55 protein-coding genes and 5 pseudogenes (2 of these 60 cut by a window edge) are annotated in these 56038 nt (G+C 68.7%); 27 read left to right on the top strand and 33 right to left on the bottom strand.

Annotated features, from left to right (window positions below; all coding sequences use genetic code 11):
• The 4 genes from OG252_RS50165 to OG252_RS50150 form a co-directional block, all read right to left on the bottom strand.
• A protein-coding gene (locus OG252_RS50165) for a metal-dependent hydrolase (protein ID WP_266447241.1) crosses the window boundary here: on the bottom strand, positions 1–818 show its 5' portion. It extends 94 nt beyond the left edge of the window; only the first 818 of its 912 coding nucleotides appear in the window; it begins with the start codon at positions 816–818; its stop codon lies beyond the left edge, outside the window.
• Positions 819–942: 124 nt separating this feature from the next.
• Positions 943–1866 carry an alpha/beta fold hydrolase gene (locus tag OG252_RS50160; protein WP_329344865.1) on the bottom strand — a complete coding sequence of 308 codons (924 nt, stop codon included), beginning with the start codon at positions 1864–1866 and terminating at the stop codon, positions 943–945.
• Complete coding sequence (locus OG252_RS50155) at positions 1863–3002, bottom strand: hypothetical protein (protein ID WP_329344864.1); 1140 nt, start codon at positions 3000–3002, stop codon at positions 1863–1865. The genes OG252_RS50160 and OG252_RS50155 overlap by 4 nt, the downstream gene beginning before the upstream one ends.
• A gap of 4 nt (positions 3003–3006) precedes the next feature.
• The gene (locus OG252_RS50150) at positions 3007–3918 is read right to left on the bottom strand and encodes an SDR family oxidoreductase (RefSeq protein WP_329344863.1); all 912 of its coding nucleotides are present in this window, start codon (positions 3916–3918) and stop codon (positions 3007–3009) included.
• Between the two features lie 151 nt (positions 3919–4069).
• On the opposite strand from OG252_RS50150, the gene OG252_RS50145 reads away from it, so the two are divergent.
• Positions 4070–4711 carry a TetR/AcrR family transcriptional regulator gene (locus OG252_RS50145; RefSeq protein ID WP_329344862.1) on the top strand — a complete coding sequence of 214 codons (642 nt, stop codon included), beginning with the start codon at positions 4070–4072 and terminating at the stop codon, positions 4709–4711.
• Here the strand turns inward: OG252_RS50145 and OG252_RS50140 are convergent.
• The 5 genes from OG252_RS50140 to OG252_RS50115 all read right to left on the bottom strand — a co-directional run bounded on the left by OG252_RS50140 (position 4702) and on the right by OG252_RS50115 (position 11424).
• Positions 4702–4938, bottom strand: coding sequence for a hypothetical protein (locus tag OG252_RS50140; protein ID WP_329344861.1), 237 nt, complete (start codon positions 4936–4938; stop codon positions 4702–4704). The two genes, OG252_RS50145 and OG252_RS50140, sit on opposite strands and share 10 nt — an antisense overlap.
• Positions 4939–5466: 528 nt before the next feature.
• Positions 5467–6333, bottom strand: coding sequence for an NmrA family NAD(P)-binding protein (locus tag OG252_RS50135; protein ID WP_329344860.1), 867 nt, complete (start codon positions 6331–6333; stop codon positions 5467–5469).
• A gap of 882 nt (positions 6334–7215) precedes the next feature.
• Entirely contained in the window at positions 7216–8850 is a 1635-nt protein-coding gene (locus tag OG252_RS50125; protein WP_329344859.1) for a transposase, read from the bottom strand.
• The gene (locus OG252_RS50120) at positions 8843–9418 is read right to left on the bottom strand and encodes an IS607 family transposase (protein ID WP_329344858.1); all 576 of its coding nucleotides are present in this window, start codon (positions 9416–9418) and stop codon (positions 8843–8845) included. Before OG252_RS50120 ends, OG252_RS50125 begins: the two co-directional genes overlap by 8 nt.
• Positions 9419–9468: 50 nt before the next feature.
• Positions 9469–11424, bottom strand: a complete 1956-nt coding sequence (locus OG252_RS50115; RefSeq protein WP_329344857.1) for an AfsR/SARP family transcriptional regulator — start codon at positions 11422–11424, stop codon at positions 9469–9471.
• A 113-nt stretch (positions 11425–11537) separates the two neighbouring features.
• Between OG252_RS50115 and OG252_RS50110 the strand changes: the two genes are divergently transcribed.
• A complete protein-coding gene (locus tag OG252_RS50110; RefSeq protein ID WP_329344856.1) occupies positions 11538–12416 on the top strand; it encodes an alpha/beta fold hydrolase in 879 nt (292 codons plus the stop codon).
• Here the strand turns inward: OG252_RS50110 and OG252_RS50105 are convergent.
• The gene (locus OG252_RS50105) at positions 12402–13892 is read right to left on the bottom strand and encodes an alpha/beta fold hydrolase (protein ID WP_329344855.1); all 1491 of its coding nucleotides are present in this window, start codon (positions 13890–13892) and stop codon (positions 12402–12404) included. The two genes, OG252_RS50110 and OG252_RS50105, sit on opposite strands and share 15 nt — an antisense overlap.
• Positions 13893–14116: 224 nt before the next feature.
• On the opposite strand from OG252_RS50105, the gene OG252_RS50100 reads away from it, so the two are divergent.
• Positions 14117–15565 carry a DHA2 family efflux MFS transporter permease subunit gene (locus OG252_RS50100; protein ID WP_329344854.1) on the top strand — a complete coding sequence of 483 codons (1449 nt, stop codon included), beginning with the start codon at positions 14117–14119 and terminating at the stop codon, positions 15563–15565.
• Between the two features lie 22 nt (positions 15566–15587).
• On the opposite strand, the gene OG252_RS50095 is transcribed toward OG252_RS50100, so the two are convergent.
• Positions 15588–16325: a phosphopantetheine-binding protein gene (locus tag OG252_RS50095; RefSeq protein WP_329344853.1), complete on the bottom strand. Its 738-nt coding sequence runs from the start codon at positions 16323–16325 to the stop codon at positions 15588–15590.
• Positions 16313–16546 carry a hypothetical protein gene (locus OG252_RS50090; protein ID WP_329344852.1) on the bottom strand — a complete coding sequence of 78 codons (234 nt, stop codon included), beginning with the start codon at positions 16544–16546 and terminating at the stop codon, positions 16313–16315. Before OG252_RS50090 ends, OG252_RS50095 begins: the two co-directional genes overlap by 13 nt.
• A gap of 207 nt (positions 16547–16753) precedes the next feature.
• Between OG252_RS50090 and OG252_RS50085 the strand changes: the two genes are divergently transcribed.
• The 3 genes from OG252_RS50085 to OG252_RS50070 all read left to right on the top strand — a co-directional run bounded on the left by OG252_RS50085 (position 16754) and on the right by OG252_RS50070 (position 18067).
• Positions 16754–17374, top strand: coding sequence for a TetR/AcrR family transcriptional regulator (locus OG252_RS50085; RefSeq protein ID WP_329344850.1), 621 nt, complete (start codon positions 16754–16756; stop codon positions 17372–17374).
• 155 nt (positions 17375–17529) lie between these two features.
• Positions 17530–17757, top strand: coding sequence for a carboxylesterase family protein (locus tag OG252_RS50075; protein WP_329345430.1), 228 nt, complete (start codon positions 17530–17532; stop codon positions 17755–17757).
• On the top strand, positions 17657–18067 hold the full coding sequence (locus OG252_RS50070; protein ID WP_329345429.1) for a carboxylesterase family protein: 411 nt from the start codon (positions 17657–17659) through the stop codon (positions 18065–18067). The genes OG252_RS50075 and OG252_RS50070 overlap by 101 nt, the downstream gene beginning before the upstream one ends.
• A 490-nt stretch (positions 18068–18557) precedes the next feature.
• Here the strand turns inward: OG252_RS50070 and OG252_RS50065 are convergent, their stop codons facing one another.
• Positions 18558–19094, bottom strand: a complete 537-nt coding sequence (locus tag OG252_RS50065; protein WP_329344848.1) for a DinB family protein — start codon at positions 19092–19094, stop codon at positions 18558–18560.
• Positions 19095–19833: 739 nt separating this feature from the next.
• On the opposite strand from OG252_RS50065, the gene OG252_RS50060 reads away from it, so the two are divergent.
• The 4 genes and pseudogenes from OG252_RS50060 (at position 19834) to OG252_RS50045 (ending at position 22929) form a co-directional block, all read left to right on the top strand.
• On the top strand, positions 19834–20751 hold the full coding sequence (locus OG252_RS50060; protein ID WP_329345428.1) for an NADPH-dependent F420 reductase: 918 nt from the start codon (positions 19834–19836) through the stop codon (positions 20749–20751).
• 62 nt (positions 20752–20813) lie between these two features.
• Positions 20814–21032, top strand: a pseudogene (locus OG252_RS50055) (transposase); the annotation flags it as partial.
• 202 nt (positions 21033–21234) lie between these two features.
• A pseudogene (locus OG252_RS50050) lies at positions 21235–22421 on the top strand (IS110 family transposase).
• A 55-nt stretch (positions 22422–22476) separates the two neighbouring features.
• Positions 22477–22929, top strand: coding sequence for a hypothetical protein (locus tag OG252_RS50045; RefSeq protein WP_266447194.1), 453 nt, complete (start codon positions 22477–22479; stop codon positions 22927–22929).
• Positions 22930–23015: 86 nt separating this feature from the next.
• Here OG252_RS50045 and OG252_RS50040 read toward each other — a convergent pair.
• Positions 23016–23309 (bottom strand): annotated as a pseudogene (locus tag OG252_RS50040) (winged helix-turn-helix transcriptional regulator); the annotation flags it as partial.
• 145 nt (positions 23310–23454) lie between these two features.
• Here OG252_RS50040 and OG252_RS50035 point away from each other — a divergent pair.
• On the top strand, positions 23455–23862 hold the full coding sequence (locus OG252_RS50035; RefSeq protein WP_266447192.1) for a RidA family protein: 408 nt from the start codon (positions 23455–23457) through the stop codon (positions 23860–23862).
• A gap of 131 nt (positions 23863–23993) precedes the next feature.
• Positions 23994–24341 carry a transposase gene (locus tag OG252_RS50030; protein ID WP_266447189.1) on the top strand — a complete coding sequence of 116 codons (348 nt, stop codon included), beginning with the start codon at positions 23994–23996 and terminating at the stop codon, positions 24339–24341.
• A gap of 181 nt (positions 24342–24522) precedes the next feature.
• Here OG252_RS50030 and OG252_RS50025 read toward each other — a convergent pair.
• Both OG252_RS50025 and OG252_RS50020 read right to left on the bottom strand, forming a co-directional pair.
• Positions 24523–25313 (bottom strand): IS5 family transposase gene (locus OG252_RS50025; protein ID WP_443068476.1). Its coding sequence is split into 2 segments (ribosomal slippage): positions 24523–24983 and positions 24983–25313, totalling 792 coding nucleotides; the frame shifts between segments, so codons are not numbered across the junction.
• 206 nt (positions 25314–25519) lie between these two features.
• Positions 25520–26530, bottom strand: a complete 1011-nt coding sequence (locus OG252_RS50020) for a sigma-70 family RNA polymerase sigma factor (protein ID WP_329344845.1) — start codon at positions 26528–26530, stop codon at positions 25520–25522.
• A gap of 152 nt (positions 26531–26682) precedes the next feature.
• Between OG252_RS50020 and OG252_RS50015 the strand changes: the two genes are divergently transcribed.
• Positions 26683–27270: a dihydrofolate reductase family protein gene (locus OG252_RS50015; protein WP_329344843.1), complete on the top strand. Its 588-nt coding sequence runs from the start codon at positions 26683–26685 to the stop codon at positions 27268–27270.
• 84 nt (positions 27271–27354) lie between these two features.
• Here the strand turns inward: OG252_RS50015 and OG252_RS50010 are convergent, their stop codons facing one another.
• A complete protein-coding gene (locus tag OG252_RS50010; RefSeq protein WP_443068472.1) occupies positions 27355–27867 on the bottom strand; it encodes a transposase family protein in 513 nt (170 codons plus the stop codon).
• A 63-nt stretch (positions 27868–27930) separates the two neighbouring features.
• Entirely contained in the window at positions 27931–28557 is a 627-nt protein-coding gene (locus OG252_RS50005) for a class I SAM-dependent methyltransferase (RefSeq protein ID WP_329345427.1), read from the bottom strand.
• Positions 28558–28833: 276 nt separating this feature from the next.
• Between OG252_RS50005 and OG252_RS50000 the strand changes: the two genes are divergently transcribed.
• The gene (locus OG252_RS50000; protein ID WP_329345426.1) at positions 28834–29067 is read left to right on the top strand and encodes a VOC family protein; all 234 of its coding nucleotides are present in this window, start codon (positions 28834–28836) and stop codon (positions 29065–29067) included.
• Here OG252_RS50000 and OG252_RS49995 read toward each other — a convergent pair.
• Entirely contained in the window at positions 29019–29966 is a 948-nt protein-coding gene (locus OG252_RS49995; RefSeq protein ID WP_329344841.1) for an SDR family NAD(P)-dependent oxidoreductase, read from the bottom strand. The genes OG252_RS50000 and OG252_RS49995 overlap by 49 nt on opposite strands.
• A gap of 109 nt (positions 29967–30075) precedes the next feature.
• Here OG252_RS49995 and OG252_RS49990 point away from each other — a divergent pair, with 109 nt between their 5' ends.
• Entirely contained in the window at positions 30076–30741 is a 666-nt protein-coding gene (locus OG252_RS49990; RefSeq protein WP_266447171.1) for a TetR/AcrR family transcriptional regulator, read from the top strand.
• A gap of 157 nt (positions 30742–30898) precedes the next feature.
• On the opposite strand, the pseudogene OG252_RS49985 reads toward OG252_RS49990, so the two are convergent.
• Together OG252_RS49985 and OG252_RS49980 are read right to left on the bottom strand one after the other, a co-directional pair.
• Positions 30899–31514: pseudogene (locus OG252_RS49985) on the bottom strand (helix-turn-helix domain-containing protein); the annotation flags it as partial.
• Between the two features lie 70 nt (positions 31515–31584).
• Positions 31585–31953: a VOC family protein gene (locus OG252_RS49980; RefSeq protein WP_266447170.1), complete on the bottom strand. Its 369-nt coding sequence runs from the start codon at positions 31951–31953 to the stop codon at positions 31585–31587.
• Positions 31954–32045: 92 nt separating this feature from the next.
• Between OG252_RS49980 and OG252_RS49975 the strand changes: the two genes are divergently transcribed.
• The gene (locus OG252_RS49975; protein WP_329344838.1) at positions 32046–33011 is read left to right on the top strand and encodes a helix-turn-helix transcriptional regulator; all 966 of its coding nucleotides are present in this window, start codon (positions 32046–32048) and stop codon (positions 33009–33011) included.
• A 301-nt stretch (positions 33012–33312) separates the two neighbouring features.
• Here OG252_RS49975 and OG252_RS49970 read toward each other — a convergent pair whose 3' ends face one another.
• Positions 33313–34584, bottom strand: a complete 1272-nt coding sequence (locus OG252_RS49970; RefSeq protein ID WP_329344836.1) for an MFS transporter — start codon at positions 34582–34584, stop codon at positions 33313–33315.
• A gap of 366 nt (positions 34585–34950) precedes the next feature.
• Here OG252_RS49970 and OG252_RS49965 point away from each other — a divergent pair, with 366 nt between their 5' ends.
• Both OG252_RS49965 and OG252_RS49960 read left to right on the top strand, forming a co-directional pair.
• A complete protein-coding gene (locus OG252_RS49965; protein ID WP_329344834.1) occupies positions 34951–35367 on the top strand; it encodes a hypothetical protein in 417 nt (138 codons plus the stop codon).
• Positions 35313–35762, top strand: a pseudogene (locus OG252_RS49960) (ISAs1 family transposase); the annotation flags it as partial. The gene OG252_RS49965 and the pseudogene OG252_RS49960, both read left to right, overlap by 55 nt.
• 216 nt (positions 35763–35978) lie before the next feature.
• Here OG252_RS49960 and OG252_RS49955 read toward each other — a convergent pair.
• Both OG252_RS49955 and OG252_RS49950 read right to left on the bottom strand, forming a co-directional pair.
• The gene (locus tag OG252_RS49955) at positions 35979–36368 is read right to left on the bottom strand and encodes a flavin reductase family protein (RefSeq protein WP_329345425.1); all 390 of its coding nucleotides are present in this window, start codon (positions 36366–36368) and stop codon (positions 35979–35981) included.
• Positions 36369–36658: 290 nt separating this feature from the next.
• The gene (locus OG252_RS49950) at positions 36659–37831 is read right to left on the bottom strand and encodes an acyl-CoA dehydrogenase family protein (RefSeq protein ID WP_329344832.1); all 1173 of its coding nucleotides are present in this window, start codon (positions 37829–37831) and stop codon (positions 36659–36661) included.
• A 179-nt stretch (positions 37832–38010) separates the two neighbouring features.
• Here OG252_RS49950 and OG252_RS49945 point away from each other — a divergent pair, with 179 nt between their 5' ends.
• Positions 38011–38910: a LysR family transcriptional regulator gene (locus tag OG252_RS49945; protein ID WP_329344830.1), complete on the top strand. Its 900-nt coding sequence runs from the start codon at positions 38011–38013 to the stop codon at positions 38908–38910.
• Positions 38911–39009: 99 nt separating this feature from the next.
• Here OG252_RS49945 and OG252_RS49940 read toward each other — a convergent pair whose 3' ends face one another.
• The 3 genes from OG252_RS49940 to OG252_RS49930 form a co-directional block, all read right to left on the bottom strand.
• Positions 39010–39540: a cupin domain-containing protein gene (locus tag OG252_RS49940; protein WP_266447154.1), complete on the bottom strand. Its 531-nt coding sequence runs from the start codon at positions 39538–39540 to the stop codon at positions 39010–39012.
• A 78-nt stretch (positions 39541–39618) separates the two neighbouring features.
• Positions 39619–40683 (bottom strand): phosphotransferase family protein, encoded by a 1065-nt coding sequence (locus OG252_RS49935; RefSeq protein WP_329344827.1) that lies wholly within the window; start codon positions 40681–40683, stop codon positions 39619–39621.
• Positions 40683–41684, bottom strand: a complete 1002-nt coding sequence (locus OG252_RS49930; protein WP_329344825.1) for a C-terminal binding protein — start codon at positions 41682–41684, stop codon at positions 40683–40685. Before OG252_RS49930 ends, OG252_RS49935 begins: the two co-directional genes overlap by 1 nt.
• Before the next feature lie 740 nt (positions 41685–42424).
• On the opposite strand from OG252_RS49930, the gene OG252_RS49925 reads away from it, so the two are divergent.
• Positions 42425–43693, top strand: a complete 1269-nt coding sequence (locus OG252_RS49925; protein ID WP_266447144.1) for an MFS transporter — start codon at positions 42425–42427, stop codon at positions 43691–43693.
• A 171-nt stretch (positions 43694–43864) separates the two neighbouring features.
• On the opposite strand, the gene OG252_RS49920 is transcribed toward OG252_RS49925, so the two are convergent.
• Positions 43865–44644: a fumarylacetoacetate hydrolase family protein gene (locus OG252_RS49920; protein WP_329344823.1), complete on the bottom strand. Its 780-nt coding sequence runs from the start codon at positions 44642–44644 to the stop codon at positions 43865–43867.
• Positions 44645–44829: 185 nt separating this feature from the next.
• Here OG252_RS49920 and OG252_RS49915 point away from each other — a divergent pair, with 185 nt between their 5' ends.
• A complete protein-coding gene (locus OG252_RS49915) occupies positions 44830–45861 on the top strand; it encodes a LacI family DNA-binding transcriptional regulator (RefSeq protein ID WP_329344821.1) in 1032 nt (343 codons plus the stop codon).
• Between the two features lie 82 nt (positions 45862–45943).
• Here OG252_RS49915 and OG252_RS49910 read toward each other — a convergent pair whose 3' ends face one another.
• Positions 45944–46537, bottom strand: a complete 594-nt coding sequence (locus OG252_RS49910) for an NADPH-dependent FMN reductase (RefSeq protein ID WP_266447137.1) — start codon at positions 46535–46537, stop codon at positions 45944–45946.
• 490 nt (positions 46538–47027) lie between these two features.
• Here OG252_RS49910 and eno point away from each other — a divergent pair, with 490 nt between their 5' ends.
• From eno to OG252_RS49880, 6 genes are all read left to right on the top strand, one after another.
• Positions 47028–48338: a phosphopyruvate hydratase gene (eno, locus tag OG252_RS49905; RefSeq protein ID WP_329344819.1), complete on the top strand. Its 1311-nt coding sequence runs from the start codon at positions 47028–47030 to the stop codon at positions 48336–48338.
• Between the two features lie 67 nt (positions 48339–48405).
• Positions 48406–49410, top strand: coding sequence for a VOC family protein (locus OG252_RS49900; protein ID WP_329344817.1), 1005 nt, complete (start codon positions 48406–48408; stop codon positions 49408–49410).
• Positions 49411–49445: 35 nt separating this feature from the next.
• Positions 49446–49997 carry a carboxymuconolactone decarboxylase family protein gene (locus OG252_RS49895; RefSeq protein WP_329344815.1) on the top strand — a complete coding sequence of 184 codons (552 nt, stop codon included), beginning with the start codon at positions 49446–49448 and terminating at the stop codon, positions 49995–49997.
• Between the two features lie 74 nt (positions 49998–50071).
• Entirely contained in the window at positions 50072–51169 is a 1098-nt protein-coding gene (locus tag OG252_RS49890; protein ID WP_329344813.1) for an alcohol dehydrogenase catalytic domain-containing protein, read from the top strand.
• Between the two features lie 160 nt (positions 51170–51329).
• Positions 51330–52247, top strand: a complete 918-nt coding sequence (locus OG252_RS49885) for a LysR substrate-binding domain-containing protein (protein ID WP_266447125.1) — start codon at positions 51330–51332, stop codon at positions 52245–52247.
• A 353-nt stretch (positions 52248–52600) separates the two neighbouring features.
• Positions 52601–53467: a 3-hydroxybutyryl-CoA dehydrogenase gene (locus tag OG252_RS49880; protein WP_266447123.1), complete on the top strand. Its 867-nt coding sequence runs from the start codon at positions 52601–52603 to the stop codon at positions 53465–53467.
• Between the two features lie 210 nt (positions 53468–53677).
• On the opposite strand, the gene OG252_RS49875 is transcribed toward OG252_RS49880, so the two are convergent.
• From OG252_RS49875 to OG252_RS49860, 4 genes are all read right to left on the bottom strand, one after another.
• Positions 53678–53860: a hypothetical protein gene (locus OG252_RS49875; protein WP_266447122.1), complete on the bottom strand. Its 183-nt coding sequence runs from the start codon at positions 53858–53860 to the stop codon at positions 53678–53680.
• Positions 53861–54133: 273 nt separating this feature from the next.
• Positions 54134–55099 carry an electron transfer flavoprotein subunit alpha/FixB family protein gene (locus tag OG252_RS49870; protein ID WP_329344810.1) on the bottom strand — a complete coding sequence of 322 codons (966 nt, stop codon included), beginning with the start codon at positions 55097–55099 and terminating at the stop codon, positions 54134–54136.
• Positions 55100–55125: 26 nt separating this feature from the next.
• The gene (locus OG252_RS49865; RefSeq protein ID WP_266447118.1) at positions 55126–55902 is read right to left on the bottom strand and encodes an electron transfer flavoprotein subunit beta/FixA family protein; all 777 of its coding nucleotides are present in this window, start codon (positions 55900–55902) and stop codon (positions 55126–55128) included.
• A 49-nt stretch (positions 55903–55951) separates the two neighbouring features.
• Positions 55952–56038, bottom strand: the end of a protein-coding gene (locus tag OG252_RS49860) for an acyl-CoA dehydrogenase family protein (RefSeq protein WP_329344807.1). Its footprint extends 1092 nt past the window's final position; only the last 87 of its 1179 coding nucleotides appear in the window; the start codon falls outside the window, past its right edge; the stop codon is at positions 55952–55954.

Below are 56038 nucleotides of genomic sequence, written 5' to 3'. Positions count from 1 at the left end.
AAGTAGCGCAGCACCGAGCGGGCGAACGCGCCCGGCGGGGGCAGCAGGTCCTTGCGGGCGGCGGCCAGGTAGTCGCGGAAGCGGACCTTGACCCGGTCGTCGAGTTCGGGGTCGGCGCTCATCAGGAAGCGGACTCCGCGGATCCACAGCCGGGTCAGCACCGGAGCGGTGACGAGCATGCCGACCACTCGGCGCCGGTACCGGGGATCGAGGTGCACCAGCAGGTCGAACGCGACCGAACGGTGTTCGACCTCCTCCGCGCCGTGCCAGCGGAACAGATCGAGCATCGCGGGGTCCGCGCCGGCCTGGTCCAGGTGCCGGTTGCTGAGAATCCAGTGACCCATGTACGCGGTGAAGTGCTCGAAGGCCGCTATGAGGGCGAGCCGTTGGAGGAGGTGCGCGTGTGTGGCGGCCGGTGTCAGCTCCGGCCGGTCTCCGAGCACCCTTCGGAAGATCCATTCGGACTGCCGGGTGTACGGAGCCGGGTCCAGCCCTTTGGTGAGCAGGTGCTCCAGAACCTCCTGGTGCGCCTCGGCGTGCATCGTTTCCTGGCCGATGAAGCCGCGTACGTCCTCGCGCAGCCGGTCATCGGTGATCAGTGGCAGTGCCTGCTCGAAGGTGCGCACGAACCAGCGTTCGAGTTCGGGGAGCATGAGGTGGAGCACGTCGAAGGTGTGGGTCGCGAAGGGCTCACCCGGCAGCCAGTGCAGCGGGGTGGTGCTCCAGTCGAAGGTGACGTCCCGGGGTTGCAGTACCAGGTCGTGGTGGTCGATGGGCTCGGACGGGCGTTCCGGGTGGGCATGTGCGGCTCGGAACATGACAGGTTCCTCCTCCGTCGGCGATCGGTGTGTGCGAAGGGGCGGTCAGGCAGTCGTCCAGTACTGCTGGTCTGTTACTGCTGTTACTGCTGTTACTGCTGTTACTGCTGTTACTGCTGTTCTGTCAGATCGGGTGCGGGGTGTGGTCCGGAGTGCGGCGGGAGCCGTCTTCGATGCGGTGGGCGAATTCCGCGATCCGGGACGCGATCTCCTCGGGGTGGCTGAGCTGTACCCAGTGCCCGGCGTCGATCGGGCGCCGTTGTATCTGGTCTGTCCAGTGCTCCACTCCGTACGACAGCACCGGGGTGACGCAGAAGTCGCGGGTGGGGATGATGAGTTGGATCGGGACGGTGGTCGGCCGGTCCCGGGGACGCAGCAGGCGGGGCAGCATGTTGGCGCGGTAGAGCGCGGTGCCGGACACGGCGTCGCGGGCCAGCGTCGGCGCGGGGTAGGGGGTTTGTCTGGGCACGCCTTGGGAGCCGGTGAGGAAGGCGCGCCAGCGGTGTCCCAGTGCTCGCCAGGTCAGGGCGGGCAGGAGCGGGAGGTGGAAGTAGGCGATGTACCAGGACCGTGCGGCCTGTCGCAACATCTTCGGTAGATCCGGATGCCGCGGCCGAAGGCGGGCCCGGATCAGGTGTCCGACGTGGTCCAGGCAGGGTCCGGAGATGGAGGTGAACGAGGCGATCCGCCCGGCCAGGCGGGTGCCGGTGACCGACTCCCAGGAGTGGATCGATCCCCAGTCGTGTCCGACCAAATGCACCGGGCGGTCGGGGCTCACGGCGTCGAGAACCGCCTCCAGGTCGGCTTCCAGGCGGGACATCCGGTAGGCGCGCAGACCCTTGGGCCGCTGGGAGGCACCGGCTCCCCGCACGTCGAATGCGGTGACGTGGAAGCGGTCGGCCAGGCGCTCGGCGACCGGGCGCCACACGGCGCTGGTGTCCGGATAACCGTGGACCAGCACCACCGGAGGAGCCGTGGACGCTCCCCATTGATAGGCGACCAACTCCACGCCGTCCGCGGCGATCCGGCGGGCGGCCGGGCCGGTCATCGGCCACCACCGGCAGGCGTCAGTTCGCCGTAGTTCAGACCGCCGTGGAAGAAGCTGGGCAGCACCGGCCACTGCCGCTTGAAGCGGGCCAGCTCCGAGGAGGGCAGGATCTGCAGCCAGCGCGGATCGCGCCGGCTGGGGTCGGCGAGGGTCTTCTCCTTGACCATGGAGTCGTACTGGTCGAGGGAGTCCTCCAGGGTGTTGGCGTTGGGCACCACCTCATGGCCGTAGAACGCGGCGTGGCGGCGCACCCCGGGGATGCGGGAGAGCTCGGGCTGCCAGTTGTCGGCCGAGATGCCGTTCTCGGAGGAGACCCACACGCCGTCGGGGGTGTTCAGCACCAGGGAGTGGTTGCCGTCCGTGTGGCCGGGGGTCCACAACAGGCTGACGCCGACACCGAGTTCGACATCGCCGTCGAAGGCGGTGACGCGCTCGGGCGGTACCCCGTCCATGCCTCCGTCGACGTACCAGGCCCACTGCATCGGATGCGTCGATTCGAAGGTGCCCAGCTCCCTGCGGTGCACCAACAACCGGGCGCGCGGGAACAGCGCTTCGCGGGGCGCCCGTTCGCCGGGAATCGTGCTGGTACTTCCCATGATCATGCGCACGTCCTGGACGTGCAGGTGGTCGAAGCTGACGAAGTCCACGTCCTCGGGTCGCAGACCGCAGGAGGGCAGGACGGTGTTCGGGTCCTGGTAGTAGCGGGCGAAGACGTGCTCGGTGAGAAAGTCCCCCGCCAGCCGCTTGAGTTGGGCGTAGAACGGCGCTTGAGCCGTTCCGGCGGCGACGGTCGGCTCCCACACCAGTGTTTTCGGCTCACCGTCGAAGCCGTCGAACTGCACGACGAGCATCCGGTTGACGATGCTCACGAACGGGTTGACGGCGAGCGCGGCGCCGTGGAAGCCGAACCGGGTGGGGTACGGGGCGGCGGCGATATCGAAACTGCGGACGGCGTGGATGCGGCCCTGCTGGACGAACCGCTCACGGTAGGTGGCCGCTGCGCTGCGCACGGCGCGTAGCCGGTCACCGCGGGGCCATACGTCGTGGACACCTTCGAATTCGGGGATGGGACGCGGAGCGGCGGCGTCCTGGGCCTTCTTCGCGCTGGGCGTCGTCGGCTTGGGCGTGGTGGTCACGGGCTCATCCTTCGGGCAGACGGGCGGTCCGGGTGCGCTGCTCGTAGGCCGCGCGGACCGACCGGTCGGACAGGGCGGCGAGCTGGTCGGGGACAAGGAGGTGATGCAGGGCGTCGCGGGCACGGCCCGGCAGCAGCGCGGCCAACCGGGTCAGGGCGGCCACCTGGCGGGGAATGAAGACCTCGAACCGCGGGCGCAGCACGACGTCGAGCACCGCGTCGGCCACCTGATCCGTCGTCAGGCGTCGGGTGGGGCCGGTCGCGGTGCCCACGGCCAGCTCGGTGTCCACGACGCCGGGCATCACCAAGGACACGTGCACGCCGGTGCCGCGCAGTTCGGCGCGGACGGCTGTGCTGTAGCCGTGGACGGCGTGCTTCGACGCCGCGTAGGTCGCCTCGCCGGGCGGGGCGACCTTGCTGGCGGCGGAGGCGATGTTCACCACGTGGCCGCGACCGCGTTTCCGCATCCCCGGGATCACGAGCTTCATCCCCCGCAGTACGCCGTGGACGTTGACGTCGAACTGGCGCAGGGCGGCTTCCTCCGGTTCCTCCTCGAAGGGGCCCACCCACATGATTCCGGCGTTGTTGATCAGTACGTCGATCGGCCCCAGCCGGGTCTCCACGGTGCGCAGGAAGTCTGCGAAGGAATGTGTGCCGGTGACGTCGAGAGACAGCCCGAGCACTCTGCCACCGGGACGCGCGCCGATGGCATGGGCCGTCTCCACGGCAAGCTCCGCGTCGATATCACCGATCGCCACGGCGGCTCCGGCCGCGGCGAGCCGGGCTGCGACGGCACGACCGATTCCGCGGCCCGCCCCGGTGACCGCGATCACTCGGCCGGCCAGCGGTTGCGTGCGGGGGAGCCTGTCGCGGCCTCTTTGGCTGAACGTGTACGGGTACCTGGGCGGTGCTGCCACGGTCGAGCCCCTTCCTTGCCCTGAGCATGAGCGGAACGCCGAGCGGCGAGTGGCCCCTAGCGCGTCTGACACGATGCCATGTCAGATGAACTGACAAGCTAGAGTGTCAGTTCGGAGCACACCGGTGTCAACACCTCTGCGAAGGGGAGAAATGACCGGCACACAGACCGCCGGACGGCGCTACGGCGGACGCGACGCGGCGCAACGACAGCAGGAGCGCCGCACCCGCCTCATCCAGGCGGGCCTCGACCTGTTCGGCACGACCGGATACGCCTCGGTCTCCGTCAAGCAGGTGTGCTCACATGCCGGACTGACCGAACGCTACTTCTACGAGTCGTTCCGCGACCGCGAAGACCTTCTCGCCGGGGTCTACAACGAGCTGATCGCTACGATCCAAGCCGAAACCGCGCAGGCCGCAGCCGCTGCCGCACCCGATGTCGACGCCCAGCTGCGCGCCGGCCTCGAGGTCTTCATCCGCACACTGGCCGGCGACGCCCGCATGGCCCGCCTGGTGCTCATCGAGGTCGTGGGCGCCAGCCCCCGCCTCGAAGTGCGCCGCCGTGAGGTCCTGCACGAATTCGCCGCACTGATCGCCGCCGTCGTCGGACCCCTCCCTGGCCCGGAAACCTCCTCCCCCAGGCTCACCATGACCGCGATGAGCCTGGTCGGCGGAGTCAACGAACTCCTCGTGGACTGGACGCTCGGCCACCAGAACGCCACCGTCGAAGAACTGATCGACCTGTGCTACACCCTGTTCATCGCGGCCTACCGAGCCATCAGCGATCAGCCCTGATCACGCAGGCCCGGATTCCTCCGGGTGCTCTCTACACCGGACGGCAGCCCACGGCCCCCGTTCAACAGCCCGGCGCACTCGGCGGCCCTGTTGCGATCCGTCCGCACGGTGGCGATCACCGGCCGGGAGTGTGGGGTGCAGACCGTGGCGAGCAGCGGGTTGAGGGTGCGGATGCCCTTGAAGCGGCCGTATACCGACGCATCGAACTCCGCGGAGGGCGTTGTCACGCTGTTGGGTGCGCGGGTGTCTGACGGGGTGTCGGGTCATGGTGGGGGCGGAGTCCCGGCCCTGCGCTCAGGGTGTGGCGGGCCGGCCGGAGACGCCGGTGACCTGGTCCCAGATCCCGAAGCGGATGGTCATCTCGGCTAGTACTCCAGCTGTACTGCGTGATGATCAGGAGGTGAGTCGTCGCTGGTAGTGGCTGTGGCGTGCTGCGCCCTGGTGGGTTCGTCGTCACGTGGACCAGTGAAGTGTTCGTGTGGCTGACCGCGTTGAGGTCAGGACGAGTGTGCCGAGCAGGCGTCGGATCTCGTTCGTGGTGAGGGCGATTGGTGCGGCTGACGTGCCGTCGGTTCCGGTTCCGGTGCCGGCCTGGCCGTCCGGGCCGTGAGGAAGGCGAGGACGGCCAGGGGCGAGCATGGCCAGGGTGATGCGCCCGCCACCCGCGTGCGTATCAAGCGCCGCCCGGCAGCGCACCAACGCAGCCGCACAGCACCCAGGCGGGCTTGCGGCGACCTGCTGGCGCTGACGACGTGCTATTCGCCGACCAGCAACGGGGCCGCCCAGCGGGCGAACTCCCCGAAGGCGCGTGGCTCACGGCCCGTCACTTCCCGCACCGAGCTGGTGGTGGAGGCGTTCAATCCGCCGCGCAGCGCCCCGAAGACGGCCACCACCTGCTCTGCGAGCCACTGCGGCAGACCGCCCTGGGCCATTGCGACGGCCGCCGCCTCGTCCGGTACGTCCACGTACTCGATCGGGCGGCCGAGGGCACTCGACAGACGCCGCGCGACCTCGGTGTAGGTGATCGCCTCCGGGCCGGTGAGGACGTGGGTGCTGCCGTCGTGCTCGGCCGTGACCAGCACCGCGGCAGCGGCGGTGGCGACGTCACGCGGATCGACCATCGCAATTCGCGCGTCACCGGCAGGGAGGAAGAAGCGGCCGACCTGCCGGATAGTCGCGGCAAAACCGAGGATGTTCGACATCATGTGGCTTGAGCGCAGCACCACCGCCGGGGTGCCCGAGCCGCGCAGGTGCTGCTCGATGCGGCCGTGCTGGTCCAAGAAGACCGTCGGGGAACCGGCCTCTGCCCCGATCGTGGACAGCATGACCACCTGCCGGACACCCGCGGCCGCTGCCGCGTCGATCGCGTTCGTCCCGTACTCGACCTGCCTGGGGTCGTTTGCGCAGAGGAGGAACATCCGCTCGATACCGTCGAGAGCCCGCCGGACAGACGCCGGTTCGGCGAAGTCGCCGTGCGCCAGCTCGGTCTCGCCGCCGAGCACGGCAGCCGCACGATCCGGGTCACGGACGAAGGCACGGACCGGAATGCCACGCTCACCCAGCTCCGTGACGACTCTCGAACCGACGTTCCCTGCCGCGCCCGTCACCAGCACCGTCGCCATCTTCGCTCACTCCCCGGGATCGGCCTGCGCAGCCCAAAGTATCCGAAAGGTGACACCGCGTTGTGGAACCGTGTCGACGAGTACTCCAGTAGTCGTGATCTTGCTGATCGGGGCCGCCCCGGAACGGGTACGGCCACCTGGTGATCATCGGTGCGTGAAGACAGAAGATCTGGCGGTGGCCGCAGGTCACAGCATCGATCCTGCCGGTTGGCAGGACATGTTCGAGGTTCTGATGGGCCGTATCGCCGGGCGTTTCGCCCGGGTGGAACCGCGGAGGCGGGCGCGGGAGTTCGTGCCCGGGCTCTTGTCGGACTTGCCGCGCAAGAACTGCTGGACGCTGACCGAGTACCGTCCTCGAAGTGGGGGCAGGCCTCGGCATGCTGTCCGCGGCCTGCGCGCGGCGAAACCGCTCTGCGCGAGTACCTCGACAGCGCCGGCTGTGGCAGCGCGTCAGAGTGGCAGCACAGTGCGAGCATCTGCTGACCAAGGGCGTCCTCGACGAGCGGTGGCTGATGGAGCGCAGTCGGCGCGGAGGACTTCGCGGAGCCGCTCAGCTTCGGCTTCGGCTTCGGCTTCGGCTTCGGCTTCGGCTTCGGCTTCGATGCCACGCTTTCGGCCGGCGCGCTTGAGCGCTGGCTGCAGCTGTAGACGGGTTAACCGGGCGGCCTTGGCAAGGGGTGGGGACGACTTTGAGGAGTTCGTGAGCCTCGGGGTGGCACAGACCGTTCTTCCAGGACTCGACGGCGGCCGACGCCGAGACCGTCACCGACCGCCTGGCGGCAGCGATGGACGCCCTCTGAGCCCTGGAGACCTAAGTACGCCGGGGCCGTGGGGCGGGCGCGCACGAGCTCCAAGTTCGCGTGGTGCGGTCGCTTACCGTTCCTAATCAGTGAGCAGGAGTGAGTCTTGGACCCATACCTGGTCACTGCGGACATCCCGAACGGTTTTGGGTGTCCTGGTCGCCCGCGTTCTCGCCGCGTCCGGCGGCACGCATCTGGTGCGTGGTCCGGGTACGCGGGGGCGGGGTTCCTCACGCCCCGGGGCCTCCGAGTCGGCCTGGACGGTCCGATGCCCCACGCAATCGCTCTGGTCGTGTGGGGGCGGTGTCATCCGTCGCCGGATCGGGTGCCCTTGGGCGCGTCGCCCGATCGCGATGCTCGCCGCATCGTGACGGGTCGTCATGCGAGTCTTGCCGGTGAGGGGCTTTTGCCAGTGCTGCGCGCCCCACTTCGAGGTGTACGCCGGATCGACGGCGATGATCGCGATACCGGTCTGGTCGGCCATGGAGGTGAGCCTGGCGCGGAGGCGTCCGGTGGGCATGGCGGAGATGAGCTGCCGGAAGCGGTGCTTGCGACCGTGTTTCTCGCGGGTCTTCTCGGCCTGGAAGTCGAGGTCTTCGACTGCGATCGCTTTGACGCCCCAGGACCGAGCCCAGTTCAGCAGCCGCGACAGCGCGTGGCGGACTTGTGCGTCGCGGTGCTGGGCGGTGCCGGGCAGGTCGTAAAAGAAGCGGCGGGGCTCACCGCACGGGTTGCCGTGGATGTCGAGCCGCCAGGCGGCGAGGTGGTCGGCGTTGGTGTCCACCCCGATCACGCCATGAGCGAGTGCGGCATCGAACGGGATCGTCCGCGTGATGGGGAACGTCCACGAGGCGGTCAGGTACCAGCGTCCGCGAGCAACGTCCAGGTGGATGCGGTAGGCCACAGCCCGGTTGGCTTCCACACGGTCGGCCCACTCGGTGCCCCGGTGCGGGAAGGAGACCTTCGCAGCGAGGACGTACCGGCCGTGCTTGGCGTTCGCGTACTCGGCGAGCGGGGCCGGGAGCTTGACCGAGACTTCGCCCTCGGGGCTGACGCGGATGGTCTCGTTGCCGAAACGCTTGCCGGACTCGCCGTCAGCAGCGAGGAACCAGCGCTCAGCCTCCCAGCGTTCGCGCCATTGGGTCTCGGTGATCTGGGCGGCTTCGAGGTTGTGGCGGTTGCGGGCCAGGCGCTTGCCACCTCGCACCACATGCACGACGCCGGCCTCGCGGTCCGTCCGCTCCCGCTCCAGGCGGTCCTTAAGCGTCGCCAAGCGGCGTGTCTTGGCGTGCCACTCCTGCTTGGACCGGTAGCCGCCCGGCGCCCGCTTGGTGCCCTTCTCCCCGATGGGCTGGGACAACCGGTGCGCGATCGTCTTGATACCGGCTTCGAGGGACTGGATGTGGGCGAGCTGACAGCGCCGCGACAACGCCCACTGATCATGCGTGGCTTTCGTGATCGACCCGGCCCACCTGGACGACGACTCGGCCGTCAGGTCACGCTTCCGGGACGCCCACGTGTCGCTGTCATGCTCCAGCCCGTCAGCGCACCGCGCCTTGAGATCATGCGATGCCAGCGAGCCGAGATGAGCGCCCACCAGGCGCAACACCTTCTCGTCCTCCGGCGTGAGGACCTTGAGCCGGTCGCGTACAGCCACACCGGTGGGGCCGAGCGCGACGAACGGCGCGGCGATCGGCCGCAGCTTGGAGTCAGCCATGCTCGGCGGCCTCCAGCGCCTTACGGGCCCGATTCTTCGCCGACCGGCGCCCGTACAGGCGTGCACAGAAAGAGGTCAGCACCTCCACCATGTCCCGCACCAGATCGTCTTCGACCTCGCCGTCATTGAGCACGACCAGGCGACGGCCGGTCGCGGACAGGGCCGCTTCGACGAGTTCGACGTTCATCCGCCCGAGCCGGTCTTTGTGCTCGACCACGACTGTGGTTACCGCCGGGTCGGCCAGCAGACGCTTCGCCTTCGACCGGGCGCCGTTCATGCCCGAGGCGACCTCGGACTCGACCCGAACCACCTTGTTGCCGGTCTTGGCCGCCCACTCGGACAGCCGGGCTACCTGGCGTTCGAGGTCGGATTTCTGGTCGTGGGAGGAGACACGGGCGTACAGCCCCAGCCCGCCCACAGCTTCGGGCGCTGTGTTCGCGTCGATGTTCACCAGGATCGTGCGCGGACCAACCCGCTGAGCCGGTACCGGCAACGTCCCCTCACGGAACCAGCGATACGCAGTGTGCGGATGCACTCCGTTCGCGATCGCCCATTCCTTGAGGTTCATACAGTGACCATAACACCAACTCAGAGGCTCTAACACACACTAGAGTTGACTTAGTCGTAAACAGTTCCCAACCCCGCTCGGGCGCATGCCTTCGCCTCAGCCAGGTAGCGCGCCACCGGGCCCAGCGTCAGCATTCCGCTGGCGGCGCCGGCGTGTTCGGCACGGGCGTTGCGCAGGGCGGCCTCGGCGCGTGCGGCGATTCCGCGCTCGCCGAGGCGTACGGCGGCGCGGGCGGTCAGGCACCACAGCGCCTCCTGCATGTGGTCATGCGGTGGTTCGGGCACCGCGTTGAGGGCGGCACGGGCCTCCTCGACTCGGTCCTGGGCGAGCAGCACGAGGGGTCGCGCCCAGGGTCGGTATGGGCCCCAGTCGAGGTGGGGATCGGTGGGCGCGGGCCGGTCGTGCAACAGGCGCAGCCCCAGTAGGGCGAGCGGGAACAGGCCGCGGTGCAGCCCCGGCATTCCGGCCGTTTGGAGGGCGTCCTCGGCAGCGCGGTAGTGGGCTGCGGCCGTGGCAGCGGTCGGTCCGCCGGGTTCGGCGCTGCGGGCGGCCGTGGCCCGTGCCCGGAACCACTCGGTGAGGACCAAGACGAGGGGCGCCTCGATGGTGGCGGCGAGCTGTTCGGCTGCCTTGGCGTGCGAGGTTGCGGCGTTGAGGTCGCCGAGGGCCGAGGCGGATTGCAGGCGGACGAGCCGGCCGAGGACGGCGAAGTTCGGCAGCTCGTGCCGGGTGGCCAGGTCGAGGATCTCGGCGCCGATCCGGTCCCGTACCGCCGCGAGCCCGGGGCGGGTGAAGGACTGCAGGAACACCCCGTTGAGGGCGAACGCCAGCAGGGCGGGATCGGCCAGGTCCCGTGCCAGCGCCTCGGCCTGCTGTGCCGCCTGCTGCGCGCGCTGCAGCTCGGTCCTGGACAGATCGGCGCTGCGGCTCTCGACGGCGACCGTGGCCAGGAGGCGGGCGGGCAGGTCGGCGGGGCCGTTGGGGCCGAGTGCGGTGAGCGTGCGCTCGGCAGCCGCGACGACGGCGCGGGACTGCTCGGGGTCGTCGGCCCGGCTCCAGATGGCGGGCACGTCGTAGGCGCCGATGATCCGGGCGGTCAGGGAGAGGTCTCCCGTGCGTTCCGCCGCCTGGACGGCGGCGAGGCGGTCGCGCCGCGAGTGGACGAGGGCGTCGCCACCCGCCAGTGCGAGGGTGCGGGCCAGATCCACGGTGGTGCGCGGGCCGAGACGGACACCATGGCCGGTCCACGCGGTACGTGCGCCTGCGGGGGGCACGTACCCGTTGAGGATGTCCGTCTCCAGGCGTTGGAGGTCGGCACCAGGGTCGAGCCCGAGTTGATCAACGAGCATCGCGCGGGCGCGGCGGAGGGTGGCCAGCGCGTCGGCCTGGCGGCCCGCGCGGTGGAGCGCGCGGGCAAGCAGCCCCCAGGCCGGCTCGCGCCACGGATGTTCGTCGACGTGGGCACCCAGTTCGGCGACGAGATCGGCCCCTTCCCCGGAGTCGAGGAGGATGCGGGCGCGCAGTTCCGCCCCCTCCAACCTCAGCTCCTCCAGTCGGGTCCGCTCGCGCTGCGCCCATGCGGAGCCGGTCACATCGGCGTAGGCGGGTCCACGCCAGTCCGTGAGTACCGTGCCGAGGTCGGTCACCGCGTCGGGGTTGCGCCGGGCTCGGGCCAGGGTGTCCTGGAACCGATGGACGTCCACGTCCTCGCGCGGCAGGCGCAACGCGTAGCCGGGGCCTTCGGTGACGAGTACGCGCGGCGGATCGCGGGGCGGCCGGTCGGGTTCGAGGGCGCGGCGCAGCGCGGCGACGAACGTATGCAAAGCGCCCACGGCGCGGGCCGGTGGGTCGGTCCACAGGTCGTCGACAAGGCGGTCGGTGGTGACCATCCGTCCCTCGGCGGCGACGAGCCGGGCGAGTACCTCGCGATGGCGGGGTCCGCCCAGGTCAACCGGACTGCCGTCGTCGCGGAAGGCCCGCACGGCACCGAGCACGTCGATTCGCATGCCCCCCATCCTCTGTGCAAGGGGTCGGCTGCGCCCAACCGTACTGATCGGCTGCTGATCGCCGTCGCCCAGTCTGATCCGGTCCAGTCCCCCACCCGAAAAGACGGCCCTTCATGACGCTCACCATTCCCGGCTTCGATCACATCCGCCTGTCCGTTGCGGACGGTGTGGAGCTGGCTGCCGCTGTCGGCGGCAGCGGCAGTCCGGTCGTGCTGCTGCACGGTTTCCCTCAGACCCACCTGATGTGGCGACATGTCGCCGAGCGGCTCGCCGACGAGCACACGGTGATCTGTCCTGACCTGCGGGGCTACGGCGCCAGCGACAAGCCGGCGGTCACCGGTCCCGATGTGTACGCCAAGCGCACCATGGCCGGCGACGTCGTGACCCTGGCGGCGGCCCTCGGCCACGAGCGCTTCGCCCTCGTCGGCCACGACCGGGGCGCCCTGGTCGCGTTCCGGGCGGGGCTGGACCATCCTGAGACCATCACGCACCTGGGCATCCTCGACATCGTGCCGACGCTCGACATGTGGAACGTCCTGCACGGCGCCTCGGCGGCGGTCGGTTACCACCTCTTCCTCATGGCGCAGCCGCCAGGCCTGCCGGAGGTGATGATCGCCAACAGCGCGGACGCGTTCTTCGGCTCGTTCCTCGACGCCTGGGCCAACGACCCGACCGCCATGCCGGAGGATGTGCGTGCCGAGTACCTGCGGGCGGGCGCCGCGGCGGTGACGTCGATCGTCGCGGACTACCGGGCCTCGGCGGGCATCGACGTCACGCACGACCAAGCGGACCTGGACGCCGGGTCGCAGCTGGCCATGCCTGTGACGGTCGTCCAGCAGGACTGGGGTTCGCAGCTGGGCTACGACGCTGCCGCGGTGTGGAAGGCGTGGGCGCCGGACCTGGACCACCGGCTGACCCGAGCGGGGCACTTCATGGCCGAGGAGGCACCCGAGGAGATCACGGCGGCGATCCAGGACCTACTGGCCCGCTGACGGACTCCCCCGCGATTGATCATGAACCCCGCGGCGGCCGGTGTATAGCTGGAGTGGGCGCCCCTGGCGTACCTCTGCACTCGCGCGCTCGACGCACATCCGCCGGGAGCAGCCAGGCGGGGTCTTGTGGGGTCGTTGACTCCTCCCTCTCGTGAACGAGGAGGGATTCCTACGGCTCGCGCCGGTGGACTCGCCCCGGATGAGGCTTTCGCACGCCATGTGCACGGCGGCCAGCGAGGAGGACTGGCCCGTGTCCACCGCCAGGCTCGGTCCGCGCAGGCCGAGCAGATGGGGCACCCGGTTGGCGATGATGCTGCGCTGCGATCCGGTGAGGGTGTGCCGGTCGATCGCCTCGATGTCGTGCCGGCTCATCAATGCCGCGTAGTCGTCCCAGATGGCACCGGCGAACACACCGGCGCGGCTGCCGCGCAGTGAACCGGGCACGATGCCCGCGAACCCCGGGCATGAGGGCGCCCCCTGCGGGTCCATCGTGACCGCCTCGCGGGGCGACACTCCGAAGAACTCCGCGTCGAAGCCGTCCACTTCGTCGAGGAATCCGCCGAACCGGTGCGGCAGCAGATCTCTGTCCCAACGACCCGGGGGTGCCTCGGTGACGGCGTCCACACGGTCGCGCAGCACCCGCCAGAAGCTCTGCGGATCCGGCGCGCCGGGCAGTCGGCAGGCCAGTCCGACGACGGCGATCTCCAGTGCGCTCATCGATTGCTCCCCTCCCGTGCGACGGGCCGCAACACGGCTGCTCCGACGCGGGCCGCGAACCGCCGGCTCGCCGCGTCGACCAGGAAGAAGTGACCCCCCCCCCGGCAGCCTGTGCAGACCGAACTCCCCGTTGCTGTGCTCGGCCCAGGCGGCCGCCTCGCGCTCGGCGACCAGTGGGTCGCCGGCACCGTGGAACGCCTCGACCGGCCATGGCATGGGACCGGCCGGCGTGTGCACCCTGCTCGCGCACAGGCGCAGATCCCCTCGGGTGAGGGTGAGCGCGGCCTCGACCCAGTCGGGGTAGGCGAGCATGTCCTCGGACAGACCGCCGCACGAGAGCATCTGCTCGCGCAGCACCCGGTCGGGCTGCGCGTGCGCGGCGGCGAAGGCGGCCGGCAGGTGGAGTGCGCGGCACGCGCCGGTGAGCAGCCGACGCGGCGTACTGGCCCCGCGTTGGGCCCGCCGGACCGCGAGATCGTGGGCGACGAGGGCACCCATGCTGTGGCCGTAGAGGGCGTACGGACGGTCGAGATACGGGTCGAGTTGGGTGTCGAGGTCCGCCACGAGCGCGGCCATGTCCATGGGCAGCGGATCGCGCAGTCGCCGCTCGCGGCCCGGCAGTTGCACCGGTACGACGTTGACCCGGTCCGCCAGGACGTTGCGCAGCACGGTGAAGACGGACGCGGAACCTCCCGCGTGGGGGAAGCAGAACAGCCGTGGACGGGCGTCGGTGGCCGGCCGTACGGAGAGGTAGGGCATGAGCCTGCCCGTTTGGTGTCGCTGGGTCGACGGGACCTCGAGTCGCTTCTCAAGCACTTGCCGCCTCCGGAGGGGTGGGGTCGCGTCATCGTCGCGACCGTCGCCAAACCCGCCCTAAGGCGGGACCAGTCCGGAGACTGGACGACTTCACGACACCCGAAAGATTAGATACGCTGAGTTCCCTAGATTAGATACGGACCGTTTCCTATCGAGGGATTCGCCACATGTCGGAAGCCCGGTCCAAGGACCGTCTCGATCCGGCGCTGCTCAAGCTCGCCGGCATCCTCGTGGTCGGCGGCCTGGCGCCGCTGCTCGACACCACGATCGTCAACGTCGCCCTCGACGGGCTCAGCCGACAGCTCGACAGCACGGTGACCACGGTGCAGTGGGTCAGTACCGGCTACCTGCTGGCCTTCGCCATGTCGATTCCGGCCACCGGATGGGCCGCGGACCGGTTCGGCGCCAAGCGGGTCTGGATGTGGTCGCTGGCCCTGTTCATGGTCACCTCGGCGGCGGCCGGAGCGGCCTGGAACATCGAGAGCCTCATCGTCATCCGCGTGCTGCAGGGCATCGCGGGTGGTTTCATGCAGCCCGTCCTGCAGATCATGCTGGTCCGCTCCGCGGGACCGCGCCGGCTGGGCCGCATCCTGACCGTGGTCACCCTGGCCGCGGTCGTCGCGCCCATCCTCGGGCCGGTGCTCGGCGGCCTCATCGTCAGCAACACCAGCTGGCGCTGGATCTTCTACGTCAACGTGCCCCTGTGCCTGATCGCGCTGCTGCTCGCCTGGCGTCACCTGCCCGCCCAGGAGGCACGGACCGGCAAGCGCCTGGACGTCGTGGGCATCGCCCTGCTGTCACCGGCGCTGGCCGGCGTCGTCTACGGCCTCACGGAGGTCGGGCGGTACGGCGGGTTCGGGAGGGCTCAGGCGATCGTGCCGCTGATCGGCGGCCTGGTGCTCCTGACGGCCTTCCTGCTGTACAGCCTGCGCAGGCGGGACGCCGTTCTGGATGTGCGCCTCTTCCGGGTGCGGTCGTTCTCGATGAGCGCGGTGCTGCTCTTCCTCGCCGGCTTCTCGTTGTACGGCGCGATCCTGCTGCTGCCCCTGTACTACCAGCAGGTGCGAGGAGACACGGCGTTGACCGCCGGTCTCCTGCTGGCTCCCCAGGGCCTCGGCGCACTTCTCACCCGCTGGGCGGGCGGTCTCACCGACCGGATCGGAGCGAAGCCGATCATCGTGTCCGGCATGCTGCTCGCGCTGCTGGGCACCCTGGCATACACCCAGGTCGGCACGGACACCAACGAGTGGTACCTCGGCATCGCCCTGGTCGTCCGCGGCGCCGGGCTCGGCGCGGCGACGGTGGCCATCGTGACCGGGGCCTACGTCGACCTGACCCAGGACGACATCCCGAACGCGACCACCGTGATCCGCATCATGCAGCAGCTTGGCGGTTCGTTCGGGACGGCCGCGCTGGTGGTGATCCTGGAGCACGCGACGTCGGGCAGCGAACCCGGCGACCGGGCCGCCGGGTTCGGGACGACGTTCTGGTGGGTGACGGGCTTCAGCGTCCTGGCCCTGGTCCCGGCACTGCTTCTGCCGTCCCGCAGGACGGGCCCGCCCGCGGAGAAAGCTGCGGCTTCGGGGACGGGCGGCCGGCCCGTCCCCAAGAAGTGACCGCCTGCGCAGCCCTCGGCGTTCAGGAAGCGGCCACCCGCGGGAGCGCGGCCGTGCGGATACTCTCGGCGAGCGCGGCCGGCGTGGGTGCCGCGAACAGATCGGCCAGTTTCAGCGTCACGCCGGTGCTCTGTTCGAGCCGCTGGAGCAACTGGGCACCCAGCAGCGAGTGCCCACCGTGGGCGAAGAAGTTGGTTTCCGGACCGACGTCGTCCCGGTCGAGCAGCTCGCGCCACAGCTCCACCAGGCCCCGCACCGCGTCGTCGGCCACCTCTTGCGCGGCTGTTCCCGGCGTCCGCACCGCCGTACGTCCGCCCGCGGCCAGTGCCTCCAGCGCGACGTAATCGGCCTTCTCGTTGACACTGACCGGCAGGGCGTCCAGGACGACGAAGTCCTGCGGCAGCGCGGCCCTCGGCAGTTCGGCCCGGGCGTAGGTCCACAGGTCGTCCGCCACGTCCCGCTCTTCGGTGGTCTCCACGAAAGCGACCAGGTGCGCGCCGGCGCTGCGGTCGCCGACCACGACGACCGCCGCCGCCCGGACCAGCGGATGTCCGAGCAGGATGGCCTCGACCTCACCCAGTTCGATGCGATTGCCGCGCAGCTTGACCTGCCGGTCCGCCCTGCCGAACAGCTCCACTGTCCCGTCGGCCCGCCACCGCCCCAGGTCGCCGGTCCGGTAGTAGCGGCCGTGCACGGCGTGCGCTCCGAAGCGCTCATCCGTCAGCTCAGGCCGGTTGTGGTACGCCGTCAGCAGGACCACCGCTCAGGCGCCCGGAGTTCACCCTGCAGGCGCCGCACCGTGGTCCGCGCCCTGTCCGACAGCACCCGCGTGATCTGGTCACCGACCAGTGTGGTCTCCCCCGTGTCGGGAGTGCCGCACCACAGAGCCGGCCCGGACGGGTCGAAGCCGGTCATCCGGTCGCGCCAGAACTCCAGGCTCTCCGGTGTCGGTTCCGGCTCCGTGTACGGGGAAAGGCGCACGAGCAGTTCAGGCGGCACCGGCGCGCCGGCGACCCAGGCGGTTGTAGGCCGCCACCAGTTCCTCGAGGATGCGGGTCGCGGAGATGATGTCGTAGACGAGGTGGTGGAAGGCGATGCAGAAGAGGTCGCCACTATTAGATACTCTACGTTTCTAAAATAGCTTGGGGTGCCGTCGAAGGCATACGCGATGTTGTTGAAGGAGCACACATGGCAACGGCGAGAAGTGACGTCAGCGGGATCCCGGCCGCCGCCTCCGGCCGGGCGAAGGCATCCCGACGACGTGGCGCGGCACTGGAGGCGGCCATCCTCAAGGCCGCCTGGGACGAGGTGAACGCCGTGGGCATGGCCGGGCTGACCATGGAGGGGATCGCGGACCGGGCGGGTACCAGCAAGGCCGTGCTCTACCGGCGGTGGCCGAACAGGGTGGCCCTGGTCATCGCCGCCATCCGGCGGGAGGGATCGTTCGCGGACGAGGTGCCGGACAGCGGATCGCTCCGTGAGGACGTACTCCTGCTGCTGCGCAGGATGTCCAGGCGCTTCGAGGGCGCGGAGCGCGAGATCGTCCTGGGCTTGCTGGCCGAGTACTTCCGCAGTCCGGAGGTGGCGGGCTATCTGCGGGAACAGTTCTTCGGAGCGGAGACCATGATGTCCATCCTGGAGCGCGCCGACGAGCGCGGTGAGGTGGAACTCGACCGCATCACGTCCCGCGTGGCCTCGCTGCCGGTCGATCTGGTACGCCACGAACTCTTCCGCACGCAGGCGCCCGTACCGGAGGAGACGCTGGAAGAGATCGTCGACGGCGTCTTCCTCCCACTCCTTCGCCCGTGAACATCCCGGCCCGCCCCGATCTCGAACCGCACTCAGTGAACGTTTGGTTCTCCGTCGTCCGTTTCATTTGGCTCAGCTGTCACGCCAGTTGCTCGTGGTCTCGTGGGTGGGGCGGCGGGTCATGAGGTTGATGGCGGCGAGTTGGATCATGGCGGCTGATCGGTGGTCCCGCAGCCTTCGGCGGTGACCCGCGGCAGGTCACCCTGGCCGGCGAGTCGGCCCGCGGCAGCGCGGTCTGCGCCCTGCTCGCCTCCCCTGACCTCCGACGCCTGCCCCAAGGCTCTGACGTCCGCCTTCGGCGACGCCACCGGCGCCAAGGCGGACGCGCCACCCGCTCCGTGCCTACCAGCGCCCGGCTGCGCCTATGCCGCGGCCTTCGGTGACCAGCTCTTCGCCTGCCCCGCACTGCGTACCAGCGCGCGCCTGGCCAACCGCGGGCAGGTTTACGCCTACGAGTTCGCCGACTCCCCGCTGTTCGCCTCCCTGCCGCACAACACCCACTTCGACTTCGGCGCGACGCACGCGGCCGAACTGAACTACCTGTTCAAGCCATACGGCATCAGCGCCCGCCTCACCACCGAAACACGCACCCTGGCCGGCCAGAACCGCCTACTGGGGCTCCTTCATCCACGGCTCAGCCCCAACCGCCCCCGGCCAGCCCGCCATGCCGGACCAGACCTCGACGCCTGGTGAAGTGCTTCAGCTACGGACCGCCTCACAGAACGCCAACACCACAACGTCGGATACCCGGGCCGCACACAAATGCGACCTCTGGGACGCCGCCGCCACCCCCTGACCCGCACCCGTTCCCCGCGCCCACACGCGGGGAACGCCCCCAAGAAGTGATCTCCACAAGGCTTCACCGCCGCAAGCGAACGCCACTGGTCGACGCCCCCAAGCGTGCACGAACGCCACCCGTCAAGGACGCTCGACAAGCATCACCGCGCGATGGCCCACAGCCACACCCGACAGTCTGCGACCCTCCCAAACCCGGCCGCCCCCCCTGGTCGAGCCCGCAACCAAAGTGACGAGGGCGAGCAGGGGTGGCCGTTTCCGAGGCTCTGGCCGCGGTTGCGTGATGGCTACGCCACGGCCCCGTCGCCCCCTACGGCATCCAGCTGGCCACAGGCTGTACCGACTTCGCGTGACGTCGGATCTCGACGCATGGTGGCGAGAGGGCGAGTTACTCGCCGACAGCACCGTCGATGGCTTCACGGAGGAGGTCCGCGTGGCCGACGTGGCGGGCGTACTCCTCGATCACGTGCTCAAGGACGAACCGGACATCGGCGTCGCCGAATTCCGGGTTCGGCACGAGGCGTGCAGGATCGTCGGTCACCCGTGCGAACACCTGCCGCGACTCCTCGCACGCCTTCAGATAGTCCTCGTAGACGTCCCCGGCCGGCGTAGGGTCCGACTCGTCGTACCACTCGTCACCGGCAACGTTGACGTAGGTCTGATAGGGGAAGAACTGTGGGGTTGTGGCCGCCAGCGTCCGCTGGAACCAAGCCCGCTCGACGCCCTGCAGATGGCGCATGAGCCCCAGCAGGGTCAACGCTGATGACTGCACGGGCCGTTGCCGCAGCTGGGCCTCCGACAGGCCCTCACACTTCCACAGGAAGGTGGCACGGTGGTAGTCGAGATTCGAAGCGATCACCTCCAGCCACGGGCCCGCCACCACGCGCTCGGGCCGAACGATCTTCTGAACCACGATGTCGTCCACGCTGGGGGCTCCCTACTCGTCAACCGGCTTGGTCAAGTGCAGACGCATGACTCCGGGGATGGGCGGCGGGCTCCCTACTGCCACCCCCCGTCAAGCGCGTCCGCCCAGGAAGACCCTCTTTCGCATCGAAACTCATCGCCTGGTCAAACCGGAGTGGTCGTGATCGGGTCTCCGCGAAGCGTCGCCTCTTTGAGGCCGGGCCCGATCACACCTCGGCCGTGACCATCACGCAACCGCTGGTCAGAACGACTCGCACTTCCGAGAGGTTCACAGTTGGGTGAGGTTACGGGCCCGGAGGAGTTCGAATGAGACTCGGCCGTACATGGCTCACTTGAGTGTTCTCACCCGGTTCACGTGACCTTCGACGACCCGGAGCTCCACGCGAGGGTCAGTCTGGCGGTGACGGCGTCGAGGTCCTGGCGGAGAGGAGCACACCGAGGAGCAGAAAGACGACACCGTCGCCGCCGGCATCCCGCCGGAGGCGTGCACGCCAAGCTGCTGCGGGCACACGCCGCAGCCACCCCCGACGCCGTCACGCACAAGCACAAGGCCATCGACGCCGCACGCACCCAGTACTCAGCAATCAACAGCGGCGGCGGCAGGCTCGACCACGTCGCCTCACAGCACTGCACGAACCAAGACGCCACCACCCGTAAGGCACAGGACGCGCAGAGATCAACCATTGACCTCAAGGACCCGGGTTGTGCAACGTCTGACACCCACCACCGCCCCCGGCGACATGACCGGATACGACGGATCCTCCCTACCGCGGGCTGGGTCCCCCAGGCCGGCAGTGCGAACCACCCGCACACGCCGACCCGCACGATGGGCGACCGCGGGCCTCCAGGAGTTGTCGTCAAACTGGCACGCCTGTATCAGGAGCGATGCGAGGGGGACAGCTGCCCAAGTGGGAGCTGGCGGTTGTGTCGTAGTGAGCGGCGCGGCGACCACCGAACTAGGACTTTGGTGCCGGTCCACCCGGACCCGAGGTCCGATCCGCCGCGCCCCGACAACCGCTAGCGTCCCCACCATGCGCTTAGGACTACTTGGCACCGGCAACGTCGCCCGAGCACTGGCCCACGGCTGGAGCGCCGCAGGGCACGACGTGCTCCTCGGTTCACGTCAGCCCAAAGAACGGGCAGACCTCGGCCTCCCCGTGGCAAGCCTGAACGAGACAGCCGCCCACGCGGAGGTACTCGTCAACGCCACCCCGGGGACTGTCTCCATGGAACTGCTGCACTCCATCGGAGCACCGGCGCTGGCCGGCACCTTGCTGATCGATGTCGGTGTCGGCCTCTCCGACGACTTCACCCAACTCTCACACCCCAACAGCAGCCTGGGTGAACAGATCCAGGAAGCCTTCCCCCGCACCCCCGTCGTCAAGACGTTGTGCACCATGGACTCCACCGTGATGATCGCCCCGCACGGCCTGGACGTCCCGAGCACCGTCTTCCTCTCCGGCAACGACGCCGAAGCCAAACGGACCACCGGCCGACTGCTCACCGACCTCGGCTGGCCCCCATCGTCCCAGCTGGACATCGGCGGCATCACCACCGCACGTGGACAGGAGCACTTCGCCCTGCTCTTCATGGGCATCGCCAACGGTCTGGGTTCTCACACATTCAACATCAACGTGGTCACCCGCCCCTCTGCCTAGGACCTGTCCGAGGGGTCGGGTAACCCGCCGGACGGCCGGTCGTTGCCTTTCGTCGTAGGGGCGGGCGGGGTGATCTTTCTGATGACGAATGGGCTCGGCCGGAACCTCACCTGCCGAAGAACGCCGGCCGCGGTGGCCGATGGCAGTGCCACCGCCGGGTGATCAACGGGCTCCTGTTCCGGCAGCGGACGGGTCTGCCATGGCGGGAGCTGCCTTCCCGGTTCCGGACGTGGAAGACAGTGCACCAGTTGGCCTTACGTTCCAGGGACGGGATGGTCGAGCCCTTCGTGTGGTTGGGCCGCCCAGGGGTGCCGGGTGTGGCTCTTAGTTGGCTGCCGTCCGTGGCTGCAGTGGCTTGGCCGCTCGGCGCCCCACGACGACCCGGCCGCCAGATTGGGAAGTGCGAGCAAGATCGCTGTGTAAGGCCATGCCGGCGAGGTCGTCTGTGGCATAGACCCTGCAGGGACGATCGTCTGGAGCACGATGAACCGGATCTGGGCTGGCATCGACAGCGGCAAGACCCACCACCACTGCCTGGTACTCAACGAAAGCGGCGAAACGCTGCTCTCCCGCCGCGTCGCCAACGACGAGCCGGAGCTCCTCAAGCTCCTCTCCTCCGTACTCGCCCTCGGCGACCAGGTGACCTGGGCAGTGGACATGGCCGGCGGTGAACCCGCCCTCTTACTCGCCCTGCTCGTCAACCACGAGCAGGAAGTCCTCTACATACCCGGCCGCGTGGTCAACCGGGCCAGCGACGGCTACCGGGGTGAAGGCAAGACCGACGCCCGCGACGCGCTCGTCATTGCTGACCAGGCTCGGATCCGCCGTGACCTCCAGGAACTCCGGCCCGACGATGAGGCCACCATCGAACTCCGGCTCCTGACGAACCGCCGCACGGACCTCGTTCGCGACCGAACCCGGTCCATCAACCGGCTGCGCTCCGCCTTGACCGGCATGTTCCCTGCGCTGGAACGCGCGCTCGTCCTGACCAGCGCCGGACCACTCGTCCTGCTGGCCGGCTATCAGACGCCGGCAGCCTCCGGCGCCTCGGGACCGCGCGGCTCACCCGCTGCCTGCGCACGCGTGGCGTCCGCAGCCCAGAGGAGCTTGCGATGAAGGCCGTGGAGGCCGCAGAGCGGCAGCACACCTCCGTTCCCGGCGAGGCGGTGATCGCCCAGCTCGTTCGGACGCTCGCCCAGGAGGTCGAGACCCTGAACGACAAGGTCGCCGAGGTCGACCGGCTCATCGAGGCCAGGTTCCGCACGCACGAGCTCGCCGAGATCGTGGCCAGCATGCCCGGCATCGGTCCGCTGCTGGGTGCGGAGTTCCTCGCCGCGGTGGGCAACGACCTGGCGGACTTCACCAGTCCGGACGGGCTCGCGGCGTTCGCCGGCCTGGCTCCGGCACCGCACGATTCCGGGAAGCGGAACGGCAACCTGCACCGGCCGCGCCACTATCACCGGGGTCTTCAGCGCGTCTTCTACATGTCCGCCCTGACGAGCGTGCGCTACGACCCCAACTCGCGGGCGTTTTACGACCGCAAGCGCGCCGAGGGCAAACGCCATACCCAGGCCGTGATCGCCCTCGCCCGCCGCAGAGTCAACGTCCTGTGGGCCCTGATCCGCGACGGTCGACTCTACGAGGCCGCCCCACCCCGGCCCACCGGTTAGGCTCTGCATCGAAATCCAGGCGACGAGCCTTGTCCCCTCTCGGCAGACTGCGGACATGTCCACCGACGTGAGCGGAATGATCGAGTGCCGCCCCTTGGCCCTGATCTGGGGAGAGGACGACGAGGACGCGGTATGGCACGCCGCCATTGACCTCTTCCTCCTCAACACGGGCAACGCCTACGACGCCCTCGCCTGCCTCTTCGGCGTCCGCAACTCCTTCGGGTTCCAGCCGCTGACCGAGGACCGCGGTCTGCCGGAGGACGCCTCGGACGGACTGCGGGACGCGTTCAACGCGTGGGGCGGGCCACAGGACGCGCACGGAACGACATGGATCAGCTGGGCCGAGTTGGCAGCCGCCAACTGGGACGAGACAGATCGGTCCGGCACGCTCAGCCGAAGGACGGTCGCCGGTGACGAGACCCACTGGGCTCCGGTCTGGGACGTGATGCGGACGCTTGGCGAGCTGCATGGCCCAGAACACGTGCGACTCGTGGTCTGGTTCGACTGATCGCGGAACTGGTTTCTACCCCTTGACGCAGCTTGACTTCTCCATTGGGAAGCCACTCTGGGCATCCCAGTCGGCCGCGGAAGTGAGGCGTCAAAGTGTCGCCGGGCGGCCTCGATGTGACCGAGGTACCGGCGGGTCCAGCCGCACATCCCGTCGGCTGCCGCGCGAAGAACCTGGCCCGGCTCAGCGAGGGGGCATTTTGTGGCTGACGCCCTCGATCTCGTTCCGTAGCTCACTGAAGCGCAGGGTGCGATCACCGAGGCCTTCGACGGTCAGGAACGCCGACTTGTTGGCGACGTCGGAGAAGATCTTCCTCGCCAAGGAGTCCGCACGCGCTAGGACTGCGTCCTGGGCAGGCCTGTGAACTGCTTGGTCACCATTAGGTTCTCCAGTCACTGAAAAGTGCGTTCTTCCACGGCAGCCGCAAGTCTCCTACGGTGCCTTAGTAACCACAAGAGACCAAAGGCGTCTTGGGTCGGCCCGGACGCGAGGCTCGCAGGCGCTCAGGACAAGGAGACAGGCAACATGGCCATCACTTTCGTAAACCCCAGCGGATTGCCCAAGATCGATGTCTATCGGCAGGTGTCGATCGCATCCGGATCGAGACTGGTCTTCATCGCCGGGCAGGTGGCATGGGACGCCGATGGTGTCACGATCGGCGAAGGCGACCTCGCTGCCCAGGTCGAGCAGAGTTACCTCAACGTCGGCACCGCCCTGGCCGAGATCGGCGGCTCCTTCGACGACGTGGCGAAGCTGACCTTCTACGTCGTCGACTGGACCCCGGACAAGATGCCGCCGCTCCTGGAAGGCATCTCCCGCGCAGCCGCGAAGCTGGGGGTCACCCCGGCCCCGCCCAGCACGCTCATAGGCGTTGCGGCACTGGACGTCCCCGACCACCTGGTCGAGATCGAAGCCACCGCGATCCTCGACTGAAAGATGCCCGCCGCTCACTGAGCACCGGAACGGCCAACTACGGCGCCCAGTGGCCAGACTGAACCGCCCCGAGTCTGGTGGAGGCTCCGGACTGCGCCTGGCCCCCGGGCCAGGCGTACGGCTGCGCCTGCATGCCGATCTACAGCAGGTCTCTGCCCAGGTCGGTTCCAGGGGATGAAGGGTCTGGCCCGTCATTCGCGGACTTCCCGCCGACGCACTGGAAGAAGATCTGGTCGACGAATCCGCTGGAGCGGTTGAACCCCGGAGATCAAACGGCGGGCCGACGTCGTCCAGGTCCTCCCCAACCCCGCCGCCCTGAACCGGTTCGCCGCCGGGTGCTGGCCGAAGTCCACGACGAGTGGCAGGTCTTCGACCGCCGCTACCTCTCCGAAGCCTCCATGGCCGAGGTCTTCACCACCAAGCCAATCGAACCCGAACCGCAGATCACCCCACAACCGGATCCGAAACAGCTGCCGTGACTACACCATCCCGCGGTACATGACCGCATGGTCGGTACGCAGTGGGATTACAGAGCTGGTGCTGTGACCGGGAAGGTTCGCCGTTGCTGCTCGCATCTCCACTGCTACGCCGTCGGCGCGGTGGCACAGCCCGTGCGAGTGCGCAGGTTGACCGATGAGGACGGGCAGCGGCTTAGAGGTCCTAACAAAGGCGTTGGACGTGTCTGTGGGTGATGAGGCAGGTGGCGAGGCCGAGGAAGGCTTCGTGGATGTCGTCGCGTCGTTCCCAGCGGATCCGCAGGCGGCGGAAGCCGTGCAGCCAGGCGATCGTGCGCTCGACCACGTAACGGAAGGTGCCCAGGCCGCTGCCGTGTTCTTCTCCCCGTTCGGCGATGACCGGGCGGATCCCGCGTGCCCGGAGCAGGCGGCGGTACTTGTCGTGGTCGTAGCCGCGGTCGGCCAGGAGCGCGTCGGGGCGGCGTCGGGGCCGGCCGACCGCGCCCGCCACGGGTGGAACCTTGTCCAGCAGGGGCAGCAGCTGCGTGACGTCGTTGCGGTTCCCGCCGGTCAGCGACACCGCGAGCGGGATGCCCTGGCCGTCGGTGAGGACGTGGTGCTTGCTGCCCGGCCGTGCGCGGTCGACCGGGCTGGGACCGCTTTTGGGCCGCGCCGAGCCGCCCGCACGTGCGAGGAGTCGATCACCGCCCGCGACCAGTCCAGCTTGTTCGCGGCCCGCAGTTTCTTCAGCAGCACCAGGTGCAGTTCGTCCCACACGCTGGCCTCGTTCCATGCGGCCAGCCGCCGCCAGCAAGTCATCCCCGAACCGAAGCCCAACTCCTGGGGCAGGTACTCCCACTGGATGCCGGTGTGCAGCACGAACAGGATCCCGCACAGCGCCTGCCGGTCCGGAATCCGTGGCCGGCCCTCCACCAGCTTCGGGCCCGGCCGGGGCAGCAACGGCTCGATGAGCGACCACAGTTCGTCCGAGACGATCCACGGACGCGACTCCCTCTTTCCCACGACAACACCAACGAGCAACCAGACCGACAGTCACATAATCAACAGCTTCTGTTAGGACCTCTTAGCAGATCCTGCGCCGGGGCAACCAGTTCAGTGCGCTACCGGCGGGCGATGATGCTGGCCTCGGCCGGCGGGAACAGCGTGCCGGTGGTCGCTCAGCTGATCCGCTGGGGAGCTGGCTATCGGATTGGGAGTGATCGCGGTAGCCCGAACGATGGGAGGACGCTGTTTTCGAAGCGGGTCATGGCGCAGATCCGGTCACCGGTGAGGGTGAGGACGTAGAGGCCGGTCCCATGGCTGATGCCGTTGGGGCCGCGCAGGTAGGCGCCGAACGCCGGCTGACCGTTGGCTCGTGTTGGGACGAGGTCAAACCTGCGACCTGCGCGGAAGATGCCGGTGCAGAAGCGGGCCACGACATCCCTGCCCTGGTATTCGAAGGGCATAGGGGGCATCGAAATGAAGACGTCGTCGGTGAGGAGGGCCACCAGTGCGTCGACGTCGGCACACTCCCACGCGCGGACGAATGCCGCCACAATCGCATCCTCGGAGAGCAAGTCGGAGGCGGGCGACTGTTCACGGTCGTCGCTCGTGGGGCGCCGGTGCTGGAGGCCGGCGCGCGCCCGTTTGAGGGCGCCTTTGACCGACTCGACGCTCGAGTCCAGCATGTCGGCCACCTCATTGGCGTGGAATCCGAGGACGTCGCGCAGGATGAGCACGGCCAGCTGTCGCGGCGGCAGGATCTGGAGGGCGGTCACGAAGGCAAGGGAGATGGATTCCCTCTGCTCGTAACGGGCCTCCGGGCCGAGCGGCGCGTCAATGACACCTTCGAGGAGGGCGTCGGGAATTGGCTCGAGCCAGACGACTTCGCCGAGCCGGGTCGGCTCGGGCGGTTCAACATTGGGCACGTCCCACTCCTTGGCCTGGCGTCGGCCGGCCGACCGGCGCGCGTTGAGGCACCGGTTGGTGGCGATCCGATACAGCCAGGTACGCAGCGAGGCGCGTCCCTCGAACCCGGCGAAGCCCTGCCAGGCGGCCAACAGCGTGTCCTGGAGGACGTCTTCGGCGTCCTGGAACGATCCGAGCATCCGGTAGCAGTGCACCTGCAGCTCCCGGCGGTACGGCTCGGTCAGCTCCCGGAACGCCTCGCCGTCCCCGGACCGCGCCCTGGACATCAGATCACCGGTTGCCACCCTCGCGTCACCTTCTTCCCGGACCTTGTGGCGCTTCCCTCGTGTACTGACACCGGCCAGAGTACGAAAGAGGCGGTCAGCGGGCGCCCCTTTCCCGACGCCGCGGTGTCTACCTCACTGGTAGCTGACAACGCCGACCAAGGAGAACCACCATGGGAAAGATCGTGATCACCACGAATGTCTCGCTCGATGGAGTCGTCCAGGACCCGGACGGTCAGCAGGGCTTCAGGCTGGGCGGCTGGTTCGGTCAGTTTGGCGGCAAGGACCTCGAAGTGTGGGCCAAGCTCGAGACCGATGAGGCGCTGGACGCAGAGGCCTTGCTCCTGGGCCGGCGGAGCGAGGAGTGGTTCGCCTCGCGGTGGTCATCCCGGAAGGGCGAGTGGGCGGACAGGTTGAACAGCATGCCCAAGTACGTCGTGTCCTCCACCCTCGAAGAGCCCACGTGGAGCAACGCGACCGTGCTGAAAGGCGACGTGGTGGACGAGGTCTCGAAACTGAAGCTGAAGCTCGACGGGCAAATCCTCGTCTACGCCAGCTACCAGCTTGTGCGCGCACTGATGGAGTACGACCTGGTCGACGAGCTGCGACTGGTCGTCTTCCCGGTCGTGCTCGGGGACGGCGAACGCCTCTTCGGCGAGACGAGTGACAAGAAGCCCCTGCGACTCCTTGGCGCGCGCGTCATCGGTGACGGCCTCGCCTTCCTCACCTACCAGCCCGTCCGAGACGCCGAGCCCGCCTGAAGCGCCGAGATGCTGTGACCGCATGGACACAGCTTCCTCCGCACCTTCGAAGATCATGAGTGAGCCTTTTCCATCCTCAGATCCTCAGTCTGAGCTGGCCGGATGGAGGGTGAGGACGGCTTGGACGAGGCTCGTGACCGGGGTTGTCGAGCAGCGGAGCTTGCGCGGGAGCTGCCAGGATTTGAGGGTGGCGATGGCTTGTTCGACCAGTGCCCGGACCTTCGCATGGGACCGGTTGACGGCCCGCTGACCGGCGGAAAGCTGTCCCATCGGCCGCGGTAAGGGGGACGGACCGTGCCGCCTGCGCCCCGGTAACTCCGCCCAGCAGTTGATGCCGGCCTCGGCGAGAGCGCCGATGATGCCGTGCTCGCGTACGGCCCGGACACTATGGACGGCACCGGCAAGGGCCTGTGAAGCCCACAGGAGGGTGGCGGGCAGGAGTGGAAATGACGTCCCGGCTCCAGTGGCGGTCTTCGACTTCGGAGTTGTCGGCGAGGCGAGCGGCGAGCGCGGCCACCTCGAGGTACCGCCAGGCCGACCGCATCTGGATACCGAGGCGGTCGGCCGCGGTGCGGAGGACTCTTGAAGACCGTTCACCGGCGATACTTCCCTCGCCCTGGTAGCCCCGCGGCGTGGTTCGAGGCGGCGGCGGTGCGGCACTCAGACGGTGGGACGGGAATGCACGCTGACGGCGTAGCCGCCGCCTGGACGGTAAGGGTCGCCGGTCCAGGTAGCGAAGCGCTGCCGCAGCGTCAGTCCGGCCTCCGCGCACCAGTGGTCGAACTCCGTCAGCGTCACTGTCGGTTCCGGCAAGGGCAGGTGTTCCGCGTCCAGTCCCATGCCGGTGATCAGCAGTCCGCCGGCGCGCAGTACGGCGGCAAGTTGCCGCACAACTGCTGGTTCGGTACCGGGAGCCAGCAAAGGGATGACGTTTCCCGCAGCGAGGGCTAGGTCGAAGCCGGGTTCCAGATTGAGGGTGTCCAGATGTGCCAAGTCACCGTGGAGCCACTCTTGCGTGGGGGCGTCGCGGCGGGCGACGGCGAGCATGGAGGGGTCGACGTCCACGCCCGTACAGAGGTGACCCAGCTCGGCGAGACGGATCGCGATCCGCCCGGTGCCGCAGCCGGCATCGAGTACCCGGGCCGCAGGTTTCAGTAGTGCGTCGCAGAAGGCGGCCTCGCCGTGGATGTCGTGACCTGATGCAGCGAGCCGCGCAAACCGCCGGGCGTAGTCCTCTCCGGCTTGTCCGCCTGTCAGTTCCGCCCAGCGGTCGCGTTGGCTGCTCATGGTCTGCGTGCCTTCCGGTAGACAGGACAAGGACGGTGCCATCGCCTTCCAGACGCTTTCCCGAAGCACAGCCCCGTCAAGGTGGCGATGCGATCAGTCTGACTCATTGCTTGGAACGGGACTGAGGGGCATCACCGGCCGACGACGATGACACCACCGCCGACCAGATATCCACCTCGTGGGACGACAAGGTGGCAGAACGCACGGACAGTGGACCTCCGGTGATGAGAGGTCTCGGCGGACGTCTCTGGAGGACCCGAGGGCGTACGTCCTCGGATCTCCTTTGAGCAGGCCCCCGAGGGCAGGACCGCCAAGAACCGCCTGCACCTGGACGTACGCGTCGCACCCGGCCTGCACAGCGACGAGCGGATGGCCGCCCTGGAAGCGGAGCGCGAGCGTTTCGTCGGTCTCGGCGCCACCCGCTTGCGCCGCGACGAGCCGGCGCCTCCTACCTGCGCGGGCTACATCGTGGTGGCCGGTTCGGAGGGAAACGAGTTCTGCCTGGACTGAACGACGGGGAACTTCACCCCGGTGAGGTCTTCGGAGACGGCCCACAGCCGCTGCTGGACGGCTACCTCGTACGACTCCGGGCTGGAGGTGACCAGCCGGGGATGGCCGTTGACCTCGTTGCGTCCGCCGGGACCGTAGTACTGGCCGCCGAGCGCGGCGGGGTCGGCGGCGGCGCGCAGGGTCGGCAGGGCGCCCATCTCCGGCTTCTGGGTGATCAGTGGTGCGAGCCAGGTGAGGGGAAGCCGGAAGGCCGCGGGGAGGTTGCGGGCGAGCTCGGTGCTGGACATGCCGGGGTGCGCTGCCACCGCGACGGTGGTGCCGTGCGTGGCGAGTCGGCGCTGCAGCTCGTACGTGAACATCAGGTTGGCCAGCTTGGACTGACCGTAGGCGGCGGCCCGGCCGTACGAACGCTCCCACTGCAGGTCGTCGAAGTGGATCGCGGCCCGGATGCGGTGGCCGGTGCTGCTGACCGTCACCACGCGCGAGCCGGGCACCGGCAGCATCAGGTCCAGCAGCAGCCCGGTGAGCGCGAAGTGACCGAGGTGGTTGGTGCCGAACTGCATCTCGAAGCCGTCCCGGGTGGTCTGCTTCGGGGTGTACATCACGCCGGCGTTGTTGATCAGCAGGTCGAGCCGGTCGAGCCGGGACCGCAGTGCCGCCGCGGCGGTCCGGACGGAGTCGAGCGAGGTCAGGTCCAGCGCCTGCACGGTCACGTCGCCGGTCATGCGGGCCGCGGCCTGCTCGCCCTTCTCGACGTTGCGCACGGCGAGCACCACGGACGCCCCACGCTCGGCGAGCGCCTTGGCGGTCTGGTACCCCAGTCCGGTGTTGGCCCCGGTCACCACGGCCACCCGCCCGCGCTGGTCCGGAATGTTCGCCGTCGTCCACTTCTCGCTCATGTCAGGCTCCCCACTAACTAACGTACCGAAGGTATCTTGTGTCAACGACGTTAAAGTACTTTCGGTACGTTGTCAACGTACCGCAGGTACCTAAGTTAGGCTGGTCATCGTGACTTTCCAGCGGGCGCGAACCGAAGAGCAGCGGGAGATCCGCCGACGGGCGATCCTCGACACGGCGTCGGCGATGCTCGACGAGATGCCTGTGGCAGCGGTCACCCTGAACGAGCTCAGCCGCCGGGTAGGCCTGGCGAAGCCGAACGTGCTGCGCTACTTCGAGTCTCGCGAGGCGGTGCTGCTGGAACTGCTGGACCGCTTCCTGCAGGAGTGGCTGACGGAACTGGCAGGCGAGTTGGCCGCCGGCATCGACGAAAATCTGCCCATGACCGAGCGCGCGGCAGCGGTGGCCGAGATCCTCAGCCGCTCGCTCTCCGGCCGAGTGGTGCTGTGCGACCTCTTCGGCGCACAGGGCAGCGTCCTGGAACACAACGTCTCCGTCGAGGTCGTAGCACGCTACAAGCGCGCCTCCCTGGACCGCCTGACAACCATGACCGCCCTGATCCAGAAGTACCTGCCGGAGTTGGGCGAGAACGCAACACTGTTCAGCCTGCAAACCATGGTCATGGCCGGCGCGCTGTCGGCGTACAGCACACCCCCACCCAGCCTGCAGGCGGCCTACCAGGCCGAGCCCGACCTGGCCCGCTTCCACCTGGAGCTGAAGGACTACTTGAAGCTGGCCCTGACCGCAACCCTCCTGGGCGTACTACCCCGCCGCTGACCTGCGTTGCAATGGGCAGGCCAAGACCTCTGCACTTCTCGCGCTCGGGCGGTCAAGGGGCCGGGGTGCCCAAGCTCGGGCCGCCGACCCTGACCACTTCGGACTCCGCGTCAAGCGTCACCCACTGCACAGCGAACTGCTTGCCGAGCACGCCCCGGTCGCCCAGCGGTTCTGTGCAGGCGAGCCGTGAGAAACCATCAACGACGGAGTGCAGGTAGACGTAGCCACGCTTTGCCCCGGCCGACTTCGCCCGACCAGCGACCTTGGGCTGATCGCGGTCCCGGCCATGGATCCGCCACCCGCCGCCATCAGGGATCCGGCCGACCTTCTTCACATCCAGGTGCACCATGTGTCCGGGCCAGCGGGCGATGATCTTCCGCGGCTTCCGGTTGCTCTCACCGCCTGGGTCGATGAAGCGGCGTTTGCCGAGGCCGAGCCAGGTCAGGTGTTCGGCTGACAGTTCGCCGGTCGATCACAAACCCGATGCTCACAGGTTCGTCGGTGATCCGTTGCGCGGACCACTTGAGCTCGCGGCGCCAGGCCTCGATCCGCTCGATGACCCATGCTGGAGTCGCGTTCGGACTCCGATGCGGACTTGACGGCCGGTCTTGCGATCCCGCATCACCGTGTAGCCGCCAGCGATTTACCCACTTGCTGGCGCATGCGCGAGAGATACCCATCTCAGCGGCGACGTGGGCAATGGGACGTGTCTGGCACTGCTTCACGAGCCGCCTACGGCCCTCGACGCTCAGGGGCGCATTCGCGTGGGGCACTCGTCGTCCTCTCGAAGTCAGACGACGGCAGGCGCGACACCTATCGTGCGCGCCTGCCGCATTGCGGCCTTCAGCCCTTCGGTGCGACGCGGATACGGTTCCCGTCAGGATCGGCTGCGAGGAAGGTCAGCCCGAACCCCGCATCATGAGGCTCGCGCAGGATCGTGACCCCCTGGGACTTCCACCGCTCAAAGGTCGCGTTGAGCTCGTCGGGTCGTCCACCGTCAATGGCCAGGCAAACCTCACTGGTGCGCGGGACGTCCGGTGACAGATCCTCGAACTGGCCAGACCACAGACCGAGGTCAGCGCCTGGCCCGAGGTCGAAGGTGATGTATCCCGGAGTCTCGAACGAGGGGCTCATGCCGAGGAGGTCGCCGTAGAAACGAGCTGCGGCGGGAGCGTCGTTCACGTAGACGATGGACACGACGGATGTGGTCATGGTTGTTCCTTCTCACCGGTGGTAGGTACGCATCCACCAGCCTGACCGGGATATGCGCCGCATCGTGTCGCAATTCCTGAAAAAATTGGTGTGTGACCCCAGACCGCTTCTTCACCCTGATGCTGCTCCTCACATCGAGGGACGCCATGACCACACAGGAACTCGCCTCAGCGCTCGGGGTGTCCCTTCGAACCATCACCCGAGATCTGAACTGGCTCCGCGACGCCGGTCTGCCGGTGACCGCGCACCGGGGCCGCCTCGGAGGCGTGACCATGCTGCCCGGATCCGGACTCGACCTCACACGACTCACACCGGGCGAGCGTGATCATCTGTCGCTCACTGGGCTGGATGAGAAGCAACGTGCGGAGCTCAACACATCGGTCGAAAGCCAGCGCGCGCTCTCCAAGATCGCCGCTACACAGCCACGTCGAGTTCAGGAGCTCCTGCCGCTCACCGACGTAGTGCACGTGGACAGCCGTCCCTGGGGTCAGGCACGAGCTTTCGGCACGACTCCGGCTTCGCTGATCGGCGCAGTGCGGCGAGGTCGCCGGCTACGGATCGAGTACGACAGCCCACGCGAGTCATGCCCACGCGACCTGGTCGTGGATCCCTACGGGCTGTTCGCCAAGGCCGGCATCTGGTACCTCGTCGCCGACTGTGCCCGAGTGCCACGGATGTACCGACTCGAACGGATCACGACGTGGCAAGAAGTCGACCAGCCACGACGGATCCGCGAGAACCAGACCCTGGCCACCGTCGCTGCAGCGCTCATTGCTCAGTGGGAACACAACCACGCGATAGAGGTCAGCGCCACCATCGACCAGACCCAGATCGAGCGAGCGCAACGGATCTTTGGCCAACGACTCGTCCGGGACGACCATGAAGAATCCGCCACCAGCCGCAAGGTAACAATCCGCTTCCTGCATCTAGAGGACGTGCGAGCACTACTGCCGTTCGGGAGCGCCATCACTGTGCACGGCCCCACCGAAGCCAGGGCTCACCTTCGCGACCTCGCCACCAATCTTGCCCACCACTATGCGCCGTCACCAACGTCCTGACCCGCAACATCTAAGGGGCTTGTGGCGGACTTTCACTTGCGAGGTGCCTTGCTGTGAGCGGCGGACGGAAGCGTAGGAACTCCCATACTCGAAGGTCAGCGGGTACCTCTTCTCAATTCGCCGTCCACAGGCCGACCGTTGCGCGGTGGATCCAGGCTGAACAGCTTCCGCAGTGGCGCGATTCTTCCCATCCCGTTCGGCGCTGATCGTCGCGACGACAGCTCCGTCGCCGACTGGGAGCGACATGTCAACGAGCAACGCCCCTGCCATCGGGCAGGGGCGTTGCTCGCGATGGTCTGTTTCAGGATGCCTTTTGGTCGGCGGGCTTCTCGATCTCGGTGGTCACCCGTGCCCCTCGGAAGAGCACCGGGAGCCAAAGAAGACATGCCAGCAGGGGGACCGCGGCGTAGGTGGCCATGCCCACACTGGAGCCCAGCCCGTCCATGAGCGCGCCGAGGACGAGATAGCCGATGCCGATGAGCGCCGACTCCACGAATGCGATCATCGACAGCAGGCTCGCCCGATGGCGCGACGGCACTGCCTCGTTGAACACGTTGTCCACGATCACGGCGGTGATCTCGGGAATCCCGACCAGGACCAGGAACGCGGCGATGGTGACCCAGACAAGGCCGAGGCCGCTCAGGCCGAGCGCCGCGGCGAGCGTCATGAGAGACACCGGGACAATGACCCGATACCCCATGCGCCGGTTCGCGCGGTCCGACAGCAGCGGAGTGAGCCCGCCGGCGAAGAATCCCGCCGCTATGACCACACTGACCAATGCGGTGCCTGCTCCCTGATCGGAGAGGGTCTTCTGCGTAAAAATGATGTACGGCGTCAAAGTCGCATGCATCAATCCGGACGCCACGACAAGCGTCACGAGCGCCGGCGTGGCGACCCGAAGCATCGCCCGCCATGCTGTGGCGTCGCCGTGCTCCTCCTCGGCACCGTCCTGCTCGTCCACCGCGTCCGCGCCGCGGATCTCGGGCACCCGTGACATCAGCACCACCACGGCCAGGACGAGGCACCCCGCCGAGCCGACGTAGACGACTCCCCAGGAAAACTGCTGCAGTTGGCCGCCGAGGACGATGGCGACTCCCGAGGTGACCGTCCCGAACATGGTGAACCGGGACTTGATCTTGACGTAGCTGGCCGTTGCACCACGACGCACGAGCAGGTCGTACAGCAGGGCGGTGTCCGAACCGGACACACATGCCATGCCCACGCCCTGCCCGATGAACAGCGCCAGGAACACCCAGTAGTTGGAGAACGCCACCTGACCGAGCAGACATCCAGCTATCAGCACCTGGCCGATCACGATGCTGGCACGCCTGCCGATTCGGTCGGCGATGACTCCCGTCGGCAACTCCGCCAGTCCGCTGACCAGGTAGAGCAGTGTCTGCAGTAAGGCCACTTGCCCGGCGGAGAAACCTCGCTGATAGAGGAAGAGGACGAATACGCCGCGCTGGAACAGCGAGTTGGCGAGCACGGCGTATACGTAGAACGGGCGCGTGACACTTCGTGCTGCATCGTCGACTGCAGCCGACCCGCCAAGGGCCTCCGTGGTGCCGGTCATGCTGCGGGCTCCCTGGTGACTCCGGTGATCATTAGTGTTGGGCCTCCGCCGCCGACCGGAACCTCCAGTCCGTACTTAGCGCAGGATATTGGGCGGTGCCTAAGCCCGATGATCATGAGAGTGTCCCGTGCCTGCTGTTGCATCCTCCCCTATCCCTGCCGCGCTGGAGAGCCTGGGTCCGCTGGACGAGGGCCGGGGCGCTGACCTGAGCGTTCACCTCTGGGCGGTTCCGTTCCGGATCCGCGATCACCGCGCGCGCGGCGGAACCCGCTGACGGCGATCTTGCTGATGTGCGCATGAGCGGCCGTCTCCGGCGCCAGAAGCATCGAGGAGGTCGCCCAGTTCGGTCAGCGGGCCTGCCGGAGCGTGCTGGCGGCCCTCGGGGTGCGCCGGCATCTGCTGGGCTGGCGCCGCTCGCCGTCGGCGGCGACCATCGGACGCCTCCTCGCTGCCCTTGACCGTGACGCCCTCGACGGGGCGGTGAGCGCCTACCTCGCCGGTCAGCACCGCGCCGTCGAGTCCGCGGCGACCGGCCCTTCGCATCGGGTCATCGCCGTGGACGGCAAGACCCTGAAGGGCTCGGCCCACTCGGGCGCCCCGGGCCGACACCTGCTGTCGGCCGTCACCCACGCCCCCGACGCGACGATCGCTCAGGTCGAGGTCGGGTCGAAGACGAACGAAACCCGGCACTTCCGCCCCCTGCTGGCGCCCCTGAACTCGCGGGCACCATCGTCACCTTCGACGCCCTGCACTCGGTCAAGGCACCCATCGCCTGGTTCGTGACGGCCAAGAAGGCCCACTACATCGCCGTGATCAAGACGAACCAGCCCACGACCCACCGGCAGTTCGCCGCCCTGCCGTGGACCGCGATCCCGGTGCAGCACACCGCCTCCACCGCCGCCCACGGCGGGCGCGAGACCCGCTCGATCAAGACCTGCGCCATCGCCGACAACCTCGGCGGCATCACCTTCCCCCACGCCCGCCTCGCCCTGCGCCTGCACCGCCGCCGACGATCCGCCGGCCAGCGGGAGACTCGTACGACCGTCTACGCCGTGACCAGTCTCGACGCCCACCGGACAAGCCCCGCCGGCCCAGCGAACGCGATCCGCGGACACTGGGGAATCGAAAACTCCTCCCCCAACATCGGAGATGTCACCTTCGCCGAGGTCGCCTCCCGCGTGCACACCGGTACCGCACCCCGCGCCATGGCCACCTTCCGCGACCTCGCCATCAGCGCCCTGAAGATCCTGGGAGCCGACAACATCGCCAAGACCGCCCGAGCCATCCGCGACGAACCCACACGAGCCCTCACAATCACACACCCCTTGGCATCGCCAACACCCAGACCAGTCATGACACTTGAAACCGCCCTGGGTCCGAGCGATACCACCCCCCTACGAGATGGCCAGGCGTCGGAAGCGGCTGTTGTGGAACACCAGGGGTTCTCGCTCGGGCTCGGCCTTCAGACCGTGGATTTCCAGAAGCACGATCGTGTGGTCGCCTCCCGGAAGTTCGGCGTGCAGGGAGCAGTTCAGCCGGAGACTTGCGCCGTGGATGTAGACACCGCCCTCCTCGTCGGCATCCCAGTCGACGCCCGCGAACCGGTCGCCGGTCTTGCCCGCCAGTGACCGGCAGATCGCGTCCTGTCCCTCGGCCAGCACGCTCACACCCACGCGACTTCGTTGACGCAGTCTGGGCCATGTCGTCGAGGCGCCCTGTACGCAGACCGATATCAGGGCGGGTGACAGGGAGACCGGGGTGAACGTGCTCGCCGCCATGCCCACCGGGCTGCCGGAGTCGAGGGCGCAGACGGCTGTGACCCCAGACGGAAAGCAGCCGAAAGCCTGCCGCAGGAGTTCGGGATTGGCCGGCGCCGTGTTGAGAGAGTTCACCGAAGACCACCCGTCGGGTGCCGGTGGGCGGAGTACGGCCGCGTGGAAGCGGAGCTCCCACTGGTTCGTGAATCGGGGGTGGATGGCGTATTCATTGTTTTCTCCCGAGAGGATGCAAAGGGTTCTGCCGCGGGCTCAGTTATGGGAAGCGGCACTTCCAGAGACGCCGACGACGACAAACGTTAGTTCTGCCCCGACAGCACCGCGCCCAACTTCCGTATCGCACCGTTGTTCCCGACCACGTGCTGTGAAACGCAGCGGACGTCGCGCCAGCGGCGCTGAAGTGAACTGGTGCTGTAGAGGCCCGCGCTGCCCGACAGGGTCATGATGTCGTTGAGGATCCGGATGCCTTCGTGATGGATGTGCTGGGTGCCGCCGGTGTAGGTGAACCACTCGGCCGGGGTGGGTGCCTCTCCGGCGAGAGCACGGTCCATGATGAGGCGTCCGGTGTGTTCCGACAGGGCCGTCAGGGCGACCGTACGCATGTGCAGTTCCGCGAACTTCTCCTGGAACACCGGGTCTTCACCGAGCAGCGCCCTGGGGTTGAACGCGGGCCGCTTGGTGGCGGCGAGTGCGGAGAGATCGGCGAGTGCACCCTCCACGGCGCCGAGGACGACGGCGTCGTGCGAGGCGCCCGTCGGGGAGTACGGCAGGTCGTAGAGGGGAGCCGGGATGTTGTTGTCGCCGAACATCGACCCCGTGTGGTGTTCCGGCACGAAGACGTCGTCCATCGTGAAGTCGGTGCTCTGCGTGGCACGCAGGCCGACCGCGTCCCACGTGTCGAGGAAGGTGACCTGCTCGGGCCGGAACAGTGCGACCCGCATGTCCGGGCGGCCGTCCGGCAGCGGTGGCGCCCCGTCGACGAGGAATCCTCCGAGCATCCAGTCCGGGGTGAACGGGCCGCTCGCGAACGGCCAGCGCCCCCTGAGCCGATAGCCGCCCTTCACCGGCGTCGCCAGCCCTTTCGGAGCCACGGCGCCACGGAGCATCAGGTCGGCACCGCCCGCGAACACCTCGTTCTCCAGCGTCTTTCGGGGCAGTGACCGTACGAAGTACCAGGCCATCGAAGCGGCCTGAACAGTCCAGCCTGTCGAGCCGTCGGCTCGTGCGATCTCCCGTACCACCCGGGCGGCCTCCAGCAGCCCGAGCTGCTCTCCGCCCCACACCCTGGGCAGGGCCATCCGGAATACGCCCGCCTGGCGCAGAGCGGCGACGATATCCGCCGGGACAGCCCGTGCGTTCTCACCTTCGGCAGAACGTGCCGCGATCTCGGGAAGGAGTGCGCGGACCCGGTCGAGCACACTGTCGCCGGTTCGTCGGTCCTGGGATTGCGCGGGGTCAAGAAGCGTGGCCATGAAGGGGCTCCAAGCTGAATGTGCGGGGGCTGGTCGTCAACCAAGTCTTTTTCAGAAGGTGACTGCGCCTTAGGATGACATCCGCGTTACGGCCAGGAAAACCAGAACTTTCCTATAAGGCTTATCAGGGATCCCATGACAGCAGGAGCACAATGGCGGCCAACTTTTCCCTACGTCAATTGGAATACTTCGTCGCGGTGGCCGACACGGGATCCATGAGTGCGGCGGCGGTGCGGTGCCATGCTTCCCAGGCGGGCATCTCCACGGCGATCGCCGACCTGGAGCGCCGCCTCGGGGTGCAGTTGCTGGTACGACGCCGGGCGAAGGGAGCTTTTCTCACGGAGGCCGGCAGGCGGGTCCTGGACCGTGCCCGAGCGATGCTGGCGCAGGCCGACGAACTCAGGGCCAGCGCACAGGCGGAGGAAGGCCGGCTGGCCGGCCGCCTGACGATCGGGTGCTACGCGGCCCTGACGCCCTTTCTCATCCCGCCCCTGGTGGACGGGTTCAGGCAAGTCCACCCGGCGGTCGACCTCGAACTGATCGAGGGTCAGCTGGACGAGATGCGACAGGCTCTGCTCCAGGGCGCCTGCGACCTGGCCCTGTTGTACGAGTTCGGTGCCCAGCCCGGTCTGTCCTGCACGACGCTGCGGTCCAGCCGTCCGTATGTCATCGTGTCCGCCGGTCATCCGATGGCAGAGCGCAAGGCCGTCTCACTCGCCGAACTCGCGGACGAACCTTTGATCATCTACTCGGAGCCGCCGGCCCAGCAGAACGCGGACCACTGGTTCTCCCTCGCGGGAGCACGCCCGAACATCCGATACCGGACCTCGAGCATCGAGGCGGTCCGCAGCATGGTCGCCCGCGGTCTGGGCTTCGCCACGTTGATCCAGTCCTGGCCGACCGACACCAGTATCGAGGGACTTCCCCTGGCATCCGTGCCCCTGAGCGACCCGCTGGACGAAGTCGGCCTCGTGATCGCTCACGCGACACACATCACCCCCACCCATCGGGCGCGTGCCCTCCTCCAGTACGCCAGGGACACGCTCGCCGGTCCGGAGACGCCGCGGACAGCCGGCTGACGGGCGTGGGGCGGCGCGCGTCGGCCGGCAACCGTCGGGAGTTCGCCTCCCTACGACACGCACGGAACCCCGATCGAGGGCCGTGAACCGACAGCCGCGTCAGCCGTCGCGCTCGGCTCCGACGAGGACGAAGGCCATCGTGACCGGTTGGTCGCCGCGATTGCGCCAGGCGTGGCGGGTGCCGTTCTGGATCACGAGGTCACCCGCCGACAGCTGAGTGCAGTGGCCGTCGTCGAGTTCCAGGACGATCTCTCCCTGCAGCACGATGCCGTAGTCGACGGTCGGCGTCGTGTGCATGCCGTCGGGCTCGAAGAGCTCCACAAGGCCGGGCGAGTCGGCCAGGGATTCCTGGGCGTAGGCGACGGGGTCGAACGCCGGGTCGGCCATCGCGCTGTCCGGCGGGAAGGTCAGGACGATGAACCGGGTGCCGCCGGGCGCCGGGAGGTGGCTGGTGACCTTCGGCGTGGGGTCCTCCCCGGTCCGGCCGACCGGTTCGCCGGGTTCGGTGGCCCACGGCAGGCGGGACACCCAGCCCGGCAGACTGGTGAACTCCCGGCTGCGCGGCACGGGGCCGTCACTGACGACGACCGACCTCCCGTTCTCGTCATGGCCGGTGACGACTCTGCGCATGTGTCTCTCCTCAATCACGTCAGTCGGATCCGTGGGATCCACCGGACCAGGGCCGCCGGACCCGTCGAATCGGTCGGGTCAGTCGGGTCGGCCGCTGCCGGGCACCGCCGAGGACCCGAGCTCGGTCGCCCAGGCGTCCAGGACGTCCGCCACGGTAGGGGCCGGTGCCCTGAGCAGGGCCGCTGCCACCGTGCGCACGAACAGCCGGTCCCGGTCGTCCGTGAGGTACTCCACCGGGGACTTGCCGTCCACCCGTGCCAGCAGCAGCGCCGGCAGCAGTGACGCGGCCCGCGCCTCAAGGGCCGGCCGGGGCTCCCAGTCGACGCACCGGACGTACTCCTCGGCCAGCACCCGGGCGGACCTCAGGAGATCGGCGCGGTGCTCGGGCACCACCAGGCACTTGAGGAGCAGATGGTTGACGCAGAAGGCGAGGTCGAACGCCGGGTCTCCGTACCAGGCGCACTCGGCGTCCAGCAGCACCGGCCCGGACGGTCCGACGAGGATGTTCTTGGGACTGACGTCACCGTGCACCAGGGCCAGGTGCGTCGTGGCCGTGCGGTCGGCGAGGCCCTGCAGGATGTCGCTCAGACCGGGGTGCGCGGCAGCGGTGGCCAGCAGGTACGGCTCGATGCGCAACGCGCGGAAGTTGTCGTCGGTCGCGAACTCCGCGGCGAGGGCGGCGTCGCCGGCGCTTGCCGCGTGCAGGTTGCCGAGCAGCTCTCCGACGGCAGCCGCGGTCGCCGGCCGCACCTCGCCACGAAGCAGCTGCGCCTTCCACAGGGGGTAGTGCTCGGGGGGCAGGAACGCCATCGCGAAGAGGCCGGCTTCGGCGTCGTGGGTCAGCAGTTCGGGCACGCTGTCCGGGCGGTGCCGGGACGCGAACCGCATCCACGCCCACTCGTAGGCGTTGCGCGACACCGGTGCCTGCCAGTCGGCGGCGACCTTCAACTGGGCCAGGGCGCGTTTGACGCAGAGGGAACGTCCCGGCAGGTCCACTCGCCACAGATCGGACGAGACACCGCCGGTCAGCGGCGTCCAGTGGGCGGCTTCGCCGGGTCCGGCGAGCCCGTGGGCGGTCAGGAAGTCGGCCAGCGCGCTGTCGGGCAGGGGGCCCGGGCTCGTCTGTGCGGAGGTCGGGCACATCACCGGTCACCCGACCCGGTGGTTGGGACGAGGGGACTGTTGCGGGCGTGGGCCGGTGCCTCACCCGCCAGGATCCGGACGACCTCCTCGGCTGCGCGTCGGCGCAGTTCAGTGACCGAGGCGTCGGAGGAGAAGGCGATGTGCGGGGTGAGGAGCGCACCCGGCTGGTCCAACAGGGCGGCGGGGACGTGCGGTTCGGTCTCCAGTACGTCGAAGGCGGCTCCGTCCAGGTGCCCGCCGTCCAGTGCCTTGACGACCGCGTCGGTGTCCACCAGGCCACCTCGGCTGACGTTGACCAGCAGGCCGCCCGGTGGCATCAGCTCCAGCTGCTCGGCACCGATGATGTGGTGCGTGTCCGGTGTGAGCGGCACGTGGAGGATCACCACGTCGCTGCGGCGCAGCAGCTCCTCCAGGCCCACCATCTCCACTCCGGGAGCGTCCTTCGGCGGATGCGGGTCGTGGGCCAGAATCCGGCTGCCGAACGCGCCCAGCTTGCGCGCGGTGGCGCGTCCGATGCGGCCGAATCCGACGACGCCGCAGGTCAGCGTCGACAGCCGGCGCAGCCGGGCGCCGGCGGGGTTCCAGCGGCCCGCCCGGACCTGTCGGTCGGACACGGCCAGGCCCCGCGTCCAGGCCAGCACCATGCCGACGGCGTGGTCGGAGACTTCCTCGACGCAGTAGTCCGGCACGTTGGTGACCCACACACCCCGCTCGGTGGCGGCGCCCACGGCGATGTTGTCGAGTCCGACCCCGAGCCTGGCCACGATCCGCAGGTCCGGCGACGTGCCGATCGCGGTGGCGGAGACGGGGGCCCAGCAGGTCAGGATCCCGGCGGGCCGGTGCTCGGCCACCAGTTCCTCGATCACCTCGGCGGAGGCGGGATCGGCAGGGCCGGTCACCAGGGTGTGGCCCGCCTTCTCGATGACCGATCGCTCGACGGAGTCGTCGGGCCAGGCGTAGTCGGTGAGCAGCACGGTGCCTGGGCGGCTCGATGGTTTCATGGAAGGTCGTCCTCGCAGAGTCGTGCGGCCGCGGCGGACGGCCGGGCGTCATGCCCGGTCGCGTCCGATGAGCGGGTCTGATCGCCACCCGGAAGGGCGGCCGTCGGCCTTGTCCGGTTGGGCCGTCGGCCGCCAGGGGTGGGGTGGAGGGGGTCACTGGGCTCGGTCGGTGTCGTCGGCGCGCGCCGACTTGTGGTCGGGCGGGCGCCGCAGGATGCCCCTGGAACGGTTCACGAGATGTCGGGGCACGTCGAATCACTTTGTCACAGCCACGTCGTGCTAACGATAGCATTCCGGGTCTTCGGCTCGTCAAGAGTGCGACGCGCACCCGGTCGCCGGCACCCTGCCGCAGGGCCCGATCAGCGCCGAAAGGCCCGTCACCACGGGAAATCGAGAAATGCCGAAGAAATCCGGCGTTCACATCTTGACGCGCGGGAGACTTCGCCCTCATGGTTTCTGCCAGCGCCGACCGTGTGACCGATAAGTGTCCGCACGGGGTCCGGCTGTCGAAGACGCCATAGCCACGGACGTCCCCGACGGGCGATACACGGCTGAATTCCGCATGCGGTGTCCGACCGCGCGGCAGCCCGTCGCCCTCATTCCACCAGCCGACGACCGCCTCGCCGTCGTCGACTCGAGTCCGTGTTCAGCTCACCGCTTCTCGCCATCGCCCGTACGGCCTCGTACCGGCGCTGGATCCGCCGCGGCCTGCCGTGGCCCATTCCTCCCCAGGAGCCGCTATGACTCACGCAGCGCAAGTCGACACCAGTGCGGTCCCCGCAAACGAAACGCAGGAAAAGAGCCCGGCCCTCATTTCCCGCCCCATGATCGGGGTGGGGTTCCTGGTCGTGGTCCTCTCCTACATGGTCAACGCGATGGACCGCCAGGTCTTTCCTCCCTTGCTGCCCAACATCCGCGCGGAGTACGGGTTCTCCTTGGAGCAGGGAGGGTTGCTGGCGACGAACTTCACCCTCGGTATGGCGCTGGCCGGCCTGCCCGCGGGCTATCTCCTGGACCGCTTCCGCCGCAAGACCGTGCTGCTGGTCAGCATGGTGATCTACTCCCTGGGCACCATGGCCACGCCGCTGGCCACTGGTTTCGCCGACATGACCGTCTACCGGGTCGTCTCCGGCTTCGGCGAGGGCATGCAGTCCGCCGCCATCTTCGCGGCGATCGGCGCCTTCTTCGCCCACCGGCGGGGCCTCGCGTTCGGCGTCATCGGCATGGGCTACTCGATCGGCGTGTTCATCGCCCCGCTCATCGGCGTCCAGCTCGTGAGCATGCACGGCACCTGGCACTCGCCCTTCTACCTGTTCGGCGCGGCCGGGCTGCTGATCGCGGCCGCCGCCGTCTTCCTCGTGAAAACGGGTCTGACCGAGCGCTCCGCCGAGAAGGTCGTCTCGACCAGGACCTACGAGTACATGTCGGCCTCCGCCTATAACCGCAACACCATCGCACTGGCCGTCCACTCGGTCCTCAGCGGTGTGGCGATCTACGGGTTCCTCGGTCTCTACCCGACGTTCCTCATCACCTCGCTGCACTACACCTCCGGGCAGGCCGCACTGGCCATGAGCCTGCTCGGTTTCGGCGGCATGACGGCCGTTTTCGGCGGCTGGCTCGGCGACCGCTTCAACCAGCGCAACCTGCTGATCCTGAGCATGCTGGCCGTCTCCGCCATCAGCGTGTGCATCTACGAGACGCATGCCGGCGTCGGCATGCAGTGCGTGTTCGCCTTCCTCATGGGCGCGTTCGGCCTGGGCTTCATCTACCCCAACACCAACAGCGCGATACAGCGGGCCGTCCGTCCCGGGCAGATCGGACGCGCCTCCGGACTCTTCGTCACCAGCTACTACGGACCGGCGGCCTTCTCGGGCCTGCTCTTCGCCGCCCTGGTGGACTCCTTCGGCTGGGACAGGGCCGGGCTGCTACAGGTGACGGTGCTGCCGCTGGTGGGCGCCCTGGCGCTGACCTTCGTCCGCCCCTCGAAGTTCAACAACGCGGTCCGCTAGCGAGTCGGTCCGCAGGAGCTCTGCCGCCGTGTCGCACCGGGAGCCCGCCCGGTGCGACACGGCGGCAGTCCTCCGACAGGACACGCAGGCCGGCGCCGATACGCCACGGGGCCTGCCCACCGCCGAGCGGTGGGCAGGCCCCGTGGCGTATCGCCCGGCAGACGTCCGAGGTCAGAGGCTCTCGGCCACGACCGGATTGCGCAGGACGCCGATGCCCTCGATCTCCACCTCGATCTCGTCTCCGGGGCGGATCGGTCCGACGCCGGACGGCGTACCGGTCATGATCGCGTCTCCCGGAAGGAGTGTCAGATAGCGGCTGAGGTAGCTGATGATGTCGGGAACGGCGAGCAGTAGGTCGGCGGTGCTCGCCGACTGCGCGACGACGCCGTTCACACGGGTCGTCAGCGACAGGGCCGAGAGGTCGAGTCCGGTCGCGATGACCGGCCCGAGGGGAGCGAACGTGTCCTGCCCCTTGCCGATCAGCAGCGTTCCGAATGCGCTTTCCCTGCGCTGGATGATGCGGTCGCTGACGTCATTTCCGCACGTGTAGCCGAGGATGTACTCATGGGCCTCGGAGGGCTTCACATGGCGGGCTTCCTTTCCGATGACGACGACCAACTCGCCTTCGAAATGGATCAGTTCACCATCCGCCGGATAGACGATCGCGTCATCCGGTCCAATCACGGCGGTGCTCGGCTTCATGAAGCACACGGGAACTTCCGGAACCTCGCGGTCGGTCTCGTCGAGGTGCGAGGCGTAGTTGTAGGCGAACCCGAAAATCCGGGGTCGCTCCAGCGGCGGGAGAACGACCACGTCGCCAACTTCGTCGACGTGCCCCGCAGCGGACAGTCCGGTGAAGGGATCACCTTCGCATCGCGCGATTCTTTCGCCGCCGGATTCCAGCTCCCCGTAGTGACACACGCCGCCGACGGCGTACCTGACGATCCGCACGGAAACCTCCGCAACTAGGCAGCCGCAGGCGGCTGCACGGCCCACACAGCAATGCTAACGTTAGCACAAAGGCGGTGACCGACCTGCCGCCTTCACCTTCTTGACCACGGAGCGCGACGAGAATGCTATCGTTGGCATACGGAAAGTGACGACAGCGGGATCAGTCAGCTCGAGGGGGTTCTTACGTGATCACGACCAAGGACATCGCCGAACGCCTCGGTATCTCCGTCTCGACGGTCGGCCGGGCACTTTCCGACGATGCCCGCATCAGCGAGGAGACCAAGTTCCGGGTCCGCCAGGCCGCTTCCGAGATGGGATACGTCGGCAACCGGGCGGCACGGATGATGCGCGGAGCGTCCAGCAACGTGGTCGCGCTGGTGATCCCGGACATCCGCAACAGCTTCTACTCGACGATCGCGCACGAGTTGTCCAAGAACATGGAGGCCGAGGGCTTCCAGCTGATGCTCTCGGAGACCGACGACGACCGGATGGTGGAGCTGCGTCATCTGCGCGAGCTGTCCGCCAACCGCGTGGCCGGCGTCATCATCGTCCCCACCGCACGCCCGCACGGCGACTCCATCAAGCTCCTGCGCGGCCTGCCGCACCTTCAGTTGCTGCGCCGCCACCCGTCGCTCGGTTCCCAGTGGTTCGGTGTGGACGACCACGAGTCACTGCGCGAGGCCACGGCCCATCTGGTGGCCCAGGGCCACACCCGCATCGCGTACCTGGGTGGTCCCACGGAGCTGCCCACGGGCGCGGAGCGTCTGCGCGGCTTTCACAGCGCCCTGAGCGAAGCCGGCCTGCCGGACGACGCCGGGCGCACGGAGCTGGGGCCGCCGTCGTCCGTGGAGTACGGCCGCGAGGCGGTGCGCCGGCTGCTGGAGGGCCCGGACGCGCCCACCGCTCTCGTCCTGGGATCGATCCAGCTCACCCTGGGGGTCCTGGAAGAGTTGTCCGAGCAGGGCGTGCAGGTGCCCGGAGAGCTGTCCGTGGTCGGGTTCGGGGACGAGCCGGGGTTCTCCTGGTGGGGTCCGGGACTGACCACGATCGGGCTGCCGATCCAGGAGATGGCCACCGGCTGCGCGCTGTGGCTGATGCGCCGGCTCAAGACCAAGCCGGAGAACGACGGCCCGTACACGTCGGTCTCCCCCGGATCGTTGGTCCTGCGCGGCAGCACGGCGCCCCCTGACGGAAAGGCTCCGTCCAGCTCCGCCTGAGCCGGGGCCGCGTCACCCGGGAACACCGAAGGCGCCCGGAGCGATGTGCTCCGGGCGCCTTCGCATGTGCGGCGCGGGTGGGTCAGTACGTTCCGCTGCGCAGCCGCCGCATGACGCGGGCGGTGCGCGCGAGTTCGTCGAGCACCTGCTCGGCAGCGGCCTCGTGGATCTTGCCGGGCCTGAAGTCGCCCTCGTCGACGAGTTGGCTGACGAACGGGATGCTCACGGTCGGACCGATCGGCAGCATCCTGAGGTTCGCCACGACCTGCTTGCCCATCTGCACCGCCCGGGTGCCCGCCGAGACGCCTCCGTAGCTGACGAACGCGGCCGGCTTGTGCTGCCACTCCACCACGAGGTAGTCCCACGCGTTCTTCAACGGGGCGGGGAAGCCGCCGTTGTACTCCGGGGTGACGAAGACGAACGCGTCCGACGCGTCGACGATCCGGCTCCATTCGCGGGTGTGGCTCTTCGTGTACCGCCGCAGGGCGGGCGGATGCGGCTCGTCGAAGAAGGGGAGCGCGAGTTCGTACAGGTCGACGGTGTGCGACTCGAACTGGTCGTGCTTCGCGGCCCGGAGAGTGAACCAGTCCGCGACGGATCTACCCACGCGCCCGGGGCGAGTGCTGGCCACGACGGTGGTGAGGGTCATGGGCGCCGCGGAGGGCTGGAGTGTCATGTCGGGCTCGCTTTCCGGTCGGCCGGGATCCGGCCCGACGGACCCACGCCGCCTGTGCTGTCCGTCCGTCCAGGAGAGCGCGGGTCCGCCGGAGTTCTCGCCGGAGCGCCATGGGCTGTGCGAACGATAGCATTGAGGTCTCGGTGAGCCAAGGGGGTGCAAAGCGGCACGATCGCGGGATCAACTGGAACCCCCCTCTTGACAGAGCAGTCGCCGCTTTGCACGATTGCGCTATCGTTAGCACGAGAAGAGCCGCAGTGAACGAGCAACCCTCGCCGTCACCTTCTCGCTCGCGCCGCCCGGCGCCCCGCATCGCTTCAGGTGCCGTCCCGCGAGGGCCGACCGCGCCCGACGGCAGGCGAGGACTGCCCCGTACGACTTCCGTCGCCTCCGGCCGCGGGACACCCCCGATCACAGGCACGGGCATCTCGCATCGACCCGATCGTCCGAACTCCGACCTCCGAACCGAACTCCGAAAGGTTCCACCGCAATGACAGACGCGCGGATCGCCAAGCTCCACGGCCGCAGGGTGTGGGACTCCCGCGGTCGGCCGACCGTCGAGGTCGAGGTACACCTCGCGGACGGCGCGACCGGCCGGGCCATCGCACCGGCAGGGGCCTCGACGGGCCAGGGCGAGGCACTCGACCTGCGCGACGGCGGCAGCCGCTTCGGCGGGCTCGACGTCCAGCGTGCGGTGGGCTCGGTGAACCGCGAGATCGCGCCCGCCCTCGCCGGTCGCGACGCGGGTGACCAGGAGGCCGTCGACCGGCTCCTGGTGAACCTCGACGGCACCCCCGACCGCAGCCGTCTGGGCGGCAACGCGATCGTGGCCACGTCCATGGCGGTCCTGCACGCCACCGCCGCGTCGGCGGGCCTGCCCCTGTGGCAACACCTGGCGGGCGGACGGCCGGTCCGCATCCCGCTGCCGGAGATCCAGATCTTCGGCGGCGGAGCCCACGCGGACCGCCGCGTCGACGTCCAGGACTTCATGGTGGTCTGCCCGGCGGCACGGAGCTTCTCCGAGGCCCTGGACTGGACGGCGGAGATCTACCGGGCGGCCGGAACCCTGATGCGGAAGGCCGGCAAGGCGCAGGGCGTGGCCGACGAGGGTGGGTTCTGGCCCGCGTTCGACTCCAACGAGGAGGCGCTGGAGATGCTGACCCTGGCCATCGAGAGCGCGGGCTTCGAGCCCTCCTCCCAGGTGGGCATCTCGCTGGACGTCGCGGCCTCGCAGTTCGGCAGCGGCGGTCAGTACACGCTGGCCCTGGACGACCGCACGCTGGGCACCGAAGCACTCATCGACATGCTGGGCGGCTGGATCGAGCAGTATCCGATTCTCTCCGTCGAGGACCCGGTGGGCGAGGACGACCACGAGGGCATGATGGAGTTCACCCGGCGCTACGGCCGGCGCTGCCAGGTGATCGGCGACGACTACCTGGTCACGAACGCCAAGCGGGTGGAGGCGGCGGCCACCAGCGGGGCGGCGAACGCCGTACTCGTCAAGCCGAACCAGGCCGGTACCGTCACCGAGTCCTTCCAGGCCCTGTGCGCCGGAAAGGACGCCGGATTCGGCACGATCGTCTCGGCGCGTTCCGGCGAATCCGAGGACGTCACCATCGCCCATCTGAGCGTCGGCTGGGACGCCGGTCAGCTGAAGGTGGGCTCGTTCACCCGCTCCGAGCGAATGGCCAAGTGGAACGAGGTTCTGCGGATCGAGGAGTCCCTCGGCGAATCCGCGGAATTCAGCGGATGGTCCGCATTCACATTCGCCGGGGCCGAGCCCTCGACGACCAAGCCGTAGAACGGCGTCGGGATACTACGTATCACAGGCACCGAAATCCAGATTCGATCCGAGTACGGAGACCAGCATGCTGCCACCCGTCAATCTGCGCCCGAGTTTCAACATCACCCGCTCCAGTCACGTTCGCCTCACGGTCGCGGATCTGGCCGAGAGCCGGAACTTCTACGTGAACGTGCTGGGGCTGGTCGTCAGCGACGAGGACGAGCGCACCTGCTACCTCCGCGGCCTCGCCGAAGCCTGCCACCACAGCCTCGTCCTGGAGCTGGACGAAGGGGGCGGCGGCACCTGCAGGAGGGTCGGCTACCGGGTCTTCTTCGACGAGGACCTCGACCTCGCGTACGCCTGGTTCCGTGAGCGGGGACTGCCCGCCGAGTGGGTCGACGTCCCCTACCAGGGCCGCACCCTGCACGTCAGCGACCCCATCGGCACGCCCCTCGAGCTGTGCGCGCACATGGAGACCCGGCCCCGGCTGCACATCAACTTCGAGCTCTACAAGGGTGCCCACGCCCAGCGGCTGGACCACTACCAGATCTTCGCGCCCGACACCTACGAGCTGTGCGCGTTCTACAGCGAGCTCGGCTTCCGCAACTCGGAGTACCTGGAGCACGGCGACAAGCTGCTGGGTGCCTTCATGTACCGCAAGGGCACCTGCCTGGACCTGGCGATCATCGAGAACACCGGGCCCGCCCTGCACCACTTCGCCTACACCGTCTCCGAGAGCCACGACATCTTCACCGCCTGCGACTGGGCGGGCATCCAAGGCTATGGCGACGGCGTGGAGCGGGGCCCGGGACGGCACGGACCGGGCGGGATGCTCTTCGCCTACCTCCGCGACCCCGACGGCCACCGGGTGGAGGTCTTCAACAGCCACTACCAGACGATCGACACCGAGATCGAGCCCGTGCGCTGGGACGCGGCGGCACTGAGCACCAACGCCCGCTGGGGCCTGCCGGCCCTGGAGAAGTGGTACTTCGAGGCGTCGCCCTTCGTCGGCGTGAAGCAGATCCCGCCGGCCGAGCTGCCCAAGCCGATGTCGTTGGAACGGTACCTGCTCGAACAGTCCGCCCACTGACCTTTCGTACGATCACGTCCCCCCGAGGAGACACCATGGCACGAGTCCCCTACCTGCGTCGCGAAGACGCGGACGAGGCACAGAAGCCCCTGTACGACCGGTTGGAGGCCGAACGCAAGGTACCGACGGCGAACATCTTCCTCGCCCTCACCCATGCGCCGACCCAGCTGGACGCCTTCCTGACCTACGCCAACTCGCTGCGCGCCGCCGACCTCAGCCCCAAGCTGCGTGAGCTGGCGATCCTGACCGTGGGCCACGCGACCCGGTCCGTGTACGAGGTCGCGCACCACCAGTCGCACGGGCTGGGGGCCGGGCTCACCGGGGAACAGCTCGCGGCGGTGGCCGACTTCGAGTCGTCGGACCTGTTCGACGGGGTGGAGAAGGCGGTGATGCGCCTCGCCAAGGAGTCCACGCTCCAGGTCGAGGTCTCGAAGGAGACCTGGAATGCCGCAGCCGAGCACCTGACGGACAAGCAGATGGTCGAACTGTCGTTGTCCATCGCCTGGTACAACTCCGGCGTCCGCATCATGGGGCTGCTGGACATCGACCTCGAAGCCAACTACCCGAATCCTTTCCCGAATTCCTAGTTAATTCTCTTTTCAGGGTCTCCGCCTCCGGCCGCCTGGACGGAGCAGTTTCAAGGAGTATTTCAATGGCGAAAATGCTCGCTGCACGACTGCACGCGCTCGGTGAGCCGATGTCGGTCGACACCATCGACGTGCCCACCCCGCGGCCGACCGACGTGCTGGTGCGGGTCAAGGCGTGCGGGATCGTGCCGAACATGGCCAACGTGATCAACAACTGGCCCACATGGTTCCCGCACCAGCCGTTGCCCAAGTTCCCCGCCATCTTCGGCCTGGACGCCTCCGGTGTGGTGGAAGCCGTCGGCGAGGCGGTGCTGAACACCAGGCCCGGCGACCGGGTCTACGTCAATCCCCTGCGTGGCTGCGGAAGTTGCCAGGTGTGCCGGGGAGGTGAACTGAGCCGGTGCCGCTACTTCACGCTGAACGGCTACTTCAGCACCTCACGTGACGGCCAGCGGATCTTCGACCTGTATCCATACGGCGGTTTCGCGCAGTACATGACCGCCCCGCAGTCCTCGATCGTCAACATCCCGGACAACATGACGTTCGAGCAGGCCGGCAAGCTCGGCTACATCGGGACGTCCTACGGGGCCCTCAAGAACGCCGCGGCCGGCCCCGGCCAGGTCGCGCTGATCGACGGGGTCACGGGAACCCTCGGCGTCGCGGCGACCCTGCTCGCGCTGGCCTCCGGCGCCTCCCGGGTCCTCGGTACCGGCCGCAACGAGGAACTCCTCAAGCGCGTCAAGGAACTGGCCCCGGACCGGGTCGAGGTCTTCCGGCTGGGTGACGGTTCCACCGGCGAGTGGGCGAAGTCCCGCACCGGCGGCGAGGGCGCCGACTACGTGATCAGCGCCCTGGGCGCCAAGGCACCGGTGGAGACGATGCTCGACTCCATGCAGGGCGTACGCAGGGGCGGTCGGGTCATCAACGTCGGCGGCGTGGCCGACCGGCTGCCCCTGGACGTGAAGTGGCTCATGGACGAACAGGTCCAGCTGATCGGCTCCAACTGGTTCAGCACCGCACAGGGGCAGGAACTCGCCGACATGGTGGGCGCGGGCGTCCTGGACCTGTCCTACCTGCAGGCCAAGCCGTTCCCACTGGCCAGGGTCAACGAGGCGATCTCGGGTCTGCAGGACCGCGACGGCGGGTTCAGCAACTACGTCGTCATCCCCTGACAGGCAGGCCCCAGCGGGCGTGCGACGGCCCTTGGCCGGGCATGCCCCTGACGCCCCGTATTCACCCCGCGGCGGACCTGTTCTGCCCCGACGCCGCCGCGGGGTGCTTCACACAAGCCGTGCACACGGCCGGTGCTCTCGTCAGCGCAGGCCCGGCAGGATGGAGGAGCCGGTGGAACTGCGCTGGCTGGAATCGTTCGTCACCGTCGCGGAGGAACTGCACTTCGCGCGGGCGGCGGACCGTCTGCATCTTGCTCCGTCGGCGCTCAGCGCCCAGGTCCGTGCGCTCGAGTCGCACTTGGGCGTGCGGCTGATCGACCGTGGACGGCGCAGCCGCCCGGCGCTGACCAGTGCCGGGCGGCTGTTTCTCGAAGAGACGCGGCTGACCCTCGCCCAGGTCTCCCGGGCCGAGACGGTGGGCCGGCGCGCCGGCCGCGGGGAGTTGGGGCACGCCCAGATCGGGTACGTCGCCTCGGCCACGTTCTCCGGAGTGCTGACCGACGTCCTCACCCGCTGCGCGGCCCCCGGCACCGAGCTGACCGTACAGGTGCGCGAGCTGGAGACACCGGCCCAACTGGAAGCGCTGGCCTGCGGGGACATCGACGTCGGCTTCCTGCGCTGGAGGCCGGAGTACCCGCCCGAGGTCACGGCCACCTGCCTGCTCACCGAGGACGTCGTCCTGGCGCTGCCGGCCGGCGCACCGCTGGCGGCGTACGAGGCGATACCGGCGGCACAGCTGCGCGACGAGCGGTTCGTGGCCCCGCACTTCGACGAGGAGTACGGCTGCCGCGACCAGATCCTCGAGGTGGCGCAGCAAGGCGGGTTCAGCCCGCGGTGCGCTCCCCCGGTGCGGGACTTCATCGCGGCGCTGACGCTGGTGGGCGGTGGTCTCGCGGTGGCTCTGGTCCCTGATTCCCTGCGTCGCGTGCACATCCCCGGGGTGGCCTACCGTCCGCTGGCGGACGTGTCGCTGACCACGCGGCTGGTGGGTGCCTACCGCAGGGGCGAGACGTCGCCCGCGGTGCGCGGCCTGATCCGCCGCCTGCAAGAGGCCGCCGCCACGGTCACCGCCGGCTGAAGTCGCTCCTGCGTGCGCGCCGACGCGGACCGCGCTCCATGATCCGCAGTCTGCCCAGGGTGTCTCCCCCTCGCACCGGCAGCGCCGCCAGGTCCGTCCAGGGGTGCCGTCCTCGACGCCTGCGACCGTCTCCTCGTGCCCGCCTCTCCGGCCGTCCGGCGCGCCCTGTTCGACGTCGGCGTGCTGCTGCGCGACACGGCCGGCCGACGACGAAACGGCGCATGTTTGTGCGCGGATAACGCACTGTCGGAGCAGGTCAGAGGGGGTGCTCCAGGCCTACGCTCAACACGGCACCACAGACTGTGGCGGCGTCCATCGACTGCCGCCGGGCGGAAAGACAGGCGGAGGAACACATGACATCGATCAAGCGCGTGGGGGTCGTCGGCGCGGGGCAGATGGGCCGGGGCATCACCGAGGTCTGCGCCCGGGCCGGACTGCACGTCACGTTGTGCGACGTGACCGAGGACAGGGCTCGTGCCGGACTCGCAGGCGTGGCGGATTCTCTGCTCAAGGCGGAGAAGCGCGGCACCGTCGTCCCCGGAGACCGCGCACATGCCCTGGCCCGGATCTCGGTCTCCGCCGATCTCTCCAGCCTGGCTGGAGCCGACCTGGTCATCGAGGCCGCCGTCGAGGACGAACAGGCCAAGACGGTGCTGTTCCGGCAGCTGGACGAGATCGTCACCGACCCGGCCGCCATCCTGGCCAGCAACACCTCCTCGCTCCCCATCGCCCGGCTCGCGGCGGCGACCGGACGACCGGAGGCGGTGGTCGGCCTGCACTTCTTCAACCCGGTCCCGCTCATGCCACTGGTCGAGGTCATCCCCTCGTTGCAGACCTCGAAGGCCACGGAACTGCGCGTCCGTGCCTTCGCGAGCGAGACCCTGGGCAAGAAGACGATCGTCACGGAGGACCGTGCGGGGTTCGTGGTGAACTCCCTACTGGTTCCCTACCTGTTGGCAGCAGTGCGGATGGTCGGCTCCGGCACCGCGACGGCGGAGGACATCGACACGGGAATGACCGCCGGCTGCGCTCACCCCATGGGCCCGCTGCACCTCGCCGACCTCATCGGCCTGGACACCGTGGCGGCGATAGGCGAGGCGCTGTACGAGGAGTACCGGGAACCGCTGTACGCCCCTCCTCCGTTGCTGCGCCGCATGGTCGAGTCGGGGCTGCTGGGCCGTAAGTCAGGGCAGGGATTCTTCAGCTACCAGGCGGCCTGAGGGCCTGCGTGACGCGGTGTTCCACGTGCCCCGGGGCGCTGTACGTCCACCGTGGTCACCGCGGTCCGGGGCAGGACCGGCGAGGTCGGGCGGGCGTGGCGCGAGACGTGGGTTCCCGGATCCGGCCCGAGACGGTACAGCCCTGTTCCGCCTGCGGCTCGTTCCGGTAGCGGCGGCAGCTGCGATGGCGGCCGCAGCGCCGAAGTGGGCTCAGCCCGGGGTGGGTTGGCCGCCGCTCAATGGACAAGAAGACGCGCCGGGTGAGGGGGCCGGGCCTTCGTCCTCGGCCGCTGGGTCCGTCCCGGCACGCTTCACGAGCGGGGTGCCGATCAGGTCGATCACGTTGGCGTCCGCGAGGCCGTGCGGTTCGGCCGTCGTGAGCGGCATCCGCATCGGGCCGAATGGAGCGGCGCGCAGTGAGGCACGGAAGTCGACGCACCCGCCCGGCGGACCTACCCTCAGCAGCACGAGGTTGCGGCTGAGGGCATCCCGTCAGCGGTCCGGTCGTTCGGCGTCCGTGCCATCGCTCGGCGTGCTGATCCGGAGTATGGAGCCTTCTTCTGGCGTCTTCGCCCCCAAGGAGATGGGCTGGGAGGTCCCTCCTCCTGGCGGGCGGCTACCTTGCGCGGGGGCACCCCCAGAAGCGTCCGTCTCGGGTCGCCCGTCTCAGCCGACTGCGCGTCGGGCGGCCATTTCCTGCGTGAGCTGGGGAGCCACCGAGAAGAGGTCGCCCACCACGCCGTAGTCGGCAAGGCCGAGGATCGGTGCCTCCGGGTCCTTGTTGACCGCGAGGATCGTCCTGGAGGTCTGCATCCCCGCGAGGTGCTGGATCGCCCCGGAGATGCCCAGGGCGATGTACAGCTGCGGGGAGACGGTCTTGCCGGTCTGACCGACCTGGTACTGGTGCGGGTAGTAGCCGGCGTCGACCGCGGCGCGCGAGGCGCCCACGGCACCCCCCAAAGCGTCTGCCAGCTCCTCCACGACCTTGAAACCGTCCGCTCCTGCGACACCGCGGCCTCCGGAGACCACAACGGTCGCCTCGGTGAGTCCGGGTCGGTCGCCCGCGGGGGCGGCGCGGCGGGCGGTGATGCGCGCGGACGCCGCGGGGGCGATCGGCGGCAGGGCCAGCTTCCGCTCCCCCGCCTCCACAGGGTGCTCCTCCGGCTCGAAGGCGCCCGGCCGCACGGCGATCACCGGTATGCCGTGGGTGACGTGTGAGCGCACGGTGTAGGACCCGCCGAAGACGATCTGGGTGACCACCCCGGACGAGTCCAGGTCGACCGCGTCGACCAGCAGCCCTGCGTCCAGCCGGGCGGCGAGACGCCCGGCCACCTCCCTGCCGTCCGTCGTGGCGGAGACCAGAACCGCGGCGGCAGCGGTTTCCCGGACCGCCAACTCCAGGGCGTCCACGGCGGGCGTGACGAGAAACTCGGCGGCGTCGGTTGATTCCGCCGCATGGACGCTCGTGGCGCCGTGGCGGGCGAGAGATTCCCTCAGACGCGTCGCTGTGCCGGGAGTTCCCACGACGACGGCTGCCGGGTCCCCCATCCGCCGTGCGGCGGCCAGGAGTTCGTATGTTGCTTTGTTGACATGTTCCCCGTCGTGGTCGACGAGTACGAGGACTTCGGGCATGAGGGCCTGTTTCCTGGTCGGGCGATTCAGACGAGCTTCTGGGCGATCAGGTACGCGGCGAGCCGGCGGCCGGCCGAACCGTCGTCCGTGATGCGGGTTCCGACGGTTCGCCGGGGACGCGGGACGGCCTCCACCACACGCGTGCGGGTCACGAGGATTCCGGCCGCGTCGGGGAACAGGCCGTCGAGGCCGACCGTGTCCACCGGCTTCTTCTTGGCGGCCATGATCCCCTTGAAGGAGGGGTAGCGCGGCTCGTTGATCTTCTCGGTGACGCTGACCAGCGCGGGCAGCGGAGCGTCCAGTGTCGTCTCGCCGTCCTCGGTCTCGCGCTCGGCGCGCACCCGTCCCGCGTCCACGTCGAGCTTGCGCACATGGGTCACCTGCGGCAGGCCGAGCAGGTCCGCGACGATTGCGGGGACCGCGCTCGCCTGGCCGTCGGTGCTCGTGTCGCCGGCGAGCACCAGGTCGACGTCCGCCACGGTCCGCACGGCCGCCGCCAGGACCTTCGCGGTGGTCAGCACGTCGGCGCCGCGCAGTCTGTCGTCGCAGATGTGGATCCCCCGGTCGGCGCCCATCGCCAGGACCTTGCGGATGGCGTCGAGCGCGGAGTCGGGGCCCATGGAGACGACGGTGACGTGGGCGTCCGTCATCTCCTTCAGCGTCAACGCCTCTTCGGCGGCACGCTCGTTGATCTCGTCCAGGACGAGTTCGGCCTCCTCGCGGTCGAGGGTGTGGTCGGTCTGGGACAGGGTGCGTTCGGCACCGGAGTCCGGGACCTGCTTGACCAGCACGACGATGTTCACGGGCGTCTTCTCTCAGCCGTCACGGCCGGCGTCGCGGCCGGCGTCCTGGTCAGCGGAACGCCGCCTGGCCGGTGATCGCCTGTCCGACGACCAGGGTGTGCATCTCGCTGGTTCCTTCGTACGTCAGCACGGACTC

Source organism: Streptomyces sp. NBC_01352, from assembly GCF_036237295.1.
Taxonomy (GTDB): domain Bacteria; phylum Actinomycetota; class Actinomycetes; order Streptomycetales; family Streptomycetaceae; genus Streptomyces; species Streptomyces plumbiresistens.
The sequence above is the reverse complement of the archived record's forward strand: the minus strand, read 5'-3'. Positions and strand labels throughout refer to the sequence as shown.

Bases quoted from the DNA above. Each gene is read 5' to 3' on its own strand.
- OG252_RS49950 (WP_329344832.1), bottom strand. From the start codon at position 37,831: ATGGCCACGCTTCTTGACCCCGCGCAATCCCAGGACCGACGAACCGGC.
- OG252_RS50160 (WP_329344865.1), bottom strand. From the start codon at position 1,866: ATGACCGGCCCGGCCGCCCGCCGGATCGCCGCGGACGGCGTGGAGTTG.
- OG252_RS50030 (WP_266447189.1), top strand. From the start codon at position 23,994: ATGCCGATCTACAGCAGGTCTCTGCCCAGGTCGGTTCCAGGGGATGAA.
- OG252_RS50125 (WP_329344859.1), bottom strand. From the start codon at position 8,850: ATGGCTGACTCCAAGCTGCGGCCGATCGCCGCGCCGTTCGTCGCGCTC.
- OG252_RS49970 (WP_329344836.1), bottom strand. From the start codon at position 34,584: ATGACCGGCACCACGGAGGCCCTTGGCGGGTCGGCTGCAGTCGACGAT.
- eno (WP_329344819.1), top strand. From the start codon at position 47,028: ATGACAGACGCGCGGATCGCCAAGCTCCACGGCCGCAGGGTGTGGGAC.
- OG252_RS49925 (WP_266447144.1), top strand. From the start codon at position 42,425: ATGACTCACGCAGCGCAAGTCGACACCAGTGCGGTCCCCGCAAACGAA.
- OG252_RS49890 (WP_329344813.1), top strand. From the start codon at position 50,072: ATGCTCGCTGCACGACTGCACGCGCTCGGTGAGCCGATGTCGGTCGAC.
- OG252_RS49930 (WP_329344825.1), bottom strand. From the start codon at position 41,684: ATGAAACCATCGAGCCGCCCAGGCACCGTGCTGCTCACCGACTACGCC.
- OG252_RS50110 (WP_329344856.1), top strand. From the start codon at position 11,538: ATGACGCTCACCATTCCCGGCTTCGATCACATCCGCCTGTCCGTTGCG.
- OG252_RS50060 (WP_329345428.1), top strand. From the start codon at position 19,834: ATGACCGGATACGACGGATCCTCCCTACCGCGGGCTGGGTCCCCCAGG.
- OG252_RS49875 (WP_266447122.1), bottom strand. From the start codon at position 53,860: ATGCGGATGCCGCTCACGACGGCCGAACCGCACGGCCTCGCGGACGCC.
- OG252_RS50100 (WP_329344854.1), top strand. From the start codon at position 14,117: ATGTCGGAAGCCCGGTCCAAGGACCGTCTCGATCCGGCGCTGCTCAAG.
- OG252_RS50105 (WP_329344855.1), bottom strand. From the start codon at position 13,892: ATGCCCTACCTCTCCGTACGGCCGGCCACCGACGCCCGTCCACGGCTG.
- OG252_RS50005 (WP_329345427.1), bottom strand. From the start codon at position 28,557: ATGAGCAGCCAACGCGACCGCTGGGCGGAACTGACAGGCGGACAAGCC.
- OG252_RS49995 (WP_329344841.1), bottom strand. From the start codon at position 29,966: ATGAGCGAGAAGTGGACGACGGCGAACATTCCGGACCAGCGCGGGCGG.
- OG252_RS50120 (WP_329344858.1), bottom strand. From the start codon at position 9,418: ATGAACCTCAAGGAATGGGCGATCGCGAACGGAGTGCATCCGCACACT.
- OG252_RS50145 (WP_329344862.1), top strand. From the start codon at position 4,070: ATGACCGGCACACAGACCGCCGGACGGCGCTACGGCGGACGCGACGCG.
- OG252_RS50115 (WP_329344857.1), bottom strand. From the start codon at position 11,424: ATGCGAATCGACGTGCTCGGTGCCGTGCGGGCCTTCCGCGACGACGGC.
- OG252_RS49910 (WP_266447137.1), bottom strand. From the start codon at position 46,537: ATGACACTCCAGCCCTCCGCGGCGCCCATGACCCTCACCACCGTCGTG.
- OG252_RS49980 (WP_266447170.1), bottom strand. From the start codon at position 31,953: ATGACCACATCCGTCGTGTCCATCGTCTACGTGAACGACGCTCCCGCC.
- OG252_RS50045 (WP_266447194.1), top strand. From the start codon at position 22,477: ATGTCCACCGACGTGAGCGGAATGATCGAGTGCCGCCCCTTGGCCCTG.
- OG252_RS49885 (WP_266447125.1), top strand. From the start codon at position 51,330: ATGGAGGAGCCGGTGGAACTGCGCTGGCTGGAATCGTTCGTCACCGTC.
- OG252_RS49870 (WP_329344810.1), bottom strand. From the start codon at position 55,099: ATGCCCGAAGTCCTCGTACTCGTCGACCACGACGGGGAACATGTCAAC.
- OG252_RS49880 (WP_266447123.1), top strand. From the start codon at position 52,601: ATGACATCGATCAAGCGCGTGGGGGTCGTCGGCGCGGGGCAGATGGGC.
- OG252_RS50035 (WP_266447192.1), top strand. From the start codon at position 23,455: ATGGCCATCACTTTCGTAAACCCCAGCGGATTGCCCAAGATCGATGTC.
- OG252_RS50015 (WP_329344843.1), top strand. From the start codon at position 26,683: ATGGGAAAGATCGTGATCACCACGAATGTCTCGCTCGATGGAGTCGTC.
- OG252_RS49935 (WP_329344827.1), bottom strand. From the start codon at position 40,683: ATGTGCCCGACCTCCGCACAGACGAGCCCGGGCCCCCTGCCCGACAGC.
- OG252_RS50085 (WP_329344850.1), top strand. From the start codon at position 16,754: ATGGCAACGGCGAGAAGTGACGTCAGCGGGATCCCGGCCGCCGCCTCC.
- OG252_RS49940 (WP_266447154.1), bottom strand. From the start codon at position 39,540: ATGCGCAGAGTCGTCACCGGCCATGACGAGAACGGGAGGTCGGTCGTC.
- OG252_RS50135 (WP_329344860.1), bottom strand. From the start codon at position 6,333: ATGGCGACGGTGCTGGTGACGGGCGCGGCAGGGAACGTCGGTTCGAGA.
- OG252_RS49895 (WP_329344815.1), top strand. From the start codon at position 49,446: ATGGCACGAGTCCCCTACCTGCGTCGCGAAGACGCGGACGAGGCACAG.
- OG252_RS49900 (WP_329344817.1), top strand. From the start codon at position 48,406: ATGCTGCCACCCGTCAATCTGCGCCCGAGTTTCAACATCACCCGCTCC.